At 54.8% G+C, this 57,671-nt stretch carries 49 protein-coding genes, 1 pseudogene and 1 riboswitch (2 of these 51 cut by a window edge); of the genes and pseudogenes, 31 read left to right on the forward strand and 19 right to left on the reverse strand.

What is annotated here, in order from left to right:
* The 4 genes from thiQ to sgrR all read right to left on the reverse strand — a co-directional run.
* A protein-coding gene (gene thiQ, locus ACH1XZ_RS16370; protein ID WP_395596416.1) for a thiamine ABC transporter ATP-binding protein ThiQ crosses the window boundary here: on the reverse strand, positions 1–360 show its 5' portion. It extends 339 nt beyond the left edge of the window; only the first 360 of its 699 coding nucleotides appear in the window; it begins with the start codon at positions 358–360; its stop codon lies off the left edge, out of view.
* Positions 344–1,954 (reverse strand): thiamine/thiamine pyrophosphate ABC transporter permease ThiP, encoded by a 1,611-nt coding sequence (thiP, locus tag ACH1XZ_RS16375; protein WP_395596417.1) that lies wholly within the window; start codon positions 1,952–1,954, stop codon positions 344–346. The genes thiQ and thiP overlap by 17 nt, the downstream gene beginning before the upstream one ends.
* A complete protein-coding gene (gene thiB / locus ACH1XZ_RS16380; protein WP_395596418.1) occupies positions 1,930–2,913 on the reverse strand; it encodes a thiamine ABC transporter substrate binding subunit in 984 nt (327 codons plus the stop codon). The genes thiP and thiB overlap by 25 nt, the downstream gene beginning before the upstream one ends.
* Positions 2,914–2,943: 30 nt before the next feature.
* Positions 2,944–3,044, reverse strand: a riboswitch (TPP riboswitch).
* 35 nt (positions 3,045–3,079) lie between these two features.
* On the reverse strand, positions 3,080–4,735 hold the full coding sequence (gene sgrR, locus ACH1XZ_RS16385; RefSeq protein ID WP_395596419.1) for an HTH-type transcriptional regulator SgrR: 1,656 nt from the start codon (positions 4,733–4,735) through the stop codon (positions 3,080–3,082).
* A 98-nt stretch (positions 4,736–4,833) separates the two neighbouring features.
* On the opposite strand from sgrR, the gene sgrT reads away from it, so the two are divergent.
* Both sgrT and ACH1XZ_RS16395 read left to right on the forward strand, forming a co-directional pair.
* Positions 4,834–4,971, forward strand: coding sequence for a glucose uptake inhibitor SgrT (sgrT, locus tag ACH1XZ_RS16390; protein ID WP_115074862.1), 138 nt, complete (start codon positions 4,834–4,836; stop codon positions 4,969–4,971).
* 83 nt (positions 4,972–5,054) lie between these two features.
* Positions 5,055–6,233: a sugar efflux transporter gene (locus tag ACH1XZ_RS16395; RefSeq protein ID WP_395596420.1), complete on the forward strand. Its 1,179-nt coding sequence runs from the start codon at positions 5,055–5,057 to the stop codon at positions 6,231–6,233.
* A 126-nt stretch (positions 6,234–6,359) separates the two neighbouring features.
* Here ACH1XZ_RS16395 and leuD read toward each other — a convergent pair whose 3' ends face one another.
* The 5 genes from leuD to leuL form a co-directional block, all read right to left on the reverse strand.
* A complete protein-coding gene (leuD, locus tag ACH1XZ_RS16400; RefSeq protein ID WP_395596421.1) occupies positions 6,360–6,965 on the reverse strand; it encodes a 3-isopropylmalate dehydratase small subunit in 606 nt (201 codons plus the stop codon).
* 12 nt (positions 6,966–6,977) lie between these two features.
* Positions 6,978–8,378 (reverse strand): 3-isopropylmalate dehydratase large subunit, encoded by a 1,401-nt coding sequence (leuC, locus tag ACH1XZ_RS16405; protein ID WP_395596422.1) that lies wholly within the window; start codon positions 8,376–8,378, stop codon positions 6,978–6,980.
* Positions 8,379–8,380: 2 nt separating this feature from the next.
* Entirely contained in the window at positions 8,381–9,472 is a 1,092-nt protein-coding gene (gene leuB, locus ACH1XZ_RS16410) for a 3-isopropylmalate dehydrogenase (RefSeq protein ID WP_395596423.1), read from the reverse strand.
* Positions 9,472–11,043, reverse strand: coding sequence for a 2-isopropylmalate synthase (gene leuA, locus ACH1XZ_RS16415; protein ID WP_395596424.1), 1,572 nt, complete (start codon positions 11,041–11,043; stop codon positions 9,472–9,474). The genes leuB and leuA overlap by 1 nt, the downstream gene beginning before the upstream one ends.
* Before the next feature lie 91 nt (positions 11,044–11,134).
* Positions 11,135–11,221 carry a leu operon leader peptide gene (gene leuL, locus ACH1XZ_RS16420; protein WP_100249930.1) on the reverse strand — a complete coding sequence of 29 codons (87 nt, stop codon included), beginning with the start codon at positions 11,219–11,221 and terminating at the stop codon, positions 11,135–11,137.
* Positions 11,222–11,822: 601 nt separating this feature from the next.
* Here leuL and leuO point away from each other — a divergent pair.
* The 23 genes from leuO to mutT all read left to right on the forward strand — a co-directional run bounded on the left by leuO (position 11,823) and on the right by mutT (position 39,011).
* Complete coding sequence (gene leuO / locus ACH1XZ_RS16425) at positions 11,823–12,794, forward strand: transcriptional regulator LeuO (RefSeq protein WP_395596425.1); 972 nt, start codon at positions 11,823–11,825, stop codon at positions 12,792–12,794.
* Between the two features lie 389 nt (positions 12,795–13,183).
* Positions 13,184–14,908, forward strand: a complete 1,725-nt coding sequence (gene ilvI / locus ACH1XZ_RS16430) for an acetolactate synthase 3 large subunit (protein ID WP_395596426.1) — start codon at positions 13,184–13,186, stop codon at positions 14,906–14,908.
* A gap of 2 nt (positions 14,909–14,910) precedes the next feature.
* Positions 14,911–15,402, forward strand: coding sequence for an acetolactate synthase small subunit (gene ilvN, locus ACH1XZ_RS16435; RefSeq protein ID WP_395596471.1), 492 nt, complete (start codon positions 14,911–14,913; stop codon positions 15,400–15,402).
* A gap of 145 nt (positions 15,403–15,547) precedes the next feature.
* On the forward strand, positions 15,548–16,552 hold the full coding sequence (cra, locus tag ACH1XZ_RS16440; protein ID WP_035893017.1) for a catabolite repressor/activator: 1,005 nt from the start codon (positions 15,548–15,550) through the stop codon (positions 16,550–16,552).
* A gap of 594 nt (positions 16,553–17,146) precedes the next feature.
* On the forward strand, positions 17,147–17,605 hold the full coding sequence (mraZ, locus tag ACH1XZ_RS16445; RefSeq protein WP_035893018.1) for a division/cell wall cluster transcriptional repressor MraZ: 459 nt from the start codon (positions 17,147–17,149) through the stop codon (positions 17,603–17,605).
* Between the two features lie 2 nt (positions 17,606–17,607).
* On the forward strand, positions 17,608–18,549 hold the full coding sequence (gene rsmH / locus ACH1XZ_RS16450) for a 16S rRNA (cytosine(1402)-N(4))-methyltransferase RsmH (RefSeq protein ID WP_035893019.1): 942 nt from the start codon (positions 17,608–17,610) through the stop codon (positions 18,547–18,549).
* Entirely contained in the window at positions 18,546–18,911 is a 366-nt protein-coding gene (gene ftsL, locus ACH1XZ_RS16455; RefSeq protein WP_035893020.1) for a cell division protein FtsL, read from the forward strand. Before rsmH ends, ftsL begins: the two co-directional genes overlap by 4 nt.
* A gap of 15 nt (positions 18,912–18,926) precedes the next feature.
* Positions 18,927–20,696, forward strand: coding sequence for a peptidoglycan glycosyltransferase FtsI (locus ACH1XZ_RS16460; protein WP_395596427.1), 1,770 nt, complete (start codon positions 18,927–18,929; stop codon positions 20,694–20,696).
* On the forward strand, positions 20,683–22,170 hold the full coding sequence (gene murE, locus ACH1XZ_RS16465) for a UDP-N-acetylmuramoyl-L-alanyl-D-glutamate--2,6-diaminopimelate ligase (RefSeq protein ID WP_395596428.1): 1,488 nt from the start codon (positions 20,683–20,685) through the stop codon (positions 22,168–22,170). The genes ACH1XZ_RS16460 and murE overlap by 14 nt, the downstream gene beginning before the upstream one ends.
* Positions 22,167–23,525, forward strand: coding sequence for a UDP-N-acetylmuramoyl-tripeptide--D-alanyl-D-alanine ligase (gene murF, locus ACH1XZ_RS16470; protein ID WP_395596429.1), 1,359 nt, complete (start codon positions 22,167–22,169; stop codon positions 23,523–23,525). The genes murE and murF overlap by 4 nt, the downstream gene beginning before the upstream one ends.
* Positions 23,519–24,601 (forward strand): phospho-N-acetylmuramoyl-pentapeptide-transferase, encoded by a 1,083-nt coding sequence (gene mraY / locus ACH1XZ_RS16475; RefSeq protein ID WP_035893027.1) that lies wholly within the window; start codon positions 23,519–23,521, stop codon positions 24,599–24,601. The genes murF and mraY overlap by 7 nt, the downstream gene beginning before the upstream one ends.
* A gap of 2 nt (positions 24,602–24,603) precedes the next feature.
* Positions 24,604–25,920, forward strand: coding sequence for a UDP-N-acetylmuramoyl-L-alanine--D-glutamate ligase (murD, locus tag ACH1XZ_RS16480; RefSeq protein WP_395596430.1), 1,317 nt, complete (start codon positions 24,604–24,606; stop codon positions 25,918–25,920).
* Complete coding sequence (ftsW, locus tag ACH1XZ_RS16485) at positions 25,920–27,191, forward strand: cell division protein FtsW (protein WP_123650744.1); 1,272 nt, start codon at positions 25,920–25,922, stop codon at positions 27,189–27,191. The genes murD and ftsW overlap by 1 nt, the downstream gene beginning before the upstream one ends.
* Entirely contained in the window at positions 27,188–28,255 is a 1,068-nt protein-coding gene (gene murG, locus ACH1XZ_RS16490) for an undecaprenyldiphospho-muramoylpentapeptide beta-N-acetylglucosaminyltransferase (RefSeq protein ID WP_395596431.1), read from the forward strand. Before ftsW ends, murG begins: the two co-directional genes overlap by 4 nt.
* A 53-nt stretch (positions 28,256–28,308) precedes the next feature.
* Positions 28,309–29,784 carry a UDP-N-acetylmuramate--L-alanine ligase gene (murC, locus tag ACH1XZ_RS16495; RefSeq protein WP_395596432.1) on the forward strand — a complete coding sequence of 492 codons (1,476 nt, stop codon included), beginning with the start codon at positions 28,309–28,311 and terminating at the stop codon, positions 29,782–29,784.
* Positions 29,777–30,697, forward strand: coding sequence for a D-alanine--D-alanine ligase (locus tag ACH1XZ_RS16500; protein ID WP_395596433.1), 921 nt, complete (start codon positions 29,777–29,779; stop codon positions 30,695–30,697). The genes murC and ACH1XZ_RS16500 overlap by 8 nt, the downstream gene beginning before the upstream one ends.
* 1 nt (position 30,698) lies before the next feature.
* The gene (gene ftsQ, locus ACH1XZ_RS16505) at positions 30,699–31,532 is read left to right on the forward strand and encodes a cell division protein FtsQ (protein WP_395596434.1); all 834 of its coding nucleotides are present in this window, start codon (positions 30,699–30,701) and stop codon (positions 31,530–31,532) included.
* Entirely contained in the window at positions 31,529–32,791 is a 1,263-nt protein-coding gene (ftsA, locus tag ACH1XZ_RS16510; RefSeq protein WP_035893041.1) for a cell division protein FtsA, read from the forward strand. The genes ftsQ and ftsA overlap by 4 nt, the downstream gene beginning before the upstream one ends.
* Positions 32,792–32,854: 63 nt before the next feature.
* On the forward strand, positions 32,855–34,006 hold the full coding sequence (ftsZ, locus tag ACH1XZ_RS16515) for a cell division protein FtsZ (RefSeq protein WP_035893043.1): 1,152 nt from the start codon (positions 32,855–32,857) through the stop codon (positions 34,004–34,006).
* Between the two features lie 100 nt (positions 34,007–34,106).
* Positions 34,107–35,024 carry a UDP-3-O-acyl-N-acetylglucosamine deacetylase gene (gene lpxC / locus ACH1XZ_RS16520; RefSeq protein ID WP_185668542.1) on the forward strand — a complete coding sequence of 306 codons (918 nt, stop codon included), beginning with the start codon at positions 34,107–34,109 and terminating at the stop codon, positions 35,022–35,024.
* A gap of 261 nt (positions 35,025–35,285) precedes the next feature.
* A complete protein-coding gene (gene secM / locus ACH1XZ_RS16525) occupies positions 35,286–35,792 on the forward strand; it encodes a secA translation cis-regulator SecM (RefSeq protein WP_395596435.1) in 507 nt (168 codons plus the stop codon).
* 64 nt (positions 35,793–35,856) lie between these two features.
* The gene (secA, locus tag ACH1XZ_RS16530; RefSeq protein WP_395596436.1) at positions 35,857–38,562 is read left to right on the forward strand and encodes a preprotein translocase subunit SecA; all 2,706 of its coding nucleotides are present in this window, start codon (positions 35,857–35,859) and stop codon (positions 38,560–38,562) included.
* A 59-nt stretch (positions 38,563–38,621) separates the two neighbouring features.
* A complete protein-coding gene (gene mutT, locus ACH1XZ_RS16535) occupies positions 38,622–39,011 on the forward strand; it encodes an 8-oxo-dGTP diphosphatase MutT (RefSeq protein WP_395596437.1) in 390 nt (129 codons plus the stop codon).
* A gap of 98 nt (positions 39,012–39,109) precedes the next feature.
* Here mutT and yacG read toward each other — a convergent pair whose 3' ends face one another.
* From yacG to coaE, 3 genes are read right to left on the reverse strand one after another with little or no spacing between them, the layout of a single operon-like run.
* A complete protein-coding gene (gene yacG / locus ACH1XZ_RS16540; RefSeq protein ID WP_035893052.1) occupies positions 39,110–39,304 on the reverse strand; it encodes a DNA gyrase inhibitor YacG in 195 nt (64 codons plus the stop codon).
* A gap of 9 nt (positions 39,305–39,313) precedes the next feature.
* Entirely contained in the window at positions 39,314–40,057 is a 744-nt protein-coding gene (gene zapD / locus ACH1XZ_RS16545) for a cell division protein ZapD (RefSeq protein WP_395596438.1), read from the reverse strand.
* Positions 40,057–40,677 (reverse strand): dephospho-CoA kinase, encoded by a 621-nt coding sequence (coaE, locus tag ACH1XZ_RS16550; RefSeq protein WP_395596439.1) that lies wholly within the window; start codon positions 40,675–40,677, stop codon positions 40,057–40,059. Before coaE ends, zapD begins: the two co-directional genes overlap by 1 nt.
* A gap of 225 nt (positions 40,678–40,902) precedes the next feature.
* Here coaE and ACH1XZ_RS16555 point away from each other — a divergent pair, with 225 nt between their 5' ends.
* Positions 40,903–41,946 carry a GMP reductase gene (locus tag ACH1XZ_RS16555; protein ID WP_395596440.1) on the forward strand — a complete coding sequence of 348 codons (1,044 nt, stop codon included), beginning with the start codon at positions 40,903–40,905 and terminating at the stop codon, positions 41,944–41,946.
* A gap of 31 nt (positions 41,947–41,977) precedes the next feature.
* Here ACH1XZ_RS16555 and hofC read toward each other — a convergent pair whose 3' ends face one another.
* The 4 genes from hofC to nadC all read right to left on the reverse strand — a co-directional run bounded on the left by hofC (position 41,978) and on the right by nadC (position 46,083).
* Entirely contained in the window at positions 41,978–43,180 is a 1,203-nt protein-coding gene (gene hofC, locus ACH1XZ_RS16560; protein ID WP_395596441.1) for a protein transport protein HofC, read from the reverse strand.
* Positions 43,173–44,558, reverse strand: a complete 1,386-nt coding sequence (gene gspE, locus ACH1XZ_RS16565) for a type II secretion system protein GspE (RefSeq protein ID WP_395596442.1) — start codon at positions 44,556–44,558, stop codon at positions 43,173–43,175. Before gspE ends, hofC begins: the two co-directional genes overlap by 8 nt.
* 14 nt (positions 44,559–44,572) lie before the next feature.
* Positions 44,573–45,010 carry a prepilin peptidase-dependent pilin gene (gene ppdD, locus ACH1XZ_RS16570; RefSeq protein ID WP_395596443.1) on the reverse strand — a complete coding sequence of 146 codons (438 nt, stop codon included), beginning with the start codon at positions 45,008–45,010 and terminating at the stop codon, positions 44,573–44,575.
* 179 nt (positions 45,011–45,189) lie between these two features.
* Positions 45,190–46,083, reverse strand: coding sequence for a carboxylating nicotinate-nucleotide diphosphorylase (gene nadC, locus ACH1XZ_RS16575; protein WP_395596444.1), 894 nt, complete (start codon positions 46,081–46,083; stop codon positions 45,190–45,192).
* Positions 46,084–46,181: 98 nt separating this feature from the next.
* Between nadC and ampD the strand changes: the two are divergent.
* Both ampD and ampE read left to right on the forward strand, forming a co-directional pair.
* A pseudogene (gene ampD, locus ACH1XZ_RS16580) lies at positions 46,182–46,743 on the forward strand (1,6-anhydro-N-acetylmuramyl-L-alanine amidase AmpD).
* A complete protein-coding gene (gene ampE, locus ACH1XZ_RS16585) occupies positions 46,740–47,594 on the forward strand; it encodes a beta-lactamase regulator AmpE (protein ID WP_395596445.1) in 855 nt (284 codons plus the stop codon). The pseudogene ampD and the gene ampE overlap by 4 nt, the downstream one beginning before the upstream one ends.
* 79 nt (positions 47,595–47,673) lie before the next feature.
* On the opposite strand, the gene ACH1XZ_RS16590 is transcribed toward ampE, so the two are convergent.
* From ACH1XZ_RS16590 to aroP, 3 genes are all read right to left on the reverse strand, one after another.
* Complete coding sequence (locus ACH1XZ_RS16590; RefSeq protein WP_395596446.1) at positions 47,674–48,624, reverse strand: glycoside hydrolase family 43 protein; 951 nt, start codon at positions 48,622–48,624, stop codon at positions 47,674–47,676.
* Entirely contained in the window at positions 48,624–50,033 is a 1,410-nt protein-coding gene (locus ACH1XZ_RS16595) for a glycoside-pentoside-hexuronide (GPH):cation symporter (RefSeq protein WP_395596447.1), read from the reverse strand. The genes ACH1XZ_RS16590 and ACH1XZ_RS16595 overlap by 1 nt, the downstream gene beginning before the upstream one ends.
* Positions 50,034–50,284: 251 nt before the next feature.
* Positions 50,285–51,655 carry an aromatic amino acid transporter AroP gene (gene aroP / locus ACH1XZ_RS16600; protein ID WP_395596448.1) on the reverse strand — a complete coding sequence of 457 codons (1,371 nt, stop codon included), beginning with the start codon at positions 51,653–51,655 and terminating at the stop codon, positions 50,285–50,287.
* 537 nt (positions 51,656–52,192) lie between these two features.
* Here aroP and pdhR point away from each other — a divergent pair.
* The 3 genes from pdhR to aceF all read left to right on the forward strand — a co-directional run.
* On the forward strand, positions 52,193–52,957 hold the full coding sequence (gene pdhR, locus ACH1XZ_RS16605) for a pyruvate dehydrogenase complex transcriptional repressor PdhR (protein WP_333499111.1): 765 nt from the start codon (positions 52,193–52,195) through the stop codon (positions 52,955–52,957).
* Between the two features lie 155 nt (positions 52,958–53,112).
* Positions 53,113–55,776, forward strand: coding sequence for a pyruvate dehydrogenase (acetyl-transferring), homodimeric type (gene aceE / locus ACH1XZ_RS16610; protein WP_185668513.1), 2,664 nt, complete (start codon positions 53,113–53,115; stop codon positions 55,774–55,776).
* Between the two features lie 14 nt (positions 55,777–55,790).
* On the forward strand, positions 55,791–57,671 hold the 5' portion of the coding sequence (gene aceF, locus ACH1XZ_RS16615) for a pyruvate dehydrogenase complex dihydrolipoyllysine-residue acetyltransferase (RefSeq protein WP_395596449.1). Its footprint extends 12 nt past the window's final position; only the first 1,881 of its 1,893 coding nucleotides appear in the window; the start codon lies at positions 55,791–55,793; the stop codon falls past the right edge of the window.

The raw sequence follows: 57,671 nt of genomic DNA on the forward strand, positions 1-57,671 counted from the left end.
CTCAATACCCATCTGCCCGGCAATCACCTGTAACTTTCGCTTCTGCTCCGTGGTGAGCGAGAGGCGCGGACTCATGCCCAGCCCAATGTTCTGGCGCACGGTCAGGTGACTGAAGAGGTTATTTTCCTGAAACAGCATCGACACCGGGCGCTGTGATGGCGGCGTATGGGTATGCACGCGTCCTTCAAGCAGCAGCGTGCCGCTGGCAGGCGTCAGAAAGCCGGCAATCAGGTTCAGCAGCGTGGATTTCCCCGCGCCGCTAGGGCCGAGGACAGCCACTTTCTCGCCCTGGGCAATCGAGGCGTTAAAGCGCATCGGCAGGTGCTGGTAAAGCCAGGTGACATCATTCAGTTTTAGCATGGCGTCCGGGTAACTTTTCAATAACGGTGAACAGCAGGAAGCAGAGCAGTAGCAAAATCAGCGCGGTCACCGCGCCGTCCTGGCTGCGATAGGCGCCAATTTGCTGATAGAGATAAAACGGCAGCGTGCGGAAATTGTCATTGCCGAACAGCGCCACGACGCCGAAATCACCTATCGACAGCACGCAGACAAAAGCCAGCGCCTGGGCCAGCGGGCGCTTCAGGGCACGCAGTTCAACCACCTTTAGGCGGTTAAAGCCAGAAAGCCCCAGTGATTCGCACAGGATGCTGTAACGGGTGGTAATGTCACGCATCGGCGTTTCCAGCACTTTAAGGGCATAAGGTACCGCCATCAGGGCGTTGGTGAAAATCACAATACCGTCGGCGGAGTCGGGCAGACCAACGGTGTTGTTGAGCAGCAGGAAAAATCCGGTGGCCAGCACGATGCCCGGCATGGCGAGGATCAGCATACCGCTCAGCTCCATTGCCTGCCCGGCCAGCGGCTGGTTGCGGGCGCGCAGCTCACGGCTGCTCCACAGCAGCATCATGGTCAGCACCACGCAGATAACTCCGGCGGCAATGGCGATGCGTAACGAGGTACCCAGCGCTTGCCAGAGTACCGGCTGGGTAAAGACCTGGAACATGGATGGGTTGATGCCGTCAACCACCACCGCCAGCAGCGGCGGCAACAGCAGCAGCAGAGTGAGGATAATCAATAGGCCGTCGGTTATTCGACTATGCCAGCGGTCGTCGGGGTCACGCCAGCCGTGAACGTGGCTATTACCCACGGCAATCGCCCGGCTTAATCGCTGGCTTAACAGCACCAGCATCAGGCAGCACCCCATCTGGATGAGCGCCAGCATCGCCGCGCGCGCCGGGTCGTAATCGAAGTTCAGCGACTGATAGATAGCCAGTTCGATGGTGGTCGCCGAAGGCCCGCCGCCGAGCGACAGCACGGTAGCAAAGCTTGCGAAACAGAGCATGAAAATCAGCGTGGCGATAGGCAGGATCTGCCGACGCATCCACGGCCATTCCACCAGGTGGAAGAACGAATAGCCGCGCATACCTAGTTGGGCGGCAAGCTGGCGCTGCTCGCCGGGGATCTGCTCCAGCGCCTGTAATAGCAGGCGGGTCGCCATCGGCATATTAAAGAACACGTGCGCCAGCAAAATGCCCTGCAGGCCGTAGGGTGAGAAATGCCACTGCCAGCCCAGCCAGGCAAAAAGCTGGGATAGCCAGCCCTGGCGACCATAAACGCTCAGAATGCCGAAGACGGCGACCAGGACTGGGAGAATCAACGTCATGGCGCACAGCCGCAACAGCAGCGTACGGCCAGGGAAACGTCGTCGGTAAAGCGCTCGGGCAAGGAAAATCGCGGGAACGACCGACAGCAGCGCTGACAGGAACGCCTGCCAGAACGAGAAGCGCACCACGTGCCACAGATAGCTATCGCCGAGCAACGTTGACCACGATGTTTCCGGCGCGTTCAGCCACAGCGACAGAAACGCCGCCAGCGCGACGGCAACCATCAGCGTGGTTGCCGTCAGCCCTGGATACAACCAGCGAGGGATTAGCGGCTGGCTGCGCGAAGCCATGCGTTAATCCAGTTTTGACGTTCGGAGGCCACCTGCTGCGGGGTAAATTCCAGCGCAGTTTGCGGTTTCACCAGGCTATTAAAGCCTTCTGGCAGCGTGACGTTGGTCACCGGATACATCCAGTTGCCGGTTGGAATGGTGTTCTGGAAGGCCGGAGAAACCATAAATTTCAGGAACTCATCTGCCAGCTTCTGCTGTTTACTGGCCGCGGTTTTTGCCGCCACTTCCACCTGCAGGTAGTGGCCTTCGCTAAAGTTCGCCGCCGCGTAGTTGTCTTTCTTCTCGTCGATGATGTGGTACGCCGGAGAGGTGGTATAGCTCAGCACCAGGTCGCTTTCCCCTTTCAGGAACAGGCCATACGCTTCGCTCCAGCCTTTGGTCACGGTGACCGTTTTCGCCGCCAGTTTCTGCCAGGCTTCCGGCGCTTTATCGCCGTAGACTTTTTGCATCCACAGCAGCAGGCCCAGACCCGGTGTGCTGGTGCGTGGGTCTTCATAAATCACGCGCCATTTCTGGTCGCTTTCGACCAGCTCTTTCAGGCTTTTTGGCGGGTTCTTCAGCTTGTTTTTGTCGTAGACGAAGGCAAAGTAGCCGTAGTCGAACGGCACGAAGGTGTCGTTGTTCCAGCCGCCGGGTACGGTCACGGCGTCCGTGGGAACGTTGCTTTTGGCGAACAGTTTGGTGTCGGTTGCGGCTTGTAGCAGATTGTTATCGAGCCCCAGCACCACGTCGGCTTTGCTGTTTTTGCCTTCCATGCGCAGACGATTAAGCAGCGAAACACCGTCTTCCAGCGCCACGAACTTCAGCTCGCAGTTACAATCGGCTTCAAACGCTTTTTTCACCGCTGGACCAGGGCCCCAATCAGCGGCAAAAGAGTCGTAGGTATAGACGGTCAGTACAGGCTTGGCGAGGGCCGGAGCGGCAACCAGCACCAGCAGGGGGAGTAATTTTTTGAGCACTTTGCACCTTTATAAAATGGTGGCAAAGGATTTTGAGTTAGCCTCAAATCCCTTCGCCGGGATTATCCGGATCAGGTTCGACGGGTATTTTCTCAGCTCGCGCACTCGGCGCAGCACCCCGTTGAGAACGGCACATTGTAATGATTACGTGAATAAATCAAAAGCCTTAAGGATCCGGCGGGGCAAACCAGGCGGATTTAAAGTCGAACCAGCCCAGGGTGTTCATGCGAACGCCGCGCATACTGCGCTGACCTTGTAGCATCAGCCAATGATGGATTAGCGGCACAATGGACTGATTTGCCAGCAGACTTTGGCACCAGTCGGGCAGCGAAAGCGCCCCTGCGCGCCAGCGCTGCGCGTCCTGCTCCCAGTCGATGGGAATACAGTGGCGAATCAGCGGTACTTCATAAAGATAGGCAAAGAGTGAGAAATCGAGCGGCAGCGTAAAGTTGGCGCTGTTCAGCCAGATATCGCTGACCACCTCGCCACGGTGCCATTCGTCGTAGTCCACTTCCTGAATCACCAGTTTGACCTGATGCGCCGCCAGCAGCGCTTCCATTATCTGACCGATAGTCCGGTGTTCAACGTGATCGCGGTAGTAGGTGAGGGTGACCGACTCAAGACCTGCCGGTTTCTCGCAGGCGTGGCTGCGGGCATGGTGCCAGCGGGGTAGCAGGCCGTAGGCCGGGAACCAGTGACTCTGGTGCTGCTCGCCCGCGTGATACAGCAGGTTGTTCGGGTGGAAAATGTGGCTCAGCCACTGCCGTACCGCCGGGTTGTTGCCACGTGAACTGCGCGCGTCAAACAGCAGATAGTAGCAGCCCTCTTCAAGGCGGCTTTCCACCGCCTTTTCGCTTTGGGTGGTGCCCTGAAGCGTCAGGCCGCCGTTCGGCTCGTCGCTGATTTCCGGCAGCACCCAGACGTTCACCTCGTCAATCAGCGCCCGGAAACCGAAATAGTCATCAAAGGCGTGGATCTTTAGCTGGTTCTGATTGTTGCGGGCGACGGCATACGGCCCGGTTCCCACCGGCATGCGGGAGAAGTCGCTGAGCGATTGCCATTCGCGTGGCAGGATCATCGCCGATACCTGGCCGAACAGCCACGGCAGCCAGCGGTCAGGCTCGTTGAGATGTACGTCGAGCGTCCAGGCAGTAGGAGAATCAATGCGCGTGATGTTGGAAAAGAGCGACAGCGTCATGCTGCGATGCAGCGAACTGATGACGTCTTCCATTTCCAGTTCGCGACCGTGATGAAAATGAATGCCGGGGCGCAAGTAAAAACGCCAGTGTAATGGGGAAATGGCCTGCCAATGGTGCGCAATATCCGCTTCCAGTTCCCCATTTACCTCGTTTACCCGAGTCAATGCGCTGAATATCTGCCGTGCGATATGGGTTTCCGAGCGCCTAAGCGCCGTTCCGGGCAGTAAATTGTGCATTGGTCGATAGTAAAGCACCCGCAAAATGTGCCGCCCCTGACGGAAGCTGCGGCCAAGATGTGACACCAGCATCTGGCGTACGGCCGCCTTATCGCCGACCAACTGCACCAGCTGATCGATCCTATCCTGCTCGAGCAAGTCTTCCGCGCGCTGTTGCTGAAGCGCCAGCCCGGTATAGAGGAAAGTCAGCTTAGAGCGCTTGCCGCGCCCGGCTTCCGCCTCCCAGGTCAACCATCCGCGCGCCTCCATGGTGTTTAAAAGCGTGCGCATATGTCGGCGAGAGCAGTTCAGCAGCTCGGCCAGTGAGTTGAGCGTGGTTTCCTGTGATTTTCCCTCACAGCACTGCCACAAACGGATGAACTGCTGCTGTAATCGACCTGAAGGCATAAAAGGGGAACTCCTGATAAAAACTCAGCAATTTATTAATCCCTATATTAAGCCAATAATTGATTTCGATGAAGCGAAGGGGAAATGAGGAGGTCACCATGTATCAGTTCTACCGGCGTTATTTCTCTGCCACCAAAAATGTTTCCTGGCTGGCCCGTCAGGCGACTGCACAGCGGCTTGAAGTGCTGAACTATCTGATGCAGTGGGAAGTTACGAACCCGACCTCTGAGTATTAATTCGCCTAATCATGTGTGACTGAGTATTTGCCAGCAGGTATCATCTGCTGGCTTTTTTTTATTCTTTTGCGAAAGGATTTCTGATGCTCTGGTTAATGACGATGGGACGACGTCTCAACGGTGTGTATGCCGCCTTTATGCTGGTGGCGTTTATGATGGGGATAGCGGGCGCATTGCAGGCACCGACGCTGAGCCTGTTTCTTAGTCGTGAGGTCGGAGCACAGCCGTTCTGGGTAGGGCTGTTCTACACCGTCAACGCTATCGCCGGGATCGTCGTCAGTCTGGGGCTGGCAAAGCGATCCGATAACCAGGGCGACCGCCGTAAGCTGATCATGTTCTGCTGCCTGATGGCGGTGGGTAACGCGCTGCTCTTCGCCTTCAACCGCCACTACCTGACGCTGATTACCTGCGGCGTGCTGCTGGCCTCCATCGCCAATGCCGCGATGCCGCAGCTGTTTGCGCTGGCGCGTGAATATGCCGATAGCTCGGCGCGTGAAGTGGTGATGTTCAGCTCGGTGATGCGTGCGCAGCTGTCGCTGGCATGGGTGATTGGCCCGCCGCTGGCCTTTATGCTGGCGCTTAACTATGGCTTTACCGCCATGTTCTCTATTGCCGCAGTGATTTTCGTGATTAGCCTGACGCTGATTGCCCTGACGCTACCGTCGGTGGCGAGGGTCGAACAGCCTGCCGACGTGGTGCAGAACCAGATTAGCGGCTGGAAGGACAGCAACGTACGGATGCTGTTTATCGCTTCCACGCTGATGTGGACCTGCAACACCATGTATATCATCGATATGCCGCTGTGGATCAGCAGCGATCTCGGCCTGCCGGATAGCCTCGCAGGGATCCTGATGGGGACGGCGGCGGGGCTGGAAATTCCGGCGATGATCCTCGCGGGTTACTATGTGAAGCGCTTCGGTAAGCGGCGGATGATGGTGACGGCGGTGGCCGCCGGGGTACTGTTCTACGTCGGGCTGATCTTCTTCCACAGCCACACGTCGCTGCTGGTGCTCCAGCTGTTTAACGCGGTGTTTATCGGTATTATCGCCGGGATTGGCATGCTGTGGTTCCAGGACCTGATGCCGGGGCGTGCGGGAGCCGCGACCACGCTGTTTACCAACAGCATTTCAACCGGGGTGATTCTGGCGGGGATTATTCAGGGGGCGCTGGCGCAGAGCTTTGGTCATTTCTCGGTATACTGGGTGATTGCCGGGATTTCGCTGGTGACGCTGGTGATGACAGGGCGGGTGAAGGACGTTTAATTTGGTGCCGCCCCGGCATACGCCGGATGGCGGCGTAAACGCCTTATCCGGCCTACAATTGGTGCGCGTTTGTAGCCCGGACAAGGCGCGAACGCGCCGCCTCCGGGGAGGCAGCGACGTGACGGATTACTGCATAAACGCTGGCTGCTTGTTTTCGTAAGTTGAAATCGCGTCTTCATGTTGCAGCGTCAGGCCAATGCTATCCAGCCCGTTCAGCATGCAGTGGCGACGGAAGTCGTCAATTTTAAAGCTGTAGGATTTCTCCCCCGCTTTAACCACCTGTGCTTCCAGATCCACTTCAAACGTAATGCCCGGGTTGGCTTTCACCAACGCAAACATCTCGTCGACCTGCGCATCGCTCAACGTCACCGGCAGCAGCTGGTTGTTGAAGCTGTTGCCGTAGAAGATATCGGCGAAGCTTGGGGCAATCACCACTTTAAAACCGTAGTCAGTCAGCGCCCACGGCGCGTGTTCGCGTGATGAACCGCAGCCGAAGTTTTCGCGCGCCAGCAGAATGGAAGCGCCTTTAAACTCTGGGAAGTTCAGCACGAACTCGGGGTTCGGCTGCTCGCCTTTGTCGTCGAGGAAGCGCCAGTCGTTAAACAGGTGCGCGCCAAAGCCGGTGCGGGTCACTTTCTGCAAAAACTGCTTTGGAATGATGGCATCGGTATCGACGTTCGCGGCATCCAGCGGCACCACCAGTCCCGTATGTTGGGTAAATTTCTCAGCCATGATGGTGTTTCCTTATTTCAAGCTACGAATGTCGGCGAAATGGCCGGTTACCGCGGCCGCTGCGGCCATTGCCGGGCTGACCAGATGGGTACGGCCACCGCGGCCCTGACGGCCTTCAAAGTTACGGTTGCTGGTAGAAGCGCAGCGCTCGCCCGGGTTCAGACGGTCGTTGTTCATTGCCAGGCACATGGAGCAGCCCGGCAGACGCCATTCAAAGCCCGCTTCGATAAAGATCTTATCCAGACCTTCCGCCTCCGCCTGCGCTTTCACCGGGCCGGAGCCTGGCACAACCAGCGCCTGGACGCCTGGCGCCACTTTGCGGCCTTTAGCGATCTCAGCGGCTGCACGCAAATCTTCGATACGCGAGTTGGTGCAGGAACCGATAAAGACTTTATCAATCGCCACTTCGGTTAACGGCACGCCAGATTTCAGACCCATATAGGCCAGCGCTTTCTCGGCGCTGGCACGTTCTACCGGATCGTTAAAGGAGGCTGGGTCCGGAATATTGTCATTCACGGAGATAACCTGGCCTGGGTTGGTGCCCCAGGTAACCTGCGGCGCAATCTCTTCGGCCTGCAGGGTGACCACGCTGTCAAAGGTGGCGCCGTCGTCGGTTTTCAGGGTTTGCCAGTAGGCGACCGCCTCGTCAAAATCTTTGCCTTTCGGCGCGTGCAGGCGGCCTTCTACATAGTTGAAGGTCGTCTGGTCTGGCGCCACCAGGCCTGCTTTCGCGCCCAGTTCAATCGCCATGTTGCACAGCGTCATACGGCCTTCCATGCTCAGGTCACGAATGGCCTGACCACAGAATTCGACCACGTGACCGGTGCCGCCAGCGCTGCCGGTTTTACCGATAATCGCCAGTACGATGTCTTTCGCGGTGATGCCCGGTGCGGCTTTGCCGTTCACTTCAATTTTCATGGTTTTGGCGCGACCCTGTTTCAGGGTCTGCGTTGCCAGCACGTGTTCCACTTCGGAAGTCCCGATGCCGAACGCCAGCGCGCCGAATGCGCCGTGCGTCGCGGTATGGGAGTCGCCGCAAACGATGGTCATGCCCGGCAGGGTTACGCCCTGTTCTGGCCCCATGACGTGCACGATACCCTGATACGGGTGATTCAGGTCATACAGCTCAACGCCAAACTCGTTGCAGTTCTTAATCAGCTCCTGCATCTGGATGCGCGCCATCTCGCCGGAGGCATTGATGTCTTTGGTCTGCGTAGAGACGTTGTGATCCATGGTGGCGAAGGTTTTACCCGGCTGACGCACCGGGCGGTTGTGCGCACGCAGGCCGTCAAACGCCTGCGGTGACGTCACTTCGTGCACCAGATGGCGGTCGATGTACAGCAGCGGCGTTTCGTTTGGCGCTTCATAAACCACGTGAGCATCAAACAACTTTTCGTATAAGGTCTTCGCCATGATTACACCCCTTCGGCAACATAGCGGGCGATGATGTCGCCCATTTCATCGGTACTGACTGCCGCGGCGCCGCGAGCTAAATCACTGGTCCGTACGCCTTCTTCCAGCGCGCGGTTAATGGCATTTTCAATGGCGGTGGCCGCATCGTTGGCGTCCAGGCTGTAACGCAGCAGCAGCGCCAGAGAGAGGATCTGCGCAATCGGGTTAGCGATATTTTTGCCGGCGATATCCGGAGCCGAGCCGCCCGCCGGTTCGTACAGGCCAAAGCCTTCTTCGTTCAGGCTGGCAGACGGCAGCATGCCCATCGAGCCGGTGATCATCGCGCACTCGTCGGAGAGAATGTCGCCGAACAGGTTGGAACACAGCACCACGTCGAACTGCGACGGGTCTTTAATCAGCTGCATCGTGGCGTTGTCGATGTACATATGCGCCAGCTCAACGTCGGCATACTCTTTGCTGATTTCGCTGACGATCTCGCGCCACAGAATGGAGGACTGCAGCACGTTGGATTTATCGATAGAGGTCACTTTGTGACGGCGCTTGCGCGCAGATTCAAATGCAATGCGGGCGATACGTTCAATCTCAAAGCGGTGATACACCTCGGTATCAAACGCTTTTTCGTGCTGACCGCTGCCTTCACGACCCTTCGGCTGACCGAAGTAGATGCCGCCGGTCAGTTCGCGGACACACAGGATATCAAAGCCGTTAGCGGCGATATCGGCGCGCAGCGGGCAGAACTCTTCCAGCCCCTGGTACAGCTTCGCTGGACGCAGGTTGCTGAACAGCTTGAAGTGTTTACGCAGCGGCAGCAGCGCGCCGCGCTCTGGCTGCTGGTTCGGCGGCAAGTTTTCCCATTTCGGGCCGCCCACGGAGCCAAACAGAATGGCGTCCGCCTGGTCGCAGCCTTCCACGGTCGCCTGTGGCAGCGGCTCACCGTGACGGTCGATGGCGATGCCGCCAACGTCGTAATGGCTGGTGGTAATGCGCATATCAAAACGTTGACGTACGGCTTCCAGTACTTTCAATGCCTGTGTCATGACTTCAGGGCCAATACCGTCACCTGGTAACACAGCAATATGGTAATTCTTCGACATTACACGGTTTCCTTGTTGTTCTCGTTATTCTTAACTTTGCGTTGCAATTCTTTTTCGACTTCAGCGGCGCGCCAGATGTTGTTCAGCACGTGAACCATTGCTTTCGCAGAAGATTCAACGATGTCCGTCGCCAGACCGACGCCGTGGAAGCGGCGACCGTTATAGTTAACGACGATGTCGACCTGACCCAGCGCGTCTTTGCCCTGGCCTTTAGCGTTCAGGTCGTATTTCACCAGCTCAACGTCGTAGCCGGTGATACGGTTAATCGCCTGGTAAATCGCATCAACCGGACCGTTACCGTTCGCCGCTTCGGCTTTGGTTTCATCACCACAGGCCAGCTTCACTGACGCGGTTGCGATATCGCTGGAGCCTGACTGCACGCTGAAATAATCCAGGCGGAAATGCTCTGGCTCTTCCTGCTGCTTGTTGATGAACGCCAGCGCTTCCAGGTCGTAATCGAAGACCTGACCTTTTTTGTCCGCCAGCTTCAGGAACGCGTCGTACAGGTGGTCCATGTTGTAGTCGGTATCTTTGTAGCCCATCTCTTCCATACGGTGTTTCACCGCAGCACGGCCAGAGCGGGAGGTCAGGTTCAATTGGATCTGGTTCAGACCGATGGACTCAGGGGTCATGATCTCGTAGTTTTCGCGGTTCTTCAGCACGCCGTCCTGGTGGATACCGGAGGAGTGAGCGAATGCGCCGGTACCGACGATAGCTTTGTTGGCCGGGATCGGCATGTTGCAGATCTGGCTAACGGTCTGGCTGGTACGCCAGATTTCGTTATGGTTGATGGCGGTGTGCACGTTCATGATGTCTTTGCGCACTTTAATCGCCATGATCACTTCTTCCAGCGAGCAGTTACCCGCACGCTCGCCGATGCCGTTCATCGCGCCCTCAACCTGACGCGCACCCGCGTGGACCGCTGCCAGAGAGTTACCGACCGCCATGCCCAGGTCGTCGTGGGTGTGAACGGAGATAATCGCTTTATCGATGTTTGGCACGCGTTCGTACAGGCCGGTAATAATGTTGGAGAACTCGAACGGCAGGGTGTAGCCGACGGTGTCTGGAATGTTGATGGTGGTCGCGCCTGCGTTAATAGCGGCTTCCACTACGCGTGCCAACTGGTCAATCGGGGTACGACCGGCATCTTCGCAGGAGAACTCAACGTCGTCGGTGTAGTTACGGGCGCGTTTCACCATATAGACCGCGCGTTCGATAACTTCATCCAGCGTGCTGCGCAGTTTGGTGGCGATATGCATCGGTGAGGTGGCAATAAAAGTATGAATACGGAATGCTTCCGCGACTTTCAATGACTCGGCGGCAACGTCAATGTCCGCCTCTACGCAGCGAGCCAGCGCGCAAACGCGGCTGTTTTTAATGTTGCGCGCAATGGTTTGTACTGATTCAAAATCGCCTGGAGAAGAGACCGGAAACCCGACTTCCATCACGTCAACGCCCATACGCTCGAGGGCAAAAGCAATCTGCAGTTTCTCTTTCACGCTCAGGCTTGCCTGTAATGCCTGTTCACCATCACGTAAGGTCGTATCAAAAATAATGACTTGCTGGCTCATGGTTTAGGTCCTTGGTTAACTTGGGGCGCCTTGCTACGAGCATAAAAAAACCCGCGCAGCGGCGCGGGTTTTTCGTTTAACTGATGATGACTTAACGTTGAACGTCGCACACCAGCCTACCGCGCACAGAAGAGGCGTTTAGTAGTAGTAGGCCGTTGAAGCGAGTGGTACGGAACATGTCATCATTCTCCAGATGAATTCGATATGCTTTTAGTGGTACTGGATATGGTTTCTGATGTCAACCCTGACAGGTAAAATGAAGCAGATTTCGTCATCAAACCGAAACGGTAGAATTAGCTAATTGTGCTGAAGGAGGCGACGTTTTATAGAGGATCATTTTATATGTTAATTCACGATTTTCATATTTTGTCGCATTTAAACATGGTTAATCGCAAATGCTCATGAGTTTGACATTTTTGGGGTTCCGCTCTATCCGTATGATAACTATATAGTTGCTCTTATTTTTCTGTCGCGTTGTAAATTTTAGAGAACTTTTTTTGATATAAAATGTTAATTCTGAATGCCAGTAAAATAAAACACTTTAGTAAAACTTAATTTATGTGTCCTTTTTTGGCATGTTGTTTATTCGCTCAATCTATGGGTAAACTATATTACATTCACTCGGTGGAATAGATGAGTTTGATTTTACTTATCAACAAACTTGCCCTGTTATCTTTATATATTCCTATTTTTTATTGAATTCTCTTTTTTGGATCTTATATGCATGGTAAATCATATAGCCTCAGTATATTTTTGCTCTTTAGCAAAGGGAGTTTTGTATGACATTGGAGTCTGATAGCGTAATTAATGCGCCGGAGCAGCAACGCACATCGATAAATGAAGGGAATAAACCTCAACTTCGGATGGTTGATTTAAATTTGCTGACCGTTTTTGACGCGGTGATGCAGGAACAAAACATTACTCGTGCTGCTCATATGCTTGGAATGTCGCAACCTGCAGTCAGTAACGCTGTTGCCCGTTTAAAAGTCATGTTTAATGATGAATTATTTGTGCGGTATGGTCGCGGTATTCAGCCGACAGCACGTGCTTTCCAGCTGTTTGGCTCTGTCCGCCAGGCGTTGCAGCTCGTGCAAAATGAATTGCCGGGTTCTGGTTTTGAACCATTAAGCAGCGAGCGAGTATTTAATCTTTGCGTATGCAGTCCTTTGGATAATTATTTAACCTCAATCATTCTCAATAAAGTGAATGAAGTGGCGCCGCATATTCATATGGTTTTCAAATCGTCATTAAATCAAAATACTGAACATCAGTTACGCTATCAGGAAATTGAGTTTGTACTGGGCTATGAAGAGTTCCGTCGTCCTGAATTTGCCTGTGTGCCGTTATTTAATGATGAAATGGTTTTGGTGGCGAGTTGCAAGCATCCTCGTATACATGGGCCGGTGACTGAAGCCGATATTTATAGCGAAGAACACGCCGTCGTTTCTCTGGAACGCTATGCATCGTTTAGCCAGCCATGGTATGACACCATTGATAAGCAGGCTCGTATTGCCTATCAGGGAATGGCATTGATCAGCGTCCTCAATGTTGTCTCCCAAACACAATTGGTTGCCGTCGCCCCTCGTCGTCTGGCGGAAGAGTTTTCCGAGCAGTTGGGTCTACAGATTTTACCGTTGCCAATGAAGTTAAATAGCCGTACATGTTATCTTTCCTGGCATGAGGCAGCTGGTCGCGATAAAGGCCATCAATGGATGGAAGAGTTACTGATTAGCGCGTGTCGTCAGCAGTAATATACCGCCAGACAAACAGAGTGTTGATGCATTCTGTTTGTCTTGTTTTTTTGTGATAACTAAAAATATTATGCTGTTGTCACGCGTGGGCGGTAGGAACAATAATGTGAAAAATGCAGGTTTTGCTGTAATGGCACGTTTCGCCCGAGCATCTACGCTCTCCTTTTCCTATCGTTGAAGTAATCATCCATCATTTTCCCTTTTCCCTTTATTTTTCCTCTTTTTAGTACGGCTTCTACTCCAGACGTGTGAATTGCCTGCCTTGTGGCGAGCGGTTATGTTAGTTCTTTACCGATAATTTAGCGTCGGCGGACAAATTCTTCCGTCAGGCGTATGGCGCAGAGAAATGAATTCTCGGGTCATTAAGAACAGAAGCCTGGAGGCAAACCATGGAGATGTTGTCTGGAGCCGAGATGGTCGTCCGATCGTTAATCGATCAGGGCGTGAAGCAGGTATTTGGCTACCCGGGAGGCGCAGTCCTCGATATTTATGACGCGCTACACACGGTAGGGGGAATTGACCACGTGCTGGTGCGCCATGAACAGGCGGCGGTGCATATGGCGGACGGCCTGGCGCGTGCGACCGGTGAGGTGGGCGTCGTGCTGGTCACTTCCGGCCCTGGCGCGACCAACGCCATCACCGGTATTGCCACGGCCTATATGGACTCAATTCCACTGGTGGTACTTTCCGGCCAGGTTGCTACCTCGTTGATTGGTTATGATGCCTTCCAGGAGTGTGACATGGTCGGGGTGTCGCGACCGGTCGTCAAACACAGCTTCCTGGTGAAGCAGACCGAAGATATCCCCGGCGTGCTCAAAAAAGCATTCTGGTTAGCGTCCAGCGGCCGACCAGGCCCGGTGGTGGTCGACTTACCGAAAGATATTCTGAACCCGGCGAATAAGCTGCCGTACGTCTGGCCGGATACGGTCAGCATGCGCTCCTACAACCCAACGACGACCGGTCATAAAGGGCAGATTAAGCGTGCTCTGCAAACGCTTATCGCGGCGAAAAAGCCGGTGGTGTATGTCGGTGGTGGGGTGGTAAACGCAGAGTGTCACACGCAGTTGCGGACGCTGATTGAAAAGCTGAACCTGCCAGTTGCCTCTTCATTGATGGGGTTAGGCGCTTTCCCGGCAACCCATCGCCAGGCGCTGGGGATGCTGGGGATGCACGGTACCTATGAAGCCAATATGACCATGCATCACTCTGACGTGATTTTTGCCGTTGGCGTACGTTTCGACGATCGCACCACCAACAATCTGGCGAAGTACTGCCCGAATGCCACTGTGCTGCATATTGATATCGATCCAACGTCTATCTCTAAAACCGTACCGGCGGATATTCCGATCGTTGGCGATGCTGGAATCGTACTGGATCAAATGCTGGAACTGCTGGATCAAGAAAGCGCCGCGCAGCCGTTGGATGAAATTCGCGACTGGTGGCAGCAAATTGACCAATGGCGTGCACGCCAGTGCCTGAAATACGATACCCAAAGCGGACAGATCAAACCACAGGCGGTAGTGGAAACCATCTGGAAGCTAACCAACGGCGAGGCGTACGTCACCTCTGATGTGGGCCAGCACCAGATGTTTGCGGCGCTCTATTATCCGTTTGATAAGCCACGTCGCTGGATCAACTCCGGTGGCCTCGGCACCATGGGCTTTGGCCTGCCGGCAGCACTCGGGGTGAAAATGGCGCTGCCTGATGAAACCGTGATCTGTGTTACCGGCGACGGCAGTATTCAGATGAATATTCAGGAGCTGTCGACCGCGCTGCAGTACGAACTGCCGGTGCTGATTCTGAACCTGAACAACGGCTATCTGGGTATGGTGAAGCAATGGCAGGATATGATCTATTCTGGCCGTCACTCCCAGTCCTATATGCAATCGCTGCCGGACTTTGTCCGCCTGGCAGAGGCTTACGGTCATGTCGGCATTCGCATAACTGAGCCGTCTGAGCTTGAGAGCAAGCTTACGCAGGCGCTGGAGCAGGTGCGTAATAACCGCCTGGTATTTGTCGACGTTTGCGTCGATGGCAGCGAGCACGTCTACCCGATGCATATTCGCGGCGGGGCAATGGACGAGATGTGGCTGAGCAAAACGGAGAGAACCTGATTATGCGCCGGATATTATCTGTATTACTGGAAAACGAGTCCGGCGCGCTGTCGCGCGTGATCGGCCTCTTTTCACAACGTGGGTACAACATCGAAAGTCTGACCGTGGCGCCAACCGAGGATCCAACGCTCTCCCGTATGACTATCCAGACGGTCGGTGATGAAAAAGCCATTGAGCAGATCGAAAAGCAGCTGCACAAGCTGGTGGACGTGCTGCGGGTAAATGAGCTGGGGCAGGGCGCTCATGTTGAACGTGAAATCATGCTGGTGAAGGTGCAGGCCAGCGGCTATGGTCGTGACGAGGTTAAGCGCAACACGGAAATCTTCCGTGGGCAGATTATCGACGTCACGCCATCGCTCTACACCGTTCAGCTCGCGGGCACGAGCGACAAGCTGGATGCGTTCCTCGCTTCGCTGCGCGATGTTGCGAGAATTGTTGAAGTCGCACGCTCTGGCGTGGTCGGTTTGTCGCGTGGCGACAAGATCATGCGCTAACCATGTCTCATCGCTTTATCGTAGCCCGGCCTGAAGTCGGGCTTTTTTTTGCGAAATCAGCAATAAGTGCGAAGAAAAGCTATTGCCGATGAGATCAATCTGCGTTTAGATGTTACGGATTATACTTATAAAGCAAGGGGCAATTGTGAAACTGGATGAAATCGCCCGGCTTGCCGGTGTTTCCCGAACCACCGCCAGCTATGTGATTAACGGTAAAGCGAAGCAGTACCGCGTCAGCGACAAGACTGTCGAAAAAGTGATGGCCGTTGTGCGTGAGCATAACTATCATCCTAACGCGGTAGCTGCCGGGCTGCGTGCAGGACGCACGCGTTCTATTGGGTTGGTCATTCCCGATCTGGAGAACACCAGCTACACACGCATCGCAAACTATCTTGAACGTCAGGCACGCCAGCGCGGCTATCAGCTACTGATCGCCTGCTCGGAAGATCAGCCGGATAACGAAATGCGCTGCATTGAACACCTGCTGCAACGCCAGGTTGATGCGATTATCGTGTCGACGTCGCTGCCGCCGGAGCACCCTTTCTATCAACGTTGGGCGAATGATTCGTTCCCGATTGTCGCGCTTGACCGTGCGCTCGACCGCGAACACTTCACCAGCGTCGTTGGTGCCGACCAGGATGATGCGGAAATGCTCGCCGCAGAGCTGCGGACCTTCCCGGCTGAAACGGTGCTCTATCTTGGCGCCCTGCCGGAACTGTCGGTGAGCTTCCTGCGCGAACAGGGCTTCCGTACCGCCTGGAAAGACGACCCGCGCGACGTGCATTATCTCTACGCCAATAGCTATGAGCGTGAGGCTGCGGCGCAGCTGTTTGAAAAATGGCTGGAAACGCACCCGATGCCACAGGCGCTGTTCACCACCTCATTTGCGCTGCTGCAAGGCGTGATGGACGTAACGCTGCGCCGTGAAGGTAAACTGCCTACCGATCTGGCGATTGCCACCTTCGGTGACCATGAACTGCTCGACTTCCTGCAGTGCCCGGTGCTTGCTGTCGCTCAGCGCCACCGTGATGTTGCTGAACGAGTGCTGGAGATTGTGCTGGCAAGCCTCGATGAACCGCGTAAGCCGAAGCCAGGCTTAAGCCGCATTCGTCGTAACCTCTATCGTCGCGGTAGTCTGAATCGCCGATAAGCAATACCTCAATGAAGGCTACGCGCTGTGGCCTTCATTAGATAAAAACCCTATTTTTTTTAATATTAAGATAATTCCTTATTTTGGTTAGCTTTCTATTTAATTCTCCTAATCAGGTAGCGAAATAGCGTTTATTAATGTGAACGCAAAGTAAAATTATATTATTTCTGTATTATTTTGTTACATTCTCACGACCGATTGCCGAAATAACAAACACTTCTTAGCTGACCTACCAGAATAGGCAACTGGCCTGTCTTGAATTCCTCGCAAGGGCGCGCCACAGGGACTGTTAACGCGTCACAGAATGTCCTAAAATGCCGCTCGCGTCGCAAACTGGCACTTTATCTATTTTTTCGATGATATTTAGTTGCGTTAAAGCAATGTGAATGAGCCTGTATTTTTCTTACGGGTATTCATGGCGTTAATTTGCCTCGTCTGCTGGATAATTATTAATCAGGGCTATTGTCAGCCGCAAATAGTGGTTTTTTGGACTCTGTTGGCATTCATGCTGGCTTGACAAGCTTTTCCTCTGCTCCGTAAACTCCTTAAAGTGGGAATTTGTGGGGCAAAGTGGTAAATGGGGGTGAGGCTGGCATGTTCCGAGGGGCAACGTTAGTCAATCTCGACAGCAAAGGGCGCTTAGCCGTCCCTGTCCGATATCGGGATCAGCTTGTCGAGAGCGCTACCGGTCAAATGGTTTGTACCATTGACATTCATCACCCCTGCCTGCTGCTTTATCCTCTGCCCGAATGGGAAATTATCGAGCAAAAACTATCGCGTTTGTCGAGCATGAACCCGGTTGAACGTCGCGTACAGCGACTGTTGTTAGGGCATGCCAGCGAATGTCAGATGGATAATGCCGGGCGATTATTGATTGCACCGGTTTTACGGCAACACGCCGGATTGACCAAAGAAGTGATGCTGGTCGGGCAGTTCAATAAGTTTGAACTGTGGGATGAAACGGCCTGGTATCAACGGGTCAAGGAAGATATCGACGCTGAGCAATCTGCTTCAGGGGCGCTGTCGGAGCGATTGCAGGATTTGTCCTTATAAATATGATGGAAAATTTTAAACACACCACGGTACTGCTGGATGAAGCCGTTAACGGCCTGAATATTCGTCCTGACGGTATCTATATTGATGGCACTTTTGGTCGCGGTGGCCATTCGCGTCTTATCCTGTCGCAGCTTGGCGAGCAGGGGCGTTTGATTGCGATCGATCGCGATCCCGCCGCGATTGCGGTGGCTAAGACCATTGATGACCCTCGCTTTTCCATCGTTCATGGCCCTTTCTCAGCGCTGGCAGACTATGTTGCCGAGCGCGATCTCGTCGGCAAGATCGACGGGATTCTTCTCGATCTTGGCGTTTCTTCGCCGCAGCTTGATGACGCTGAACGCGGTTTCTCGTTTATGCGCGATGGCCCACTGGACATGCGTATGGACCCAACCCGCGGTCAATCCGCAGCAGAATGGCTGCAAACGGCGGAAGAAGCGGACATTGCCTGGGTGATTAAAACCTTTGGCGAAGAACGTTTTGGCAAGCGCATTGCTCGCGCCATCGTGGAACGCAATCGCGTTGAACCGATGACCCGCACGAAAGAGCTGGCGGAAGTTATCGCGGCGGCCATGCCGGTGAAAGACAAATTCAAACACCCCGCAACCCGTACCTTCCAGGCGGTGCGAATTTGGGTGAATAGTGAGCTGGAGGAGATAGAGCAAGCGCTAAAAAGCTCGCTTGGCGTGCTGGCCCCGGGTGGGCGGCTGTCGATCATTAGCTTCCATTCGCTGGAAGACCGCATTGTGAAACGCTTTATGCGTGAACAAAGCCGCGGTCCACAGGTTCCAGCGGGGATCCCGATGACTGAAGAGCAACTCAGGAAGCTGGGTGGCCGTCATTTACGAGCGTTAGGCAAGTTGATGCCGGGCGAAGATGAAGTGGCAGAGAATCCGCGTGCCCGTAGTTCAGTACTGCGTATTGCAGAAAGGACGAACGCATGATCGGCAGAGTGACAGAAGCCCTAAGCAAAGTAACCGGGTCGTTAGGAAACGGCGAACGCCATGCCTTGCCTGGTGTTATTCGCGACGACCTTTTGCAATTTGGGAAGCTGCCACTCTGTCTGTTCATTTGCATCATTGTTACGGCGGTAACGGTCGTCACTACCGCCCACCATACTCGCCTGTTAACGGCCCAACGAGAACAGTTGGTGCTGGAGCGCGATGCATTAGACATTGAGTGGCGTAACTTGATCCTCGAAGAGAATGCTCTTGGCGATCATAGCCGAGTCGAACGTATCGCTACTGAAAAGTTGCAGATGCAACATGTTGACCCATCGAAAGAAAACATTGTTGTTCAGAAATAAGGATTATTGCAACGCATGAAACCAGCGGCAAAAACGCATAAGCCAAAACGTCAGGAAGAACAGGCCAACTTTATCAGTTGGCGTTTTGCGTTGCTTTGCGGCTGTATTTTTCTGGCGCTCGCGTTCCTGCTGGGACGCGCGGCGTGGCTACAAATTATTGCCCCGGATAAGCTGGTTCGTGAAGGCGATATGCGCTCCCTGCGCGTTCAGCAGGTTTCTACCTCCCGCGGCATGATTACTGACCGTTCTGGTCGCCCGCTGGCGGTGAGCGTACCGGTGAAAGCCATCTGGGCCGATCCGAAAGAGCTGCACGAAGCAGGCGGTGTGGTGCTGAACAACCGCTGGAAAGCGTTGGCAGATGCTCTCAATATCCCGCTGGATCAGTTGGCAAACCGCATCAATACCAACCCGCGCATGCGCTTTATCTACCTGGCGCGTCAGGTTAACCCTGACATGGCTGACTACATCAAAAAGCTGAAGCTGCCGGGGATTTATCTGCGTGAAGAATCTCGTCGCTACTACCCTTCAGGGGAAGTAACCGCTCACCTCATTGGCTTCACCAACGTCGACAGTCAGGGGATTGAAGGGGTTGAGAAGAGTTTTGACAAGTGGCTGACCGGCCAGCCGGGCGAGCGTATCGTACGTAAAGACCGTTACGGGCGCGTCATTGAAGATATCTCCTCAACCGACAGCCAGGCTGCACACAACCTGGCGTTGAGCATTGATGAACGCCTGCAGGCGCTGGTTTATCGCGAATTGAACAACGCCGTGGCGTTTAACAAAGCGGAATCCGGCAGCGCCGTGCTGGTCGACGTGAGCACCGGTGAAGTGCTGGCGATGGCCAACAGCCCGTCCTACAACCCGAACAACTTTACCGGTACGGCAAAAGATACCATGCGTAACCGGGCCATCACCGACGTGTTTGAACCGGGCTCTACGGTGAAACCAATGGTGGTGATGACCGCGCTTCAGCGCGGCGTGGTACGTGAAAACACCGTACTGAATACCATCCCTTACCGTATTAACGGCCACGAAATCAAAGACGTGGCGCGCTACAGCGAATTGACCCTGACCGGGGTACTACAGAAGTCGAGTAACGTTGGTGTTTCCAAGCTAGCGTTAGCGATGCCGTCCTCAGCGTTAGTAGATACTTACTCACGTTTTGGACTGGGAAAAGCGACCAATTTGGGGTTGGTCGGAGAACGCAGTGGCTTATATCCTCAAAAACAACGGTGGTCTGACATAGAGAGGGCCACCTTCTCTTTCGGCTACGGGCTAATGGTAACGCCGTTACAGTTAGCGCGTGTCTACGCAACGATTGGCAGCTACGGGATTTACCGTCCGCTGTCGATAACCAAAGTTGACCCGCCGGTTCCCGGTGAGCGCATCTTCCCGGAATCTATCGTCCGCACCGTCGTTCATATGATGGAAAGCGTGGCGCTGCCTGGCGGCGGCGGCGTGAAAGCGGCGATTAAAGGCTACCGTATCGCGATTAAAACCGGTACGGCGAAAAAAGTCGGTCCGGACGGACGCTATATCAACAAATACATTGCTTACACCGCGGGCGTTGCGCCAGCCAGCCAGCCGCGCTTTGCGCTGGTGGTGGTCATCAACGACCCGCAGGCGGGTAAATACTACGGTGGCGCCGTTTCCGCGCCGGTCTTTGGTGCCATCATGGGCGGCGTACTGCGCACGATGAACATTGAGCCGGATGCGCTGGCAACGGGCGGCGATAAAAGTGAATTAGTAACGAATCAAGGCGAGGGTACAGGTGGCAGATCGTAATTTGCGCGACCTTCTCGCTCCGTGGGTGCCAAATGCGCCGGAGCGAGTACTGCGAGAGATGACGCTCGACAGCCGTGTGGCTGCATCGGGCGATCTGTTCGTGGCGGTAGTGGGTCATCAGGCGGACGGGCGTCGTTATATCCCGCAGGCAATTGCGCAAGGTGTCGCTGCTGTTATAGCCGAGGCAAAAGATGAGGCAACCGACGGTGAAATCCGCGAGATGCACGGTGTGCCGGTTATCTACCTCAGCCAGTTAAATGAGCGCTTATCGGCACTGGCCGGGCGTTTTTACCACGAACCCTCCGACAGCCTGCGCCTGATTGGCGTGACCGGGACCAACGGTAAAACCACCACCACACAGTTGATTGCACAATGGTGCCAGCTGCTTGGCGAAACCAGCGCGGTGATGGGTACGGTTGGTAACGGCCTGCTGGATAAAGTCATCCCGACGGAAAACACCACCGGTTCTGCCGTTGATGTACAGCATGTGCTGGCAGGATTGGTTGAGCAGGGCGCAACGGTTACGGCGATGGAAGTTTCTTCCCACGGTCTGGTACAGCACCGCGTGGCTGCGCTCAAGTTTGCAGCTTCCGTATTTACCAACCTGAGTCGCGATCACCTCGACTACCACGGTGATATGGAGCATTACGAAGCGGCTAAGTGGCTGCTCTACTCCACTCACCACTGTGGCCAAGCCATCGTCAACGCAGACGATGAAGTCGGACGTCGTTGGTTAGGTCGTCTACCGGATGCGGTGGCGGTCTCCATGGACGGCCATATTAATCCGAACTGCCATGGCCGCTGGCTGAAAGCCGTGGCGGTGGACTACCACGATAGCGGTGCCACTATCCGCTTTGAGTCCTCCTGGGGCGAAGGCGAAATTGAAAGCCGTCTGATGGGCGCTTTTAACGTCAGTAACCTGCTGCTGGCATTGGCAACGCTACTGGCGCTGGACTACCCGCTGGCTGAATTGCTGAAAACCGCGGCACGTTTACAGCCGGTGTGCGGGCGCATGGAAGTCTTTAGCGCGCCGGGTAAACCGACCGTCGTTGTTGACTACGCGCATACGCCAGACGCGCTGGAAAAAGCGCTGCAGGCCGCGCGTCTACATTGCTCCGGCAAGCTGTGGTGCGTATTTGGCTGCGGTGGCGACCGCGATAAAGGCAAGCGTCCGCTGATGGGTGCCATTGCCGAAGAGTTCTCCGACGTGGTGGTGGTCACCGACGATAACCCGCGTACCGAAGAGCCGCGCGACATCATTAACGATATTCTTGCGGGCATGGTCGATGCCGGCCACGTGAAGGTGATGGAAGGCCGTGCAGAAGCGGTGACCAACGCTATCATGCAGGCGAAAGAGAATGACGTTGTCCTGGTGGCGGGCAAAGGCCACGAAGATTATCAGATTGTGGGTAACCGTCGTCTCGATTACTCCGACCGTATTACCGCAGCGCGTCTGCTGGGAGTGGTGGCATGATTGGCGTAACGCTTGGCCAGCTTGCCAACGTTCTGAACGGCGAGCTTTATGGCAGCGATTCCCTTATTGAAGACGTCACCACGGATACCCGGAAATTAACGCCGGGTTGTCTGTTTGTGGCGCTGAAAGGCGAACGTTTTGATGCGCATGATTTTGCGCAAACGGCGAAAGACGGTGGCGCGGGCGCGCTGCTGGTCAGCCGTAAGCTGGATATCGACCTACCACAGCTCGTGGTAAGCGATACTCGCCTGGCATTTGGCGAACTGGCCGCCTGGGTGCGCCAGCAGGTTCCTGCTCGCGTGGTGGCCCTGACCGGTTCTTCCGGTAAAACCTCGGTAAAAGAGATGACCGCCGCCATTCTTGGCCAGTGCGGCAACACGCTTTATACCGCAGGTAATCTCAATAATGATATCGGCGTGCCGATGACATTACTGCGCTTAACGCCGGAACATCAGTTTGCGGTGATTGAGCTTGGTGCAAACCACCAGGGCGAAATTGCCTGGACCGTTGGCCTTACCTGCCCGGAAGCGGCGCTGGTGAACAATTTAGCGGCTGCGCACCTGGAAGGTTTTGGTTCACTGGCGGGCGTCGCGAAAGCGAAAGGTGAAATCTTCACCGGCCTGCCGGACAGCGGCATTGCGATTCTGAATGCCGATAACAACGACTGGGCCAACTGGCAGCAGGTGATTGGCGATCGTACCGTCTGGCGTTTTTCTCCCAATGCGGCGGGGAGTGATTTCCACGCCTCTGAGGTTCGTATTACCTCGCAGGGTACTGAATTTACGCTGCATACGCCGAACGGCAGCATCGACGTGCTGCTGCCGCTGCCGGGTCGCCATAACATCGCGAACGCGCTTGCCGCGACCGCACTGGCAACCGCTGTTGGTGCAGACTTAAGTGCGGTGAAAGCCGGGCTGGCACAGCTGAAAGCGGTGCCGGGGCGTTTGTTCCCGATTCACCTGACGGACAACCAACTGGTGTTGGATGACTCCTACAACGCAAACGTCGGTTCTATGACGGCGGCGGTGCAGGTGCTGTCTGAAATGCCGGGCTACCGCGTGTTGGTGGTTGGCGATATGGCAGAGCTTGGCGCCGAAAGCGAAGCGTGCCACATCCAGGTAGGAAACGCTGCCAAAGCGGCGGGTATTGACCGAGTTCTGAGCGTCGGCACATTAAGCCAGGCGATTAGCACTGCCAGCGGGGCAGGGGAGCACTTCACCGATAAAACCTCGGCAATTGCTCGCCTTAAAACGCTGATTAACGAACATAAAACTATCACCATTCTGGTGAAAGGATCACGCAGTGCCGCCATGGAAGAGGTCGTACGCGCATTACAGGAGAACGGGACATGTTAGTGTGGCTGGCCGAACATCTGGTCAAATATTATTCCGGCTTTAACGTCTTTTCCTATCTGACGTTTCGCGCCATCGTCAGCCTGCTGACCGCGCTGTTCATCTCTTTGTGGATGGGCCCGCGCATGATTGCCCGTCTGCAAAAAATGTCGTTTGGTCAGGTTGTTCGTAACGACGGTCCTGAATCTCACTTCAGTAAACGCGGTACCCCGACGATGGGCGGAATCATGATCCTGACCGCGATCACGGTCTCCGTGCTGCTGTGGGCCTATCCGTCAAACCCGTACGTCTGGTGCGTGCTGACGGTGCTGATTGGCTACGGCATTATCGGTTTCGTTGATGACTACCGCAAAGTGGTTCGTAAAGACACCAAAGGGCTTATCGCGCGCTGGAAATACTTCTGGATGTCGGTGATCGCACTGGGCGTGGCTTTTGCGCTGTACCTTGCCGGTAAAGATACACCGGCTACCGAACTGGTGGTGCCATTCTTCAAGGACATCATGCCGCAGTTGGGCCTGCTCTACATCCTGTTGGCTTACTTCGTTATCGTCGGTACCGGCAACGCCGTTAACCTGACCGATGGCCTCGACGGCTTGGCCATTATGCCGACCGTCTTCGTGGCGGCGGGCTTTGCGCTGGTGGCGTGGGCGACCGGTAACATGAACTTTGCGAGCTATCTGCACATTCCTTACCTGCGTCATGCGGGTGAACTGGTGATCGTTTGTACGGCGATTGTTGGCGCGGGACTCGGCTTCCTGTGGTTCAACACCTATCCGGCACAGGTCTTTATGGGCGATGTCGGCTCACTGGCACTGGGCGGCGCGCTGGGCATTATTGCCGTGCTGCTGCGTCAGGAGTTCCTGCTGGTGATCATGGGCGGTGTCTTTGTGGTTGAAACCCTGTCGGTAATTCTGCAGGTGGGCTCCTTCAAGCTGCGCGGTCAGCGCATCTTCCGTATGGCGCCGATTCACCACCACTATGAACTGAAAGGCTGGCCGGAACCGCGCGTTATCGTGCGCTTCTGGATTATTTCGCTGATGCTGGTGCTGATTGGCCTGGCAACGCTGAAGGTACGTTAATCATGGCAGATTACCTGGGTAAAAACGTCGTCATTATTGGTCTTGGACTGACCGGGCTTTCCTGCGTGGATTTTTTCCTCGCGCAGAACATCACGCCACGCGTGATGGATACCCGAGCGACGCCACCCGGTCTGGATAAACTGCCGGAAGCGGTAGAGCGTTATGTCGGCGGGCTGAACGAAGACTGGCTGATGGCAGCCGACCTGATTGTCGCAAGCCCGGGTATGGCGCTGGCAAACCCGGCGTTGAGCCGTGCCGCGGATGCGGGCATTGAAATTGTCGGCGACATCGAACTGTTCTGCCGTGAAGCACAGGCGCCTATCGTGGCGATTACCGGTTCCAACGGTAAAAGCACGGTGACCACGCTGATTGGTGAAATGGCGAAAGCGGCAGGCGTGAATGTTGGTGTCGGCGGCAACATTGGCCTGCCAGCGCTGATGCTGCTGGACCCGGCTCGTGAGCTGTACGTGCTTGAACTCTCCAGCTTCCAACTGGAAACCACCTCCAGCCTGCATGCTGCGGCGGCAACAATTCTAAACGTCACCGAAGATCATATGGATCGCTACCCGCTGGGGCTGCAGCAGTACCGTGCGGCGAAGCTGCGTATCTATGAAAACGCTAAAGTCTGCGTCGTGAACGCCGATGACGGCCTGACCATGCCGGTGCGCGGCGCGGACGAGCGCTGCGTGAGCTTCGGCGTGGACGTGGGTGACTATCACCTGAACCGCCAGCAGGGGGAAACCTGGCTGCGCGTGAAAGGCGAAAAAGTATTGAACGTCAAAGAGATGCCGCTTACCGGGCAGCATAACTACAGCAACGCCCTGGCGGCGCTGGCGCTGGCGGATGCCGTTGGCCTGCCGCGCGCGACCAGCCTGAAGGCGCTGACCACCTTTACCGGGTTGGCTCACCGCTTCCAGATTGTGCTCGACCACCGCGGCGTGCGCTGGATTAACGACTCGAAAGCGACCAACGTCGGCAGCACTGAAGCCGCCTTAAACGGTCTGCACGTCGCGGGTACGCTGTATCTGCTGCTGGGTGGTGACGGCAAATCGGCCGACTTTGAACCGCTGCAACGCTACCTGACCGGCGATAACATTCGTCTTTACTGCTTTGGCCGCGATGGCGGTGAACTGGCCGCGCTGCGCCCGGAAATCGCTACCCAAACGGAAACCATGGAAGAGGCAATGCGCCTGATTGCGCCGCAGGTGAAAGCGGGCGATATGGTGCTGCTGTCTCCGGCCTGCGCCAGCCTCGACCAGTTTAAAAGCTTTGAGCAGCGCGGTGACGTGTTTGCTCGCCTGGCGAAGGAGTTAGGTTGATGCGTTTATCGCTCCCGCGCCTGAGACTGCCTCAACTGAGGCTGCCGCGTCTGCCGGGCATGCGCGTTTTCGCATGGCTGTTTGGTTGGATGTTTGCCGCGCTTAAGGGCTGGGTGATGGGCTCTCGGGAGAAAGACACCGATAGCCTGATTATGTACGACCGCACGCTGCTGTGGCTGACCCTGGGCCTGGCGGCGATTGGTTTTATTATGGTGACTTCGGCTTCAATGCCGGTGGGTCAACGTCTGGCGAACGATCCTTTCCTGTTTGCCAAGCGTGACGGCCTTTATATTCTGCTGGCGTTTTTGATGGCGCTGGTAACGCTGCGGCTGCCGATGTCGTTCTGGCAGAAGCACAGTACGTTCATGCTGATTGCCTCTATTGGTATGTTGCTGATTGTACTGGTCGTCGGTAGCTCGGTTAACGGGGCATCGCGCTGGATTGCTTTCGGTCCGCTGCGTATTCAGCCTGCCGAACTGACCAAACTGTCGCTGTTTTGCTATATCGCCAACTATCTGGTGCGTAAAGCCGATGAGGTGCGCAACAACCTGCGCGGCTTCTTAAAACCGATGGGCGTTATCTTCGTACTGGCGATTTTACTGCTGGCGCAGCCCGATCTTGGTACCGTGGTGGTGCTGTTTGTGACAACGCTGGCGATGCTGTTCCTGGCGGGCGCCAAGCTGTGGCAGTTCATTGCCATCATCGGCATGGGGATCTCCGCGGTCGTCCTGCTGATCCTTGCCGAACCGTATCGTATTCGCCGCGTGACCTCCTTCTGGAACCCGTGGGAAGACCCGTTTGGCAGCGGTTACCAGCTGACTCAATCGCTGATGGCCTTTGGCCGTGGCGAGATGTGGGGCCAGGGGTTAGGTAACTCGGTGCAGAAACTGGAGTATCTACCGGAGGCGCATACCGACTTCATCTTCGCCATCATCGGCGAGGAATTGGGTTATATCGGTGTGGTACTGGCACTTTTAATGGTATTCTTCGTCGCTTTCCGCGCCATGTCCATTGGTCGCAAAGCGCTGGAGATCAACCAACGTTTTTCTGGCTTCCTGGCTTGCGCAATCGGCGTATGGTTCAGCTTCCAGGCGTTGGTAAACGTAGGGGCAGCTGCCGGTATGTTACCGACAAAAGGCCTGACCCTGCCGTTGATAAGCTACGGTGGCTCCAGTCTTCTGATTATGTCGACGGCCATCATGTTCTTATTACGAATTGATTATGAAACGCGTCTGGAAAAAGCCCAGGCGTTTACCCGAGGTTCTCGATGAGCGGTCAAACAAAGCGGTTAATGGTGATGGCGGGCGGTACCGGCGGACACGTGTTCCCGGGGCTGGCGGTCGCTCACCATTTAATGGATCAGGGCTGGCAGGTGCGCTGGCTGGGAACCGCAGATCGTATGGAAGCCGACCTGGTGCCAAAACATGGCATCGAGATTGATTTTATCCATATTTCCGGGCTGCGCGGCAAAGGTGTGAAAGCGCTGCTGCTGGCACCGATGCGTATTTTCAATGCCTGGCGTCAGGCACGCGCGATCATGAAACGCTTTAAGCCGGACGTGGTGCTGGGAATGGGCGGTTACGTCTCTGGGCCAGGCGGTTTGGCTGCGTGGTCGCTGGGTATCCCTGTTGTTCTGCATGAGCAGAACGGCATTGCCGGGCTCACCAACAAATGGCTGGCGAAGATTGCCACCAAAGTGATGCAGGCTTTCCCGGGGGCGTTCCCGCATGCCGACGTGGTTGGCAACCCGGTACGCGTTGATGTGCTGGCGCTGCCGCTGCCGGAACAACGCCTGGCAGGCCGCGATGGCCCCGTCCGCGTGCTGGTTGTTGGTGGCTCTCAGGGTGCACGCGTTCTGAACCAGACCCTGCCACAGGTTGCGCAGCGTTTGGGTGATGCGGTAACAATTTGGCACCAGAGCGGAAAAGGCGGTCAACAAACCGTTGAACAGGCCTACGCCGATGCCGGTCAGCCGCAGCATAAAGTGACCGAATTTATTGATGATATGGCCGAAGCGTACGCGTGGGCCGATGTGGTGGTCTGCCGCTCCGGCGCGCTGACAGTGAGCGAGATTGCGGCGGCAGGTCTGCCGGCGATTTTTGTCCCGTTCCAGCATAAAGACCGCCAGCAGTACTGGAATGCGCTGCCGCTGGAGAAAGCCGGCGCAGCGAAGATCTTTGAGCAGCCGCAGTTTACGGCTCAGGCGGTCGCGGACACGCTGGCAAGCTGGGATCGCAACACATTATTAGAGATGGCTGAGCGTGCACGTGCGACGGCCATCCCGGACGCTACCGAGCGGGTAGCAAAAGAAGTAAGCCTGGCTGCAAAGGCTTAATCATCGCGGCGCATTTGCGTCGCCCGAATTTCAGAAGTGATGGCGTTTAGAGAATGAATACACAACAACTGGCGAAACTGCGTTCTATTGTGCCCGAGATGCGTCGCGTCCGGCACATTCACTTTGTTGGCATCGGCGGCGCCGGTATGGGCGGTATTGCTGAAGTACTGGCCAACGAAGGATATCAGATCAGCGGTTCCGATCTGGCACCGAACCCGGTGACGCAGCAGTTGACGAAATTGGGCGCCACGATTTATTTCAACCACCGCCCGGAAAACGTTCGCGATGCGAGCGTGGTGGTGGTCTCAACGGCTATCTCTGCCGATAACCCGGAAATCGTCGCCGCACACGAGGCGCGAATCCCGGTGATTCGCCGCGCGGAAATGCTGGCGGAGCTGATGCGTTTTCGTCACGGCATTGCTATCGCCGGGACGCACGGTAAAACCACGACCACCGCGATGGTCGCCAGCATTTACGCGGAAGCCGGGCTGGACCCGACCTTCGTCAACGGTGGCCTGGTGAAAGCCGCAGGCGTGCATGCGCGTCTGGGCCACAGCCGCTACCTGATTGCGGAAGCCGATGAGAGCGACGCGTCGTTCCTGCATCTGCAGCCGATGGTGGCGATTGTCACCAACATCGAAGCTGACCACATGGATACCTACCAGGGCGACTTCGAAAATTTAAAGCAGACGTTTATTAATTTCCTGCACAACTTGCCGTTTTATGGTCGTGCAGTGATGTGTGTTGATGATCCGGTTATCCGTGAACTTCTGCCACGCGTAGGCCGCCAGACCACCACCTACGGCTTCAGTGATGACGCGGACGTTCGCGTAGAAAACTACCAGCAGATTGGCCCGCAGGGGCACTTCACGCTGGTGCGCCAGGATAAAGAAGACCTGCGCGTGACGCTGAATGCGCCGGGCCGCCATAACGCCCTGAACGCCGCTGCTGCGGTTGCGGTTGCGACGGAAGAGGGTATTGAAGACGACGCTATCCTGCGCGCGCTGGAAAGTTTCCAGGGCACCGGCCGTCGTTTCGACTTCCTGGGCGAGTTCCCGCTGGAAGAGGTTAACGGTAAAGGAGGTACCGCGCTGCTGGTGGACGACTACGGTCACCACCCAACGGAAGTGGATGCGACCATCAAAGCCGCTCGTGCTGGCTGGCCGGACAAAAAGCTGGTGATGGTATTCCAGCCGCACCGTTATACCCGTACGCGTGACCTGTACGATGATTTTGCCCACGTACTGACTCAGGTAGATGCCCTGCTGATGCTGGATGTCTATCCGGCGGGTGAAGCACCAATTCCAGGGGCTGATAGCCGCTCGCTGTGCCGCACCATTCGCGGGCGTGGAAAAGTGGACCCCATTCTGGTCTCCGATACGTCTCAGGTCCCGGAAATGCTGGCATCAGTACTGACGGGTAATGACCTTGTCTTAATTCAGGGCGCCGGAAATATTGGTAAAATTGCGCGTAACTTAGCTGAAATCAAACTGAAGCCGCAAACTCAGGAGGAACCGCGTCATGGCTGATAAGATCGCGGTTCTTTTGGGCGGAACTTCTGCCGAACGCGACGTGTCGTTAAACTCCGGCACGGCGGTGCTGGCCGGTCTTCGCGAAGCGGGCATTGATGCGCATGCGGTCGACCCGAAAGAGACAGATGTTACCCAACTGAAAAATATGGGTTTTCAGAAAGTGTTTATTGCGCTGCATGGTCGCGGCGGTGAAGATGGCACGCTTCAGGGGTTACTGGAACTGCTTAAGCTTCCGTATACCGGCAGCGGCGTGATGGCTTCAGCTATTTCGATGGATAAACTGCGCAGCAAATTGCTGTGGCAGGGCGCGGGATTACCGGTTGCTCCTTGGGTTGCCGTCGAGCGCGAAGCCTTTAATAGCGGGCTTTCCAGCGAGGTTCAGGCGCAGATTTCCGCACTCGGACTGCCGCTTATCGTTAAGCCGAGCCGCGAAGGTTCAAGCGTCGGGATGTCGAAAGTCACCGAGAGTGGCGACCTGGCTGAAGCGTTAACGCAAGCGTTTCAACATGATGACGAAGTTCTGGTAGAAAAATGGCTCAGTGGGCCAGAATTTACGGTAGCGGTACTCGGTGAAGAAATTTTGCCGACAGTTCGCATCCAACCTGCCGGAACCTTCTATGATTATGAGGCGAAGTATCTCTCTGATGAGACGAAATATTTCTGCCCTGGTTGTGAGGAACCCACCCAGGAATCGGAAATGCAGTCTTTAGTACTGAAAGCCTGGAAAGTTTTAGGCTGCCGTGGATGGGGTCGCATTGACGTCATGCAGGACAGCGATGGTCAATATTATCTGCTGGAGGCGAACACCTCTCCGGGGATGACCAGCCACAGTCTGGTGCCGATGGCGGCGCGTCAGGCGGGAATGAGCTTCTCGCAACTGGTAGTACGAATTCTGGACCTGGCGGGGTGATATGTCGCAGGCTGCGCTGAATACGCGGAACCGTGAAGAAGAAGAGTACGCTGCTTCACGGCGCAATAATGGAACGCATCTGGTGGGAGTTATCTTCCTGCTGGCGGTGTTGTGTACCGTGTTCGTTAGCGGCTGGGTCGTGCTGGGCTGGATGGAAGATGCGCAACGTTTGCCCATCTCAAAACTGGTGGTGACTGGCGATCGTCATTACACGCGTAACGATGATATTCGACAGTCCATTCTGGCTCTGGGATCGCCGGGAACCTTTATGACTCAGGACGTGAACATCGTTCAGAGTCAAATTGAACGCCTGCCGTGGATTAAACAGGCAAGCGTCAGAAAGCAGTGGCCGGACGAATTGAAGATTCATCTGGTTGAATATGTGCCCATTGCGCGTTGGAATGATCAGCACATGGTAGATGCCGAGGGGAATGCCTTCAGCGTACCCGCCGATCGAACCAGCAAGCAGAATTTACCTATGCTCTATGGCCCTGAAGGTAGTGCAAGCGAAGTATTGCAGGGCTATCACGACATGGGAGCGATGCTCGCGAAAGGGAAGTTCACGTTGAAGGTTGCGGCGATGACCGCGCGCCGTTCGTGGCAGCTGACGCTTGATAACGGTATCAAGCTGAATCTGGGACGGGGCGATACGATGAAGCGGCTGGAACGTTTTTTAGAACTGTATCCGGTTCTACAACAGCAGGCGCAAACAGACGGTAATCGGATTAGTTATGTTGACTTGCGTTATGACTCGGGGGCGGCAGTAGGCTGGGAACCTGCTCCTGCGGCGGACACTAATCAACAACAGAATCAGGCACAGGCAGAACAACAATGATCAAGGCGACGGACAGAAAACTGGTAGTTGGACTGGAGATCGGCACTGCAAAAGTGGCCGCTTTAGTAGGGGAAGTTCTGCCCGACGGAGTGATTAATATCATTGGGGTCGGCAGTTGCCCATCCCGAGGTATGGATAAAGGCGGGGTTAACGATCTTGAGTCGGTAGTGAAATGCGTACAGCGCGCTATCGATCAGGCGGAGTTAATGGCGGATTGCCAGATCTCTTCTGTATATCTGGCGCTTTCCGGTAAGCACATTAGCTGTCAAAATGAGATTGGTATGGTGCCTATCTCAGAAGAAGAGGTCACGCTGGAAGACGTCGAGAACGTCGTTCACACGGCGAAATCCGTTCGCGTACGTGATGAACATCGTGTTTTGCACGTAATTCCGCAAGAATACGCAATTGATTACCAGGAAGGAATCAAAAACCCGGTAGGCTTATCCGGTGTGCGTATGCAGGCGAAGGTACATCTGATTACCTGTCACAACGACATGGCGAAAAACATCGTCAAAGCGGTAGAGCGTTGCGGTCTTAAAGTTGATCAGCTGATTTTCGCCGGTCTGGCTTCAAGTTATTCCGTATTGACGGAAGACGAACGTGAGCTGGGTGTCTGCGTCGTGGATATCGGTGGCGGTACAATGGATATCGCGGTCTACACCGGCGGCGCGCTGCGTCATACCAAAGTTATCCCTTATGCAGGGAACGTGGTAACCAGCGATATCGCTTATGCCTTCGGCACACCGCCAAGCGATGCCGAAGCGATTAAAGTGCGCCACGGCTGCGCGCTGGGCTCCATTGTGGGCAAAGATGAGAGCGTTGAAGTGCCAAGCGTGGGCGGTCGTCCGCCGCGTAGCCTGCAGCGCCAGACATTGGCAGAGGTCATTGAGCCGCGTTATACCGAGTTGCTGAACCTCGTCAATGAAGAGATTTTACAGTTACAGGAACAGCTTCGTCAGCAGGGTGTCAAACACCATCTCGCGGCGGGGATTGTATTGACCGGTGGCGCAGCGCAGATTGAAGGGTTAGCGGCTTGCGCGCAGCGAGTGTTCCATACGCAGGTTCGTATCGGTGCGCCGCTGAATATTACTGGTCTGACGGACTATGCCCAGGAGCCGTATTATTCAACGGCAGTGGGCCTGCTGCACTACGGGAAAGAGTCCCACTTAAGTGGTGAAGCAGAAGTAGAAAAGCGCGTCACCGCATCGGTCGGATCGTGGATCAAACGACTGAATAGCTGGTTACGCAAAGAGTTTTAATTTTTAAAGAGACCAATGCACAATTCACGGTCTCGGGCGACAGGCACAAAACGGAGAGAAACTATGTTTGAACCTATGGAACTGACCAACGACGCGGTGATTAAAGTCATCGGCGTCGGTGGCGGCGGCGGTAATGCCGTTGAACACATGGTGCGCGAACGCATCGAAGGTGTTGAGTTTTTTGCTGTTAACACCGATGCGCAGGCACTGCGTAAAACCGCGGTTGGCCAGACAATCCAGATCGGTAGCGGTATTACCAAAGGTCTGGGCGCTGGGGCAAACCCGGAAGTCGGCCGTAATGCGGCAGATGAAGACCGTGAAGCACTGCGTGCTGCGCTGGACGGCGCTGACATGGTGTTTATCGCAGCAGGCATGGGCGGCGGTACCGGTACCGGTGCAGCGCCAGTGGTTGCTGAAGTGGCTAAAGATTTAGGTATCCTGACCGTTGCCGTCGTGACCAAGCCTTTCAACTTCGAAGGCAAGAAGCGTATGGCGTTTGCGGAGCAGGGTATTACTGAGCTGTCCAAGCACGTGGACTCCCTGATCACCATCCCGAACGACAAACTGCTGAAAGTGCTGGGTCGCGGTATTTCTCTGCTCGACGCGTTTGGCGCGGCGAACGACGTGCTGAAAGGCGCGGTACAAGGTATCGCAGAGCTGATCACCCGTCCTGGCCTGATGAACGTCGACTTCGCGGACGTCCGTACCGTGATGTCTGAAATGGGCTATGCGATGATGGGTTCCGGCGTGGCAAGCGGTGAAGACCGTGCGGAAGAAGCGGCTGAAATGGCTATCTCTTCTCCGCTGCTGGAAGACATCGACCTGTCCGGCGCTCGTGGCGTTCTGGTCAACATCACCGCGGGCTTCGACCTGCGTCTGGATGAGTTCGAAACCGTGGGTAATACTATCCGTGCGTTTGCATCGGATAACGCGACCGTGGTTATCGGTACTTCCCTTGACCCGGATATGAACGACGAACTGCGTGTCACCGTGGTGGCGACCGGTATCGGCATGGATAAGCGTCCAGAGATCACCCTGGTGACCAACAAGCAGACGCAGCAACCTGCACTGGATCGCTATCAGCAGCATGGTATGGCGCCGCTGACGCAAGAACAGAAACCGGCTGCTAAAGTGGTAAACGACAATACGCCGCAGACCACTAAAGAACCGGATTACCTGGATATCCCTGCATTCCTGCGTAAGCAAGCTGATTAAGAATTAGCTGGAATTTGGGAATCTGCGCTCTTTGTGCTAAACTGGCCCACCGAATGTGATATACACTTCGGTTGGATAGTTAATTTGGCGAGATTATACGATGATCAAACAAAGGACTCTTAAACGTATCGTTCAGGCGACTGGCGTCGGTTTACACACCGGCAAAAAGGTCACACTGACGTTACGCCCTGCGCCGGCAAATACCGGGGTCATCTATCGTCGCACCGACTTGAATCCTCCGGTAGATTTCCCGGCCGATGCCAAATCTGTGCGTGATACTATGCTCTGTACTTGCCTGGTCAACGAGCATGACGTGCGGATTTCTACCGTAGAGCACCTCAACGCCGCGCTGGCGGGCCTGGGTATCGACAACATCGTTGTTGAAGTCGATGCGCCAGAAATCCCGATTATGGACGGTAGTGCTGCGCCATTCGTTTATCTGTTGCTGGATGCCGGCATCGATGAACTGAACTGCGCGAAGAAATTCGTCCGTATTAAAGACACCGTTCGCGTTGAAGATGGCGATAAGTGGGCTGAATTCAAACCGTACAATGGTTTCTCGTTGGATTTTACCATCGACTTTAACCACCCGGCGATTGACTCCAGCACGCAGCGTTATGCAATGAACTTCTCTGCAGACGCGTTCATGCGCCAGATCAGCCGTGCCCGTACTTTCGGTTTCATGCGTGATATCGAATATCTGCAGTCCCGTGGCCTGTGCCTGGGCGGCAGCTTCGATTGTGCCATCGTTGTTGACGATTATCGCGTACTGAACGAAGACGGCCTGCGTTTTGAAGATGAATTCGTTCGTCATAAAATGCTGGATGCTATCGGTGACTTGTTCATGTGTGGTCACAACATTATTGGTGCATTTACCGCGTATAAATCCGGTCATGCGCTGAATAACAAACTTCTGCAAGCGGTCCTGGCAAAACAGGAAGCTTGGGAATTCGTGACCTTCCAGGACGACGCAGAACTGCCGCTGGCGTTCAAAGCACCTTCGATGGTTCTGGCATAAGCCTGACCACCGCGTAAATTCGACTGGCAACCTGGCACTCTCTCCGGTCAGGGAACCAGTCGTTTTTTCTTTTTAGCGCTCAGAATTTTCCTTTCCTGTCCTCAGTGTCTTTGTAAAGATCACACGCCTGTGCAACCGCTGCTTTCTTAACCTGTTTTTCGGTGATGATTTCGTCATTCCTGCTGCTGCAACGCCGCATTAATGGTAATATCTTGGCGCGAAAATAGAATAACGGTGCTTAAACCGAAGGTGGAATATTACGTGAGTGGAATGCTGACGCGTTGGCGACAGTTTGGTAGACGCTACTTCTGGCCGCATCTCCTGTTGGGGATGGTTGCTGCTAGTTTTGGCCTGCCTGCGCTTGCGAGTAATACTGAGCTTGCTTCTCCAGCCCGTGAGACGAGCAGTAACCATCATCCGTCGCAGAAAATTGATTTCACGCAGTTGGCGCGTCTGGAGAACAACCGTCGCCCTTCATTCAACGTGGATTACTGGCATCAGCATGCCATTCGCACGGTTATTCGCCACCTCTCTTTTGCCATGGCGCCTACCGCGTCACCGGTTGCCGAGCCTGCGTCGCCGCTTCAGGCCGCACAGCATCTGGCTCTACTCGACACGCTAAATGCGTTACTGAACGTTGAAAGCCAGCCGCCAGCGGTAATCGCTCAGGCTGTCATTTTACCTGCATTACCCCCTCACGCTTTTAGCATTCCCGCCTGGATAAGCCAGGTGCAGGGTATCCGCGCCGGGCCGCAGCGCCTCGTCTAAAAATAACCGTTTTTTATCCTTTATTTTTCTGACTCCGAAATGTCGGGGCGTTTGAGATTTTATTATGTTAATCAAATTATTGACCAAAGTTTTTGGTAGTCGTAACGACCGTACCCTGCGCCGTATGCGTAAAGCTGTAGGCATCATCAATGCGATGGAACCGGAGATGGAAAAACTCTCCGACGACGAGCTGAAAGCGAAAACCAACGAGTTCCGCGCGCGCATTGAGAAAGGCGAGTCCGTTGAAAGCCTGATCCCGGAAGCGTTCGCCGTTGTCCGCGAAGCGAGTAAACGTGTATTCGGCATGCGTCACTTTGACGTACAGCTGCTCGGTGGCATGGTACTGAACGACCGTTGCATCGCGGAAATGCGTACCGGTGAAGGTAAAACCCTGACCGCAACGCTGCCAGCTTACCTGAACGCGCTGTCCGGTAAAGGCGTGCACGTGGTTACCGTCAACGACTATCTGGCACAGCGTGATGCCGAAAACAACCGCCCGCTGTTCGAATTCCTTGGCATGACCGTGGGTATCAACATGTCCGGCCTGCCGGCTCCTGCTAAGCGCGAAGCCTATAACGCTGATATCACTTACGGTACCAATAACGAATACGGTTTTGACTACCTGCGCGACAACATGGCATTCAGCCCGGAAGAACGCGTACAGCGTAAGCTACACTATGCGCTGGTCGATGAAGTGGACTCCATCCTGATCGATGAAGCGCGTACGCCGCTTATCATCTCCGGTCCGGCGGAAGACAGCTCCGAAATGTACAAAAAAGTGAACAAAATCATCCCTCACCTGGTGCGCCAGGAGAAGGAAGATTCCGACACCTTCCAGGGTGAAGGTCACTTCTCCGTTGATGAGAAATCTCGCCAGGTAACCCTGACCGAACGTGGTCTGGTGCTGATTGAAGAACTGCTGGTGCAGGAAGGTATTATGGAAGAAGGCGAGTCCCTGTACTCTCCGGCTAACATCATGTTGATGCACCATGTTACCGCTGCGCTGCGTGCCCACGTGCTGTTCACCCGCGACGTTGACTACATCGTCAAAGATGGCGAAGTTATCATCGTCGATGAGCACACCGGTCGTACCATGCAGGGCCGTCGCTGGTCCGATGGTCTGCATCAGGCCGTGGAAGCAAAAGAAGGCGTTGAGATCCAGAACGAAAACCAGACCCTGGCATCTATCACCTTCCAGAACTACTTCCGTCTGTACGAAAAGCTGGCCGGTATGACCGGTACGGCGGACACCGAAGCCTTCGAATTCAGCTCCATTTACAAGCTGGATACCGTGGTGGTGCCAACTAACCGTCCGATGATCCGTAAAGATATGCCGGATCTGGTCTACATGACCGAAGCGGAAAAAATTCAGGCGATCATTGAAGATATTAAAGAGCGTACTGCGGCAGGCCAACCGGTGCTGGTCGGTACTATCTCTATCGAAAAATCTGAAGTGGTTTCCCATGAGCTGACCAAAGCGGGCATCAAGCACAACGTGCTGAACGCCAAGTTCCACGCCAGCGAAGCGGATATCGTTGCTCAGGCGGGTTACCCTGGTGCCGTGACCATCGCTACCAACATGGCGGGTCGTGGTACCGATATTATGCTGGGCGGTAGCTGGCAGGCGGAAGTTGCACAGCTGGAAGATCCAACCCCAGAACAAATTGCTCAGATCAAAGCCGATTGGCAGGTTCGCCACGACGCCGTTCTGGCGGCTGGCGGTCTGCACATCATTGGTACTGAACGTCACGAATCTCGTCGTATCGATAACCAGCTGCGCGGTCGTTCCGGTCGTCAGGGCGACGCGGGTTCTTCTCGTTTCTACCTGTCTATGGAAGATGCCCTGATGCGTATCTTTGCCTCTGACCGCGTGTCCGGCATGATGCGTAAGCTGGGGATGAAGCCTGGCGAAGCTATCGAGCACCCATGGGTGACCAAAGCGATTGCCAACGCACAGCGTAAAGTAGAAAGCCGCAACTTCGATATTCGTAAGCAGCTGCTGGAATATGATGACGTTGCCAACGACCAGCGTCGCGCAATCTACACCCAGCGTAACGAACTGCTGGACGTGTCAGACGTTAGTGAAACCATCAACAGCATCCGTGAAGATGTCTTCAAAGCGACCATTGACGCGCACATTCCGCCACAGTCTCTGGAAGAAATGTGGGATATCCCTGGCTTGCAGGAACGTCTGAAAAACGACTTCGACCTCGACCTGCCTATCTCCGAGTGGCTGGACAAAGAGCCTGAGCTGCACGAAGAGACGCTGCGTGAGCGCATCCTGACAAGCGCTGTAGAAGTTTATCAGCGTAAAGAAGAAGTGGTTGGCACCGAAATGATGCGTCACTTCGAGAAAGGCGTGATGCTGCAGACGCTCGATTCTCTGTGGAAAGAGCACCTGGCGGCGATGGACTACCTGCGTCAGGGTATCCACCTGCGCGGCTATGCGCAGAAAGATCCAAAACAGGAATACAAGCGTGAATCCTTCGCCATGTTTGCTGCGATGCTGGAGTCACTGAAGTATGAAGTGATCAGCACCCTGAGCAAGGTTCAGGTGCGTATGCCGGAAGAAGTTGAAGAGATGGAACAGCAGCGCCGTCAGGAAGCTGAGCGTCTGGCGCAGATGCAGCAACTGAGCCATAAGAGCGATGACGAATCCGTCGCGGAAGATCTGGCCGCGCAAACCGGCGACCGTAAAGTCGGTCGTAACGATCCGTGCCCTTGTGGTTCAGGTAAAAAATACAAACAGTGCCACGGCCGTCTGAGCTAAGGGTACGATAAGAAGACAAAAGGCGCAGATTACTGCGCCTTTTTTATGGATAAGACAATATGAAAATACTGCAAATATCCGTTGGCATCATTCGCAATGCCACCGGTGAGATTTACATTACCCAGCGCGCTGCCGACTCGCATATGGCCCATAAATGGGAGTTTCCCGGCGGGAAAATTGAAGCGGGTGAAACGCCTGAGGAGGCGGTGATCCGCGAGCTGCAGGAAGAGGTCGGCATCACTGCTACGTCGCTGCATCCGTTTGATAAGCTGGAATATCAGTTCCCCGACCGCCATATCACGCTGTGGTTCTGGTTGGTAGACGGCTGGGAAGGTGAGCCGTGGGGTAAAGAAGGGCAGCCGGGACGCTGGGTGGCGCAGCAGGATTTAGTGGCAGAAGAGTTTCCGCCTGCGAACGTACCGGTGATTGAAAAGCTGATTGCAGAGTAAGATTTGTCGCGGGGTAGGCCTGATAAGCGGAGTGCCATCAGGCGCGGTGAGGTAGGTTGCCGGATGGCGGCTTTGCCTTATCCGGCCTACCCTCTGGTTTACTGCTGCTCTTCGCTCCAGTCGTCGCTCTCGGAGAGGTCGCCACTGCTTGGAATGCGTTTCTCTTCTGCTGCCCATTCGCCGAGGTCAATCAGCTGGCAGCGCTTGGAGCAGAACGGGCGATACGGGCTCTGTTCGCCCCAGATAACCGGTTTGTTGCAGGTTGGGCAGTTTACTGTCGTTACGTCAGACATGGTCTCTCCTTAGCAGCAGGCCAGTTCAAAATCCAGGCGCTCTGGCACGAGGCCGTGCTCGCTATCCAGCGGCATAAAGCGGATGGCAAAGCGGCTCTTGTGCCCGGAGATCTGCGGGTATAGCTGTGAGGTGAGCTCAAGCTTCAGGCGCAGCAGATCGGCATCTTCACCATTATCCTGATAGAAACCGTTGAGGCTGGTTTGCTTGCGGAACTGTGCGGAATTACGCACCAGATCGAGGATCAGCGACAGCGCCTGGTTCAACGGCGCCAGGCTTTCCAGCCAGGCATCAACCTGCGCATCGCGCTGATGCTGCTTTGAGTGCAGCCAGATATGCAGCGTAGGCAGATCGAAGCTGCAGCAGCCGCCGGGAATGCTCAGACGTTGACGAACCAGCGCAATCAGGCGGTCTTCACGCAGGAACTGTCCAACGCGCGGTGCGGCCATCAGGATGCTGCTGCTGTTTTTTAACTGCTGGCGTAACGCTTCAATACGGGTCAGGTCTACGCCTTCTACGTCGCTCCAGGCGTTGAGTTTTCTCTGCTGGCGTTCCAGTTCTTTGAGCAGTTCGGTGCGAATATCACCGCGCTCAAACACATCCATTAAATCCCCTACATTGCGAAAAAAGTGCAGCGCGCTGGCGTGATCCCTGATAGGTAAATTGGCATTCAATTGCTCCGTCAGAAATTCAATACGCAGCCAGGTACGCATTTTTTCATTCAAGGGATGCTCAAAAAGGATGTGGGTGTGCATTACGATTTTTCCTGTGATACAGCCTGCGCCGCGAGCTCCAGATAGAGCGCGTGAAGGCGGGCGACATCCGATGCAATTGCATCTGGTGCGCCGTTGTTATTAATGACGTCATCAGCTACCGCCAGACGCGCTTCGCGAGTGGCCTGGGCAGCAAGGATATTTTCCGCATGCTCTCGTGACACCTGGTCGCGCTGCATGGTTCGAAGAAGCTGGGTTTCGCGCGAGACATCAACGACCAGTACGCGATTGGCCCGTTGATAGAGTTTATTTTCCACCAGCAGAGGCACAACCCAGAGTACATAAGGCGAGGTAGCCTGCTGTAGCTGGCGCTGCGTTTCTTGCTGGATGAGGGGATGTAATAGGGCGTTTAGCCAGGCTTTTTCATCGGGGTGAGCGAAAATGTGTTCGCGCAGCACGCGGCGGTTTAGCGTGCCGTCCTCGTTCAGAACGGATGAGCCGAAATGTTCAGCAATGGCAGACAGCGCTGGTGTACCGGGTTCGACCACCTGACGGGCGAGAATATCGGCATCAATAACGTTAATACCCAGGCGAAAAAATGCATCTGCGACCGTGCTCTTGCCGCTACCGATGCCGCCCGTTAACGCTACTGTGTAAGTCATACCGCTTAACCCTGAATTTTTACTATGAAAATCAAATGATTAAAAAATAAGCGAACATGTGCTTATGCATGAATGTTGCAAGGTACTATTCGCCAGGTAAATTTATGGGATTGTAGCTTAAAAAAACTGAAATTCGCAGTCTTGCGAAGACCTGATTAGTGCGTATGATTGCATTACTGGAGTTGTGCTCTCAATTTAATTGCCATTAACCCCAGGAATTCGCACATGCGTATCGAAGAAGATCTGAAGTTAGGTTTCAAAGACGTTCTTATCCGCCCTAAACGCTCTACACTTAAAAGCCGTTCCGATGTTGAACTGGAACGCGAATTCACCTTTAAACATTCAGGACAACGCTGGTCTGGCGTGCCGATCATTGCTGCGAATATGGACTCCGTGGGCACTTTCGGGATGGCAAAAGCACTGGCCTCTTTCGATATCCTCACCGCCGTACACAAGCACTACACCGTTGAACAGTGGAGCGCGTTTGTTCAGGCCGAGTCTGAAGATGTTCTGCGCCACGTGATGGTATCGACCGGTACTTCCGATGCCGATTTTGAAAAAACGCAGCAGATCCTGAAGCTGCATCCATCACTCAACTTCGTATGCATTGATGTTGCGAATGGTTACTCCGAGCACTTCGTTCAGTTCGTGGCAAAAGCGCGTGAAGCCTGGCCGACCAAAACCATCTGCGCAGGCAACGTGGTGACGGGTGAAATGTGTGAAGAGCTGATTCTGTCTGGCGCAGATATCGTGAAAGTCGGTATCGGCCCGGGCTCCGTTTGTACTACCCGCGTGAAAACCGGTGTGGGCTATCCGCAGCTTTCTGCGGTTATCGAATGTGCCGATGCAGCCCATGGCCTCGGTGGTCAGATTGTCAGCGACGGCGGCTGCACCATGCCGGGCGACGTGGCGAAAGCTTTCGGCGGCGGCGCAGACTTCGTGATGCTTGGCGGTATGCTGGCCGGTCATGATGAAAGCGGCGGTACCGTAGTAGAAGAAAATGGCGAAAAATTCATGCTGTTCTACGGCATGAGCTCTGAGTCCGCGATGAAGCGTCACGTTGGCGGCGTTGCTCAGTACCGTGCGGCCGAAGGTAAAACCGTTAAGCTGCCGCTGCGCGGCCCGGTTGATAACACCGCGCGCGATATTCTTGGCGGCCTGCGCTCTGCCTGCACCTACGTTGGGGCATCGCGCTTAAAAGAGTTGACCAAACGTACGACCTTTATCCGCGTACAGGAACAAGAGAACCGCGTGTTCAATAGCCTGTAATTCGCTCACGCTGGCGCACCCTGCGCCAGCGTTATCCCATCCCGCCGCTGATGGCATCGCCCAGATGAAAGATGGGCAGGTACATTGCGACCACCAGCGTTCCGATAATCGCCCCGGTCACAATCAACAGCACAGGCTCCAGTAGCGCAGTTAAATTCTCGGCTAAATTCTGCGTGTGCTCGTGATGGTGGCGAGCCAGATTCTCCAGCATGTTATCCAGTGCGCCAGAAGCCTCACCCGTTCTCACCAACTGTATGCACAATGGTGTAAAGGCGTGGCTGTTTGCCATAGCCTGCCAGATAGCACTGCCTTGCGTGATGTCCTGGTGAATATTGACCACAATACTTTGCCACCACGAGCAGCTTAGCGTCTCTTCAACGGTTTCTAGCCCTTGCAGGAAAGCAATGCCCGCGCGTTGCGTGAGCGTCAGCACGGTGAAGATTTGGCTGAGTCTTTGTCTGTGTACCAGCGTGCCCAATACCGGCAGCGATAAGAGTATCTTCTGATGAGCATACTGCCAGGGAGGGTGGCGACGCAGTGCCATGCTCACGCCTACAGGCGCCAGTAAGAACGCTAACAGGAGTAAAAACCACTGTTCAATAAATGCAGCCGTTGCCATGACGGCGAGTGTCAGGGTGGGAAGCGGGGTGTTAAAGGTGCGATAGATAGCGGTGAATTCGGGTAGGACAAAGCCGACCATCGCCATGACAACTACTATCGCCAACGCCAGAATAACCAGTGGGTAGCGCAGGGCCTTTTTTACTTTTGCTCTTAGCAGAAGCTCCGCCTTCTGCTGGCGGGCAAGCTCAAAGCAGCAGTGCTCTAGTTTACCGGTGATTTCGCCAGTGCGAATCATTGCCAGATAGAGCGGGGGAAATGCATGAGGCCACTGCTGTAGGCCTTCTGAAAGTGAAATGCCCTGTGCTAGCCGCTCGGCAAGCGCGCCCAACAGCGCGCGCCATTGCACAGACGGGTGTTGTTCCGCGAGCAGGGCCAGCCCCTCGGCAAGGGGGAGCCCTGCTTGCAGTAACGTGGCCAGTTGGCTGATAACCGCGCAGCTGTGCTGCGCCTGCCATAATGCCGTATTGACCGCGTGGCGTTTGAGCGTAGTGACGGTGAGGTGTTGACGCTCCAGGGCCATCAAGGCTGCGGGTCGATGCGCAGCCCACAGCGTGCCGCTTAGCGTTTCTCCTTCAGTCGTTAAGCCGTTCCAGTACCAGAGTTGCTCACTCATCTTTCGGCATTCCAAGTACGCGGAATAGTTCTTCCTGGGTCGTTAATCCCTGTTCGACGGCCAAGCAGCCGCTTTCAAAGAGGGTGTTCATTCCAGCAAGCCTGGCGTGTTGCATGAGGTCTGATGGGGAGCCGCCATTTGCAATGACCTGACGAATGGGTGTCGTGACAGGCAGAACTTCAAATAGTGCAAGCCGCCCCTGGTAGCCGTGGTAGCAGTGCGGGCAACCGGGTGTTTTCCAGTGGGGCAATGGACGTGGCCACAGTGAGGTGGGGAGCACAGATTCGCCCGCCGTTTTCTGGCGGCAGTGCGGGCATAGCTTACGCACCAGCCGCTGTGCGATAACCATGATTAGCGCAGATGAGACCATCCAGCGTGCGACCCCCATTTGCTCGAGCCGAACTAATGTTTCTACCGTCGAGTTGGTATGCAGCGTTGAGAGCACAAGATGCCCGGTTTGTGCCGCTTTGATAGCAATCTCAGCCGTTTCGCCGTCGCGGATTTCGCCCACCATGACGATATCCGGATCCTGACGTAAGAGAGAGCGCAGGATACTCTGGAACGTCAACCCACTCCTGGTGCTGACCTGAGTCTGGTTGAGACCATCCAATGGAATTTCGATAGGGTCTTCCACGCTGCAAATATTCACGTCGGTATGGTTACGAGTTTGCAATGCGCTGTAGAGGGTGACGGTTTTCCCGCTGCCCGTTGGGCCGGTCACCAGGAGTAACCCCTGCGGCTGATTCAGGGCGGTTTGCAGTTGGGCCAGAGCCGTTGACGACATGCCGAGGCGCTGGAGATCCAGCGCCTGTTCAACCTTTTGTAGCAGACGCAGGACCACTTTTTCGCCGTAGCGACAGGGTAGCGTTGAGATACGAAAAGAGAGCGGTTTCCCGGCGATATCCACCGTAAATTGTCCATCCTGTGGAAGCCGACGTTCGGCAATATCTAAGTTACCGAGTACTTTCAGCCGTGCAATAAGCGGCGTCATGAGCGACAGCGGTATGGTTGGAAGCGCATGCAATACGCCATCTACGCGTAAGCGAATACGCAGATAGTGTTCCGTTGGCTCAAAATGGATATCAGATGCCCGCTGCGAGAGGGCTTGCTTGAGTAACTGGTCGAGTCGCTCAACCGCGCTGTCATTCTCTTCACGTACGGGGTAAGTCACTTTCCGTGCGCTTTGTTCCAGATACTTATCCATTCGTTCCTGGTCCCAGCACTCAATATCGACTCGCTTTTGGGTCGCAAAGCGTAGCGCTTCCAGAAGCTCGCCCGGTGGCGTACCGACGACGGCGATGTTCAGCTCTCCCTTGTCGTTACTTAGCAGCACGGCATGATGGCGCTGGCACAGCGTTGATAACTGCTCATGCTTCATGATGGCGCCTCCCGTTATTGCACGTCGAAACGGAAGACATCGTCACATGCCTGCTGTAGTGCGCTGTCATTCTGGATAGCGCAGGTTCGCTGCCAGCCGGTAATGCCGTTGGCATTATCCCATCCAGGGACCAGCGTGACGCTTAGTCCGTTAAGACTTTCCTGCCCGGTAAGAGCGACCGTTCCTTTGGCAATGCTCATCCCCGACACATAGCGGGTTGTCGTGGGAGAAGGTATACCGTTGCTGCCCGCATCGCAGTTATCTACGCCGCCCCTGTCGATCGCGCAAAGCTCTACTGCCGTGCGATAGGGAACGAAGGTTTGCAGCATGTCGGTGAGTGCCGCTTTGCGTAGGTAGTTCTGATAGGCCGGTATGCCGATGGCGCTGAGAATGGCGATAATGCCGATAACCACCATCAGTTCAATAAGCGTGAAGCCCCGTTGTTTTTCCATGATATGCCCCTTGTTGAATCCTGGGGCTACTGTGTCAGAACGCTGAATGGCGTTCGAGGCGTGGAAATTGAGATGGGAAAGCGTATTCCACGTTTTTTGATGGTGTTGCAGTGGAACCGAGAGGAACTGGAATCAGGATCGAAAAAAATGCCCTCGCGTGGGAGGGCATTTGCAGGGCGTTAGCGGAAACGCATGGAGAGGTCGAGGGCTCTGACGTGTTTGGTCAACGCACCGACGGAGATATAGTCCACGCCGGTTTCGGCAAACTCGCGAATGGTATCGAAGGTGACGTTGCCGGAAACTTCCAGCTGTGCCTGACCCTGAGTAATTTTCACCGCCTCGCGCATCTGCTCGGTGTCAAAGTTATCGAGCATGATGATATCAGCTCCGGCTTTCAGCGCTTCCGTGAGTTCCTGAAGGCTTTCCACTTCGACTTCCACCGGCACATCCGGGTGCAGCCAGAAAGCTTTTTCCACCGCCTGACGTACGGAACCGGAGGCAATAATATGGTTTTCTTTAATCAGAAACGCGTCAGAAAGCCCCAGACGGTGGTTCGCGCCACCGCCGCACAATACAGCATATTTCAGCGCGGTGCGCAGGCCCGGCAGCGTTTTGCGGGTATCCAGCAGTTGGGTATGAGTACCTTCCAGCAGTTCGACATATTTGCGGACTTCGCTGGCGACACCAGAGAGCGTCTGTACGAAGTTCAGCGCGGTGCGTTCACCGGTCAGCAGGACGCGGGAAGGGCCGTTGATTTCAAAAAGCGGCTGGTCGGCTTTCACCGCGTCGCCGTCGGCGACGTGCCAGGTGAGGGTCACGTCATCGCCAGCCAACTGAATGAAGACCTCTTCCACCCAGCGTTTGCCACAAAATACGCCGTCTTCACGGGTGATAACTACGGCGTGTGAATGGCTGTTTTCTGGCAGCAGTTGTGCGGTAATATCATTATGGGCATCAACTTCTCCTCCCAGGTCTTCACGCAGCGCCTGGGCGACCGCGTTGGGAATGTCGAGGTTGATACGTTCAAGTAGCGCGTCACGTCGATGGTCTGAGTTATAACGGCGAGGCGGCATAATAAAGCTCCAAATTGGTAACGATGCGAAAGTTTGAAACATGCTACTCTGAACCGACCGGCATAACCATATATAAGCCGTATATAAGGAGTTCCTCAATGCAGTTAGATAAGGGCTGGCTGGTGGGCGTTCGGCACGTGCCATCTCCACACCATGATGGCCGCCCGGAGGGTGAAGCACCTTCACTGCTGGTTGTGCATAATATTAGTCTGCCGCCTGGCCAGTTTGGCGGCCCGTGGATAGACGCGCTGTTTACCGGCACGATTGATCCTGATGCCGATCCATTCTTTGCCGAAATCGCCCATTTGCGCGTTTCTGCCCACTGTTTGATTCGCCGGGATGGCGAAATTGTGCAGTACGTTCCTTTTGATAAGCGCGCCTGGCATGCTGGAGTCTCCTCCTATCATGGCCGCGAGCGCTGCAATGATTTTTCTATCGGCATTGAGCTTGAAGGTACCGATACGCTGGCCTATACCGATGAACAGTACCAGCAACTGGCGGCGTTAACCCAGTTGCTCATTCACGAGTATCCCGCGATTGCCGACAATATGGCCGGCCACTGTGATATTGCGCCCGTGCGTAAAACTGACCCCGGCCCGGCGTTTGACTGGTCCCGTTTTCGTGCCCTGGTCACCCCCGTCGAATAAGGAGATGACATGACGCTGTTTACCACACTTCTGGTTTTATTTGCGGAGCGGCTGTTTAAGCTTGGCGAGCACTGGCAGCTCGATCACCGTCTGGAGACGCTGTTCCGGCGTGTGAAGCACTATTCCATGGCAGGAACGCTGGTGATGACCCTCGTTGCGATGGCGATCGTGGGAATTATCCAGCGTGTGCTGGAAGGCGTGCTGTTTAACGTTCCATTATTATTGTTCTGGATTGCGCTGGGTCTGCTGTGTATTGGCGCAGGCCGCGTGCGGATGCACTATCACGCGTATCTTAAAGCGGCATCTCGTGATGATGCCCATGCGCGTGAAGCGATGGCCAGCGAGCTGACGATGATCCACGGGGTACCGGCGGGATGCGATGAGCGTGAATTCCTGCGTGAGCTGCAAAATGCGCTGCTGTGGATTAACTATCGCTACTATCTGGCCCCGCTTTTCTGGTTTGTGGTGGGCGGCTCATGGGGGCCGGTCGCGCTGATTGGATACGCATTCTTACGTTCCTGGCAGTCCTGGTTGGCGCGTTACCAGACGCCGCATCAGCGTTTGCAGTCGGGTATTGATGCCATTCTACACGTGGTGGACTGGGTTCCGGTTCGCCTGGTGGGTGTGGTCTACGCGCTGGTTGGTCACGGTGAAAAAGCGCTTCCAGCGTGGTTTGCCTCGTTGGGAGACCGCCATTCTTCGCAGTATCAGGTGCTGACCCATCTGGCGCAGTATTCGCTCGCGCGCGAGCCGCACGTGGATAAGGTAGCAACGCCAAAGGCGGCGGTGTCGATGGCGAAGAAGACGTCGTATGCGGTGGTGGTGGTGATGGCGCTGCTGACGATTTATGGGACGTTGGTGTAGTTTGTTGCCGGATGGCGCTGCGCTTATCTGGCCTACGATATTGTAGGCCCGGTAAGCGCAGTGCCACCGGGCAAAAGGGTTAAAGCGTATCTGCTGGTGGAATACCGAAATCAGGCATCCCATCCTCTTTCCAGCGCACGGTCTTCAGGCGCGTATGGCGATTCGGGTCGTACAGCGGGTCGCCTTCAATCTCCGTATAATTCCTCGCGTGATAGACCAGCACATCTTCCCCTTCGGGAGTTTGCGTAAAGCTGTTATGCCCCGGCCCATACTGGCGATTCTCATAGCTGGTGGTGAAGACCGGCTGCGGGGATTTATGCCAGTTGGCAGGCTCCGTCATGTCGGCATCTTTATCAATCCACAGCAGGCCCATGCAGTAGTTTTCGTCGGTCGCACTGGCGGAGTAGCTGATAAAGAGGCGATCGTCGTGTACCAGCACGGCGGGGCCTTCGTTGACCAGAAAACCCCGGCACTCCCAGTCAAATTCCGGCTTACTGAGCAGCACCGGCTCGCCTTTAATGGTCCACGGGTTTTCTAGCTCAGCCAGATAGAGGTTGGAGTTACCGGCGATGTCCGGTGATTTCTGCGCCCAGAGATACCACTGTTTGCCCTGGTGCTGAAAAGTGGTGGCATCCAGACAGAAGGTATCAAACGGCGTTTTGACCTGGCCTTTCTCTACCCATGTGCCGGTTAACGGATCGGTATCGCTACATTCAAGCGCGAACATGCGGTGTTGAAACATCCCTAGTTTATCAAGCGCCTGGGTGTGCGCCGCGGCGAAGTAGATATACCATTTGCCATTGATCGCGTGCAGTTCGGGGGCCCAGATGAGATTGCTCATCGGCCCGGTCTCTGGTTTGCGCCAGACGACGACTGGCGTCGCCGTTCGCAGTCCGTCCAGGCTATCGGCGCGGCGAATCTCCAGTCGGTCATATTCCGGTACGGAGGCAATAAAGTAATACTCTCCCTGATGGCGCAGGATAAACGGGTCTGCGCGCTGCTCAATAAAGGGATTCGGCCAGTTCTTCATCAGGCTTTCCTTACGTGTTCGGTCGTTTTCAATTCTTGCTGGTATTCATTCAATTCGCGATAGTTCGTGCGGCGTTTTTCCAGATCTTCCTGAATCTGTTTCATCAGGTTGCGGTCTACCTTCAGCAGGCGGACTACGCCTGCGGTAATCAGGTAGCCTACGCCCGGGATAACGGTAAACAGCAGCATGATTCCGTTGATTGTGGTGTCACTCTGCGCTTTTGCACCGGCATCATAACCGTACCAGGAGAGCAGGAAGCCGACCATGGCGCCCGCAACGGCCAGGCCTACTTTCAGGAAGAACAGGTTACCGGAGAAGCTAATACCGGTAATACGTTTACCCGTTTTCCATTCGCCGTAATCGTCAACGTCCGCCATCAGCGACCAGTGCAGCGGGGAGGGGATCTGGTGCAACACGTTCAGCAGGAAGTAGAGCACCACAATTAGCATGGTGGCGTGTGGGTCGAAGAAGTAGAACGCGATGGAGAAAATCGCCAGCGCGATGTTAGTCCAGAAGAACACCTGCAGTTTGCACCAGCGGTCGGTCAGGACTTTCGCGAGCATGCTGCCAATCATCATACCCACGACGCCAAGGCTAATAAAGATAGTAGCGAAGTGGGTGCTTTCGCCCATTACCCAGGTAACGTAGTACATGGTTGCGGCCATGCGAATGAAGCCCGGACAGACGTTGCACAGCGTCAGCAGCAGAATGCGTACCCACTGGTCGTTTTTCCAGACGTCTTTTAAATCTTGTTTCAGTTCATCGTTGGTCTGTACCGCCGGACGTACGCGTTCACGCACGGTGGCAAAGCAGAACAAGAACATGCACATGCCGATGAACGCCAGTACGGTCATCGCCATCTGGTAGCCTTTGGCTTTGTCCTCGCCACCGAACCAGTCGGCCATTGGCAGGAGGGTCAGCGACAGCAGCAGGGTGGCAATGCCGACCAGCACGAAGCGGTAGGACTGGCAGGCCACGCGCTCTTTCGGGTCGTTAGTGATAACGCTACCGAGCGAGCAGTAAGGGATGTTGATGGCGGTATAGGTTATCGAGAGCAGGAAGTAGGTGACAAAGGCATAGATAACTTTGCTGCTATAGCTCCATTCTGGCGTGGTGAACATTAACACACTGAACAGCGCATAGGGGAAGGCTATCCACAGCAGCCATGGACGAAAGCGGCCGTATTTACTGCGCGTACGGTCGGCCATTGCGCCCATAATCGGGTCGGTGACGGCATCGATCACGCGAATAGACAGTAACAGCACGCCGACCAGGGCCGGGGCTAAACCAAAAATATCGGTATAAAAGTAGTTAACGAACAGCATGATAGCGCCGAAGATGATGTTACATCCCGCATCGCCCATGCCATAACCAATCTTCTCTTTAACTGACAGTTTACTTGAGTTCATCGCCAGATCTCTCTTGAGGTGTATGGAGAAGATTATTGGCTGTGGAAGAGATAAATGCGTAGCAGGATAACGTTGTTGATATGGATAATATTGCTGCGCAGAGGAAAGTGTGAAGCGGGTAACATCAGGGAAGAAGGCCTCTCCGTATGGAGAGGCCTGTGCATAATCGCGTAGCCCGGACGAGGTGCGTTATCGCCGACTCCGGGGGCGTCCCGGCGTCACTTCGTTCGGCCGGGCTGCTTGTTGAGTATTTAGTGGGCTTTCACGGTTTTGGCGCTTTTCTGTTTAAACATAAAGCCAATGCCCAGAATGACAATCCACACCGGAATCAGCCATACGGAGATAGCCATACCCGGCGTCATCACCATGATGACCAGAACCGCGGCCATGAAGATCAGGCAGATCCAGTTCCCTAACGGATAGAACAGCGCCGGGAAGCGAGTGGTCACGCCCTGCTGCTGTTTGGCCTTACGGAACTTCATGTGTGCCAGACTAATCATCGCCCAGTTAATCACCAGCGCGGAGACGACCAGCGCCATCAGCAGGCCGAATGCGGACTCTGGTGCCAGGTAGTTGATCAAGACGCACAGTGCGGTGACAACGGCGGAGACCAGAATGGTGTTTACCGGTACGCCGCGCTTATCCACGCTCAGCAGCGCTTTCGGGGCGTTGCCCTGCTGCGCCAGGCCGAAGAGCATACGGCTGTTGCAGTATACGCAACTGTTGTACACGGAGAGCGCTGCGGTCAGCACCACGATGTTCAGGGCATTCGCCACGAACGAGTCGCCCAGTTCATGGAAGATAAGCACGAACGGACTGACGTCTGCGGTAACGCGGGTCCACGGCATCAGAGAGAGCAGTATCGCCAGCGAGCCCACATAGAAAATCAGGATACGGTAGATAACCTGGTTGGTGGCTTTAGGAATGCTCTGCTCAGGATTATCCGCTTCTGCAGCGGTAATGCCGACCAGCTCAAGGCCGCCGAAGGAGAACATGATAATCGCCATCATCATCACCAGGCCGGTCCAGCCGTGAGGCAGGAAGCCGCCCTGTTCCCACAGGTTGCGCACGGTAGCCTGCGGGCCAGCGGTGTCGCTGAACAGCAGCCATGCGCCGAACAGGATCATCGCGATAACGGCAATGACTTTAATAATAGCGAACCAGAACTCCATTTCACCGAACACTTTGACGTTGCTCAGGTTGATGAGGTTGATAGCGATAAAGAAGACCGCCGCCGATACCCAGGTTGGGATCTCAGGCCACCAGAACTGGATGTATTTCCCTACGGCGGTCAGTTCCGCCATGGCAACCAGTACGTACAGTACCCAGTAGTTCCAGCCCGAGGCGAAACCGGCGAAGTTGCCCCAGTACTTGTAGGCAAAGTGGCTGAAGGAGCCTGCTACCGGCTCTTCAACTACCATTTCGCCAAGCTGGCGCATGATCATAAAGGCAATAAAGCCCGCGATAGCGTAACCCAGAATGATCCCTGGACCCGCTGACTGGATGACGGAGGCGCTGCCGAGAAACAGGCCTGTGCCGATAGCGCCGCCCAGAGCGATCAGCTGTATATGGCGGTTCTTAAGGCCGCGCTTGAGCTGTGCGCCTTGCTGTTGACCTTCCATTGTGAAACCTCGTGTGTGGTTATTATTGTGACGCTGTTTGCGTATGTACTTAAGAAATTCCGTTTTCTGTATTGTTATGTTTACGAAAGTCATTTCTTAAAAAGAGGTAAGGCTCTTTCGTCATCAGCAGAATAGTGGTAAGCGCGGCGGAATGCACCTGCTTTATGAAGGGATGATGACGGGTTGGATAAAAAGCCGACAGCTGTCACGAGAGCGTGCAAGCATTACATCGACTACTTAGTGAGTATTTAATGCATTTTAATGAATTTATATTCATTTATTGGTTTATTGAAACGGTTCAGTTTGCGTATTTTTGTTTTTATTTCGTTAACTGTACTTCTTTATGGGTAAAGTTATTTTTTGTGCAAAGTTACATTTCTGAAACATCATTTCTGTAATGTTGTTAAAAAGTGCCGGGTTTACTGATTTCAATCAAAACCTGTATGGACATAAGGTGAATACTTTGTTACTTTAGCGCTACGAACTTGAAATTGGTAAGACCAATTGACTCCGGGCTAATGGCAGAGACAGGGAACAATGGCCTACAGCAAAATCCGCCAACCAAAACTATCCGATGTGATTGAGCAGCAGTTGGAGTTTTTGATCCTTGAGGGGACATTACGCCCCGGCGAAAAACTTCCACCTGAACGTGAACTGGCGAAACAGTTCGACGTTTCTCGCCCTTCGCTGCGTGAGGCTATCCAGCGCCTCGAAGCCAAAGGGCTCCTGCTTCGTCGCCAGGGCGGCGGGACTTTTGTTCAAAGCAGCCTATGGCAGAGCTTCAGCGACCCGCTGGTTGAGCTTCTGTCCGATCACCCTGAATCCCAATTTGATCTGCTTGAGACCCGTCACGCGCTGGAAGGTATCGCGGCTTATTACGCGGCACTGCGCAGCACTGATGAAGATCGCGTACGCATTCGCGAGCTGCATCAGGCCATCGAACGGGCTCAGCAGTCGGGCGACCTCGACGCTGAATCTGACGCCGTCGTCCAGTATCAAATTGCGGTCACTGAAGCCGCCCACAACGTAGTACTGCTGCATCTGCTACGGTGTATGGAGCCTATGCTGGCGCAAAACGTTCGCCAAAACTTTGAGTTGCTGTACGCCCGTCGGGAGATGCTCCCGCAGGTCAGCGACCACCGTACAAGCATCTTTGAAGCGATTATGGCTGGCGAGCCCGAGCAGGCGCGTGAAGCGTCGCACCGCCACCTGGCCTTCATTGAAGAGATTTTGCTGGATAGAAGCCGTGAACAGAGCCGCCGTGAGCGCTCGTTACGTCGTCTCCAGCAGCGAAAGGATTAATATTTTTTCCGGCAGTCGTTTGACCGGGAAATGTGGAAATGCGCCATTAGCGCGCGGCAACTAAACGCAGAACCTGTCTTATTGTGCTTTCCCACGAAAACACAATGGGACAGGTTCCAGACAAATCAACGTACTAGATAGATAAGGAATAACCCATGTCAGAACGTTTACTCAATGACGTGGATCCGATCGAAACTCGCGACTGGCAACAGGCGATCGAATCGGTCATCCGTGAAGAAGGTGTTGAGCGCGCTCAGTATCTTATCGACCAACTGCTTTCTGAAGCCCGCAAAGGCGGCGTTCAGGTAGCTGCGGGTGCAGGTGCTAGCGGTTACGTCAACACTATTGCCGTTGAAGATGAACCGGAATACCCGGGCAATCTGGAGCTGGAGCGTCGTATTCGTTCTGCTATCCGCTGGAACGCCATCATGACCGTGCTGCGTGCGTCTAAAAAAGACCTCGAGCTGGGCGGCCACATGGCTTCCTTCCAGTCTTCTGCGACTTTCTACGAAGTGTGCTTCAACCACTTCTTCCGTGCGCGCAACGAGCAGGATGGCGGCGACCTGGTTTACTTCCAGGGTCACATCTCTCCGGGCGTCTACGCACGTGCGTTCCTGGAAGGTCGTCTGACCGAAGAGCAGATGAACAACTTCCGTCAGGAAGTTCACGGTAAAGGTCTGTCTTCTTACCCGCACCCGAAACTGATGCCAACCTTCTGGCAGTTCCCGACCGTCTCTATGGGTCTGGGTCCAATCGGTGCTATCTATCAGGCTAAGTTCCTGAAATATCTGGAACACCGTGGTCTGAAAGACACCTCCAAACAAACCGTTTATGCCTTCCTGGGCGACGGCGAGATGGATGAGCCAGAATCTAAAGGTGCGATCACCATCGCGACCCGTGAAAAACTGGACAACCTGGTCTTTGTTATCAACTGTAACCTGCAGCGTCTTGATGGCCCGGTTACCGGTAATGGCAAAATCATTAACGAACTGGAAGGTATCTTCGCGGGTGCTGGCTGGAACGTTATCAAGGTTATCTGGGGCGGTCGTTGGGATGAACTGCTGCGTAAAGACACCAGCGGTAAACTGATCCAGCTGATGAACGAAACCGTTGACGGTGACTACCAGACCTTCAAATCCAAAGACGGCGCCTACGTACGTGAGCACTTCTTCGGTAAATATCCAGAAACCGCAGCGCTGGTTGCCGACTGGACTGACGAGCAGATCTGGGCACTGAACCGTGGTGGTCACGATCCGAAGAAAGTCTTCGCTGCATTGAAAAAAGCGCAGGAAACCAAAGGCAAAGCAACCGTAATCCTCGCCCATACCATTAAAGGTTACGGCATGGGTGACACCGCTGAAGGTAAAAACATCGCTCACCAGGTTAAGAAAATGAACATGGACGGCGTGCGCTATATCCGCGACCGTTTCAACGTTCCTGTGACCGACGAGCAGGTTGAAAAACTGTCTTACATTACCTTCCCGGAAGGTTCTGAAGAACACACCTATCTGCACGCCCAGCGTGAAAAACTGCACGGCTACCTGCCAAGCCGTCAGCCTAACTTCGATGAGAAGCTTGAGCTGCCGACCCTGGAAGATTTCGGCCCGCTGCTGGAAGAGCAGAACAAAGAGATCTCTACCACTATCGCGTTCGTACGTGCTCTGAACGTGATGCTGAAGAACAAATCCATCAAAGACCGCCTCGTGCCGATCATCGCCGATGAAGCGCGTACCTTTGGTATGGAAGGTCTGTTCCGTCAGATTGGTATCTACAGCCCGAACGGTCAGCAGTACACCCCTCAGGACCGCGAGCAGGTTGCATACTACAAAGAAGACGAGAAAGGCCAGATTCTGCAGGAAGGTATCAACGAACTGGGTGCTGGTGCATCCTGGCTGGCGGCTGCGACCTCTTACAGCACCAACAACCTGCCGATGATTCCGTTCTACATCTACTACTCCATGTTCGGGTTCCAGCGTATCGGTGACCTGTGCTGGCAGGCCGGCGACCAGCAGGCTCGCGGCTTCCTGGTAGGTGGTACTTCCGGTCGTACGACGCTGAACGGCGAAGGTCTGCAGCACGAAGATGGTCACAGCCATATTCAGTCTCTGACTATCCCGAACTGTATCTCTTACGATCCATCTTACGCGTACGAAGTTGCGGTCATCATGCACGATGGTCTGGAGCGCATGTACGGTGAGAAACAAGAGAACGTTTACTACTACATCACCACGCTGAACGAAAACTACCACATGCCGGCAATGCCAGCAGGTGCCGAGGAAGGTATCCGTAAAGGTATCTACAAACTCGAAACCATCGAAGGTAGCAAAGGTAAAGTTCAGCTGCTGGGCTCCGGTTCTATCCTGCGTCACGTACGTGAAGCAGCGCAGATCCTGGCGAACGACTACGGCGTTGGCTCCGATGTGTACAGCGTAACCTCCTTCACTGAACTGGCGCGTGATGGTCAGGACTGTGAGCGTTGGAACATGCTGCACCCAATGGAAACTCCACGCGTGCCTTACATCGCTCAGGTGATGAACGACGCGCCAGCGGTAGCCTCCACCGACTATATGAAACTGTTTGCTGAGCAGGTTCGTACTTATGTACCGGCTGATGATTACCGCGTACTGGGTACCGACGGCTTTGGCCGCTCTGACAGCCGTGAAAACCTGCGTCACCACTTCGAAGTTGATGCTTCCTACGTGGTAGTAGCGGCACTGGGCGAACTGGCTAAACGTGGCGAAATCGATAAGAAAGTGGTTGCGGAAGCAATTACCAAATTCAACATCGATGCAGAAAAAGTTAACCCGCGTCTGGCGTAAGAGGTAAAAGAATAATGGCTATCGAAATCAATGTACCGGACATCGGGGCTGATGAAGTTGAAATCACCGAGATCCTGGTCAAAGTAGGCGACAAAGTTGACGTTGAACAGTCGCTGATCACCGTAGAAGGCGACAAAGCCTCTATGGAAGTTCCGTCTCCTCAGGCTGGTATCGTTAAAGAGATTAAAGTCTCTGTTGGCGACAAAACTGAGACCGGTAAACTGATCATGATTTTCGATTCCGCCGACGGTGCAGCAGCAGCTGCACCTGCTAAGGCAGAAGAGAAGAAAGAAGCAGCTCCAGCGGCAGCACCTGCTGCGGCGGCGGCAAAAGACGTACACGTTCCAGACATCGGCGGTGACGAAGTAGAAGTCACTGAGATTCTGGTTAAAGTGGGCGACACCGTGACCGCTGAGCAGTCTCTGATCACCGTAGAAGGCGACAAAGCCTCTATGGAAGTTCCGGCACCGTTCGCCGGTACCGTGAAAGAGATCAAAGTGAACACTGGCGACAAAGTGTCTACCGGTTCCCTGATCATGGTATTCGAAGTGGCGGGCGCAGCCCCAGCGGCCGCTCCGGCGCAGGCAGCAGCTCCAGCTGCAGCGGCTCCGGCAGCAGCAGCGGGCGCGAAAGACGTTCACGTTCCGGATATCGGCGGTGACGAAGTTGAAGTGACCGAAGTGATGGTGAAAGTGGGCGACAAAGTTGCCGCTGAGCAGTCACTGATCACCGTAGAAGGCGACAAAGCCTCTATGGAAGTTCCGGCTCCGTTCGCGGGTACCGTGAAAGAAATCAAAATCAGCACCGGCGACAAAGTGTCTACCGGCTCCCTGATTATGGTCTTCGAAGTGGAAGGCGCAGCACCAGCTGCCGCTCCAGCAGCTGCGGCTCCAGCCCCTGCTGCTGCACCGGCTCAGGCTGCTAAACCAGCTGCAGCACCGGCTGCGAAGGCTGAAGGTAAAACTGAATTCGCTGAGAACGACGCTTACGTTCACGCGACTCCGCTGATTCGTCGCCTGGCGCGCGAGTTCGGCGTTAACCTGGCGAAAGTGAAGGGCACGGGTCGTAAAGGCCGTATCCTGCGCGAAGACGTTCAGGCTTACGTGAAAGAAGCCGTTAAACGCGCTGAAGCTGCACCAGCGGCTGCCGCTGGCGGCGGTATCCCGGGCATGCTGCCTTGGCCGAAAGTCGACTTCAGCAAGTTTGGTGAAATCGAAGAAGTGGAACTGGGCCGTATCCAGAAAATCTCTGGTGCTAACCTGAGCCGTAACTGGGTGATGATCCCGCACGTTACTCACTTCGATAAGACCGATATCACCGATCTGGAAGCGTTCCGTAAACAGCAGAACGCCGAAGCTGAAAAACGTAAACTGGACGTGAAATTCACCCCAGTGGTCTTCATCATGAAAGCCGTTGCTGCCGCTCTGGAACAGATGCCGCGCTTCAACAGCTCTCTGTCTGAAGATGGTCAGCGCCTGACCCTGAAGAAATACATCAACATCGGTGTTGCGGTTGATACGCCAAATGGTCTGGTTGTTCCAGTCTTCAAAGACGTGAACAAGAAGAGCATTACCGAGCTGTCCCGTGAACTGACTGTGATCTCTAAGAAAGCGCGTGACGGTAAGCTGACTGCTGGCGAAATGCAGGGCGGTTGCTTCACCATCTCCAGCATCGGCGGCCTGGGTACTACCCACTTCGCGCCGATTGTTAACGCGCCGGAAGTGGCGATCCTCGGTGTCTCCAAGTCCTCTATGGAGCCAGTGTGGAACGGTAAAGAGTTTATGCCGCGTCTGATGATGCCAATTTCTCTTTCCTTCGACCACCGCGTGATCGATGGTGCTGATGGTGCGCGCTTTATCACCATCATCAACAACATGCTGTCCGACATTCGCCGC

Origin of the sequence: Kluyvera chengduensis, from assembly GCF_044197065.1 — a bacterium.
Lineage (GTDB): Bacteria > Pseudomonadota > Gammaproteobacteria > Enterobacterales > Enterobacteriaceae > Kluyvera > Kluyvera ascorbata_C.

Excerpts from the sequence above, each read along its gene's own strand:
- sgrT (WP_115074862.1), top strand. The coding sequence starts at position 4,834 with ATGTATCAGTTCTACCGGCGTTATTTCTCTGCCACCAAAAATGTTTCC.
- zapD (WP_395596438.1), bottom strand. The coding sequence starts at position 40,057 with ATGCACACCCACATCCTTTTTGAGCATCCCTTGAATGAAAAAATGCGT.
- ppdD (WP_395596443.1), bottom strand. The coding sequence starts at position 45,010 with ATGGAAAAACAACGGGGCTTCACGCTTATTGAACTGATGGTGGTTATC.
- ftsZ (WP_035893043.1), top strand. The coding sequence starts at position 32,855 with ATGTTTGAACCTATGGAACTGACCAACGACGCGGTGATTAAAGTCATC.
- ftsA (WP_035893041.1), top strand. The coding sequence starts at position 31,529 with ATGATCAAGGCGACGGACAGAAAACTGGTAGTTGGACTGGAGATCGGC.
- ilvI (WP_395596426.1), top strand. The coding sequence starts at position 13,184 with ATGGAGATGTTGTCTGGAGCCGAGATGGTCGTCCGATCGTTAATCGAT.
- aceE (WP_185668513.1), top strand. The coding sequence starts at position 53,113 with ATGTCAGAACGTTTACTCAATGACGTGGATCCGATCGAAACTCGCGAC.
- ftsL (WP_035893020.1), top strand. The coding sequence starts at position 18,546 with ATGATCGGCAGAGTGACAGAAGCCCTAAGCAAAGTAACCGGGTCGTTA.
- ftsQ (WP_395596434.1), top strand. The coding sequence starts at position 30,699 with ATGTCGCAGGCTGCGCTGAATACGCGGAACCGTGAAGAAGAAGAGTAC.
- secA (WP_395596436.1), top strand. The coding sequence starts at position 35,857 with ATGTTAATCAAATTATTGACCAAAGTTTTTGGTAGTCGTAACGACCGT.
- murG (WP_395596431.1), top strand. The coding sequence starts at position 27,188 with ATGAGCGGTCAAACAAAGCGGTTAATGGTGATGGCGGGCGGTACCGGC.
- aroP (WP_395596448.1), bottom strand. The coding sequence starts at position 51,655 with ATGGAAGGTCAACAGCAAGGCGCACAGCTCAAGCGCGGCCTTAAGAAC.
- mutT (WP_395596437.1), top strand. The coding sequence starts at position 38,622 with ATGAAAATACTGCAAATATCCGTTGGCATCATTCGCAATGCCACCGGT.
- leuB (WP_395596423.1), bottom strand. The coding sequence starts at position 9,472 with ATGTCGAAGAATTACCATATTGCTGTGTTACCAGGTGACGGTATTGGC.
- hofC (WP_395596441.1), bottom strand. The coding sequence starts at position 43,180 with ATGAGTGAGCAACTCTGGTACTGGAACGGCTTAACGACTGAAGGAGAA.
- thiP (WP_395596417.1), bottom strand. The coding sequence starts at position 1,954 with ATGGCTTCGCGCAGCCAGCCGCTAATCCCTCGCTGGTTGTATCCAGGG.
- ACH1XZ_RS16500 (WP_395596433.1), top strand. The coding sequence starts at position 29,777 with ATGGCTGATAAGATCGCGGTTCTTTTGGGCGGAACTTCTGCCGAACGC.
- sgrR (WP_395596419.1), bottom strand. The coding sequence starts at position 4,735 with ATGCCTTCAGGTCGATTACAGCAGCAGTTCATCCGTTTGTGGCAGTGC.
- ilvN (WP_395596471.1), top strand. The coding sequence starts at position 14,911 with ATGCGCCGGATATTATCTGTATTACTGGAAAACGAGTCCGGCGCGCTG.
- ACH1XZ_RS16595 (WP_395596447.1), bottom strand. The coding sequence starts at position 50,033 with ATGAACTCAAGTAAACTGTCAGTTAAAGAGAAGATTGGTTATGGCATG.
- murC (WP_395596432.1), top strand. The coding sequence starts at position 28,309 with ATGAATACACAACAACTGGCGAAACTGCGTTCTATTGTGCCCGAGATG.
- mraZ (WP_035893018.1), top strand. The coding sequence starts at position 17,147 with ATGTTCCGAGGGGCAACGTTAGTCAATCTCGACAGCAAAGGGCGCTTA.
- ACH1XZ_RS16460 (WP_395596427.1), top strand. The coding sequence starts at position 18,927 with ATGAAACCAGCGGCAAAAACGCATAAGCCAAAACGTCAGGAAGAACAG.
- mraY (WP_035893027.1), top strand. The coding sequence starts at position 23,519 with ATGTTAGTGTGGCTGGCCGAACATCTGGTCAAATATTATTCCGGCTTT.
- ACH1XZ_RS16590 (WP_395596446.1), bottom strand. The coding sequence starts at position 48,624 with ATGAAGAACTGGCCGAATCCCTTTATTGAGCAGCGCGCAGACCCGTTT.
- murF (WP_395596429.1), top strand. The coding sequence starts at position 22,167 with ATGATTGGCGTAACGCTTGGCCAGCTTGCCAACGTTCTGAACGGCGAG.
- leuC (WP_395596422.1), bottom strand. The coding sequence starts at position 8,378 with ATGGCGAAGACCTTATACGAAAAGTTGTTTGATGCTCACGTGGTTTAT.
- rsmH (WP_035893019.1), top strand. The coding sequence starts at position 17,608 with ATGATGGAAAATTTTAAACACACCACGGTACTGCTGGATGAAGCCGTT.
- leuD (WP_395596421.1), bottom strand. The coding sequence starts at position 6,965 with ATGGCTGAGAAATTTACCCAACATACGGGACTGGTGGTGCCGCTGGAT.
- ACH1XZ_RS16395 (WP_395596420.1), top strand. The coding sequence starts at position 5,055 with ATGCTCTGGTTAATGACGATGGGACGACGTCTCAACGGTGTGTATGCC.
- leuA (WP_395596424.1), bottom strand. The coding sequence starts at position 11,043 with ATGAGCCAGCAAGTCATTATTTTTGATACGACCTTACGTGATGGTGAA.
- leuO (WP_395596425.1), top strand. The coding sequence starts at position 11,823 with ATGACATTGGAGTCTGATAGCGTAATTAATGCGCCGGAGCAGCAACGC.
- nadC (WP_395596444.1), bottom strand. The coding sequence starts at position 46,083 with ATGCCGCCTCGCCGTTATAACTCAGACCATCGACGTGACGCGCTACTT.
- pdhR (WP_333499111.1), top strand. The coding sequence starts at position 52,193 with ATGGCCTACAGCAAAATCCGCCAACCAAAACTATCCGATGTGATTGAG.
- ftsW (WP_123650744.1), top strand. The coding sequence starts at position 25,920 with ATGCGTTTATCGCTCCCGCGCCTGAGACTGCCTCAACTGAGGCTGCCG.
- leuL (WP_100249930.1), bottom strand. The coding sequence starts at position 11,221 with ATGTTCCGTACCACTCGCTTCAACGGCCTACTACTACTAAACGCCTCT.
- yacG (WP_035893052.1), bottom strand. The coding sequence starts at position 39,304 with ATGTCTGACGTAACGACAGTAAACTGCCCAACCTGCAACAAACCGGTT.
- ACH1XZ_RS16555 (WP_395596440.1), top strand. The coding sequence starts at position 40,903 with ATGCGTATCGAAGAAGATCTGAAGTTAGGTTTCAAAGACGTTCTTATC.
- coaE (WP_395596439.1), bottom strand. The coding sequence starts at position 40,677 with ATGACTTACACAGTAGCGTTAACGGGCGGCATCGGTAGCGGCAAGAGC.
- lpxC (WP_185668542.1), top strand. The coding sequence starts at position 34,107 with ATGATCAAACAAAGGACTCTTAAACGTATCGTTCAGGCGACTGGCGTC.
- gspE (WP_395596442.1), bottom strand. The coding sequence starts at position 44,558 with ATGAAGCATGAGCAGTTATCAACGCTGTGCCAGCGCCATCATGCCGTG.
- ampE (WP_395596445.1), top strand. The coding sequence starts at position 46,740 with ATGACGCTGTTTACCACACTTCTGGTTTTATTTGCGGAGCGGCTGTTT.
- murD (WP_395596430.1), top strand. The coding sequence starts at position 24,604 with ATGGCAGATTACCTGGGTAAAAACGTCGTCATTATTGGTCTTGGACTG.